The following is a 42,447-nucleotide window of genomic DNA, read 5'->3' on the forward strand; positions in this document are numbered from 1 at the left end:
CAGAAGTGAAACGCCGTAGCGCCGATGGTAGTGTGGGGTCTCCCCATGCGAGAGTAGGGAACTGCCAGGCATCAAATAAGAGAGAGCCCTTTGCGTATGCGAAGGGCTTTTTTCGTTGTGGCAAACCGCGATAAAACTCCCTCTTCACAGCGTATCTGTCTGTTTATTCATAACAGCAACAGGTCAGTAAGCATATTAAAGCGGCTGTTCAGTCCATAAAAAACCCGGCACCAGGCCGGGTAGTGAGATAACTGAACGTCTGATCAGTGAATAACTTGCGATAGAAACGCCCGGGTACGCTCCGATTTTGGATTCGCAAAGAACTCCTGCGGTGGCGCGACTTCGACGATCTCTCCCCGATCCATAAAGATCACCCGGTCAGCCACCGTTCGGGCAAAGCCCATCTCATGGGTGACGCATAGCATAGTCATTCCATCCTCAGCCAGACCAATCATCGTATCCAGCACCTCTTTAACCATCTCAGGATCCAGCGCTGACGTGGGCTCATCAAACAGCATAATTTTGGGCTTCATACAGAGTGAGCGGGCGATGGCGACACGCTGCTGCTGTCCGCCAGAGAGCTGGCCCGGAAACTTATGTGCATGCTCGGCAATACGCACGCGTTGCAGATAGTGCATGGCCAGCTCATCAGCTTCCTTCTTTGGAATCTTTCTTACCCAGGAAGGTGCCAGCGTGCAGTTTTGCAGTACGGTCAGATGTGGAAAGAGATTGAAGTGCTGGAAGACCATACCGACTTCGGTGCGCACGCGCTCAATGTTACGAACGTCATCATTAAGATGGATACCGTCAACAACAATGCGGCCCTGCTGATGCTCTTCCAGATGGTTGATACAGCGGATCGTCGTCGATTTGCCGGAGCCGGAAGGTCCGCACAGTACGATGCGTTCACGGGGTTTAACCTGCAGGTTGATGTCTTTCAGTACATGGAATTGCCCGTACCATTTATTCACGTTCTCAAGCGAGATCATCAACGCGTCGGAAGAGTGTGTCATAGAGTCAGTCATGTAAAACCTCAGTGCGATGTACGCCCGGTGTGAAAGCGCTTTTCCAGATACTGGCTGTAGCGCGACATGCTAAAACAGAAGATCCAATAGACCAGTGCAGCAAAGACATAACCTTCGGTCGACATCCCCAGCCAGGTCGGATCGACCGTTGCCTGCTGGACGCTGCTGAACAGATCGAAAAGACCAATGATGATGACCAGGCTGGTATCTTTAAACAGTGCGATGATGGTATTGACCAGGCCGGGAATAGTGAGCTTCAGCGCCTGGGGCAGAATAACCAGCATCTGCGTCTTCCAGTAGCCCAGCGCCAGAGATTCGGCTGCTTCGTACTGACCTTTCGGCAGTGCCTGCAGGCCACCGCGAACCACCTCTGCCACATAGGCGGACTGGAACAGAATGACGCCGACCAGCGCGCGCACCAGCTTGTCGATGTTAGTGCCTTCAGACATAAACAGCGGCAGCATCACGGATGACATAAACAGCACGGTAATCAGCGGCACGCCGCGCCAGAACTCAATAAAGATAATCGACAGCGTGCGCACGACCGGCATGCGTGAGCGACGGCCCAGCGCCAGCAAAATACCCAGCGGCAGCGCACCGGCAATACCCACTGACGCAATAATCAGCGTCAGCGTTAATCCGCCCCATTGACGTGTTTCGACACGTTCCAGCCCCAGATAGCCGCCATACAGCAGAAACCAGACAATCACCGGATAGATGACAGCCCAGGCAGCAATATAGCGTCCACGATACGGCAGGCTCTTAATGAACATCGGTACAATCGACAACAGGCCGATCACCAGCGCCAGGTTAATACGCCAGCGCAATTCATGCGGGTAAAGCCCATACATGAACTGGCCGAAACGAGCATGGATAAAGACCCAACAGGCACCCTCTTTGGTGCAATCGGCGCGCGTGGTGCCGATCCAGTTTGCCTGAAAGACCAGCCAGTTCAGCGCGGGTGGAATGACGTGCCAGATAACCCAGATGCAAAACAGCGTCAGTAGCGTATTAAACCAGCTGGAAAACAGGTTTTTACGAGCCCAAAACCAGGCGCGACTGACCAGAGTCGTCGGGACGGGGGGCGTTTCATGCGTAGTCACAGACATAGTTATCCCGTTCTCTTAACGCTCAACCAGCGCAATTTTGCGGTTGTAGAAGTTCATAAGCATTGATATCAGCAGGCTGATAATCAGGTAAACGCCCATCGTGATAGCAATCGTCTCGATAGCCTGACCGGTCTGATTCAGTACCGATCCGGCGAACAGCGACACCATATCGGGATAACCGATAGCGGCGGCGAGTGAAGAGTTCTTCACGATGTTCAGATACTGGCTGGTTAGTGGCGGAATAATGACGCGCATGGCCTGAGGAATAATCACCTGGCGCAGCGTAACCGGATTAGGCAGCCCCAGCGACCGCGCTGCTTCATGCTGACCATAGGGGACCGACTGGATCCCGGAGCGGATCACTTCAGCAATAAACGACGACGTATAAATCGACAGTGCCAGCGTCAGGGCTGCCAGCTCCGGTATCATCACCGAGCCGCCACGGAAATTGAAACCGCGCAGTTGTGGCACATCCCAGTGCGTGGCTGGGCCAAACCCAATGTGTGCAAGCAAAGGAAAGAGAATCAGCATCACAACGGCAGCGGGCCATGTGCGACGTAACTGACCGGTTTTCAGCTGATGTTTACGGTTAAAGCGGTACAGGCCATAGCTCACAGCCGCGGCCAGAAGCAGTGCAATAACAAACGGCCAGCTGCCTGCTGCATAGGTCGGCCATGGAACGTAGAGTCCGCGATTACTGACATATGCCAGGTCAAAAGCATTCAGCGCCTGACGTGGGCCCGGTAGATTGCGTAAGACTGCAAAGTACCAGAAGAAGATTTGCAGCAGGGGTGGGATATTACGGAAGGTTTCGATATAGATATTCGAGAGTTTCCGCAGCAGCCAGTTGTCAGAAAGGCGGGCAAGACCGACCGCGAATCCGAGAATCGAAGCGAAAACAATACAGAGTGCAGAGACCAGCAGCGTGTTGGTTAATCCGACCAGAAACACGCGCGCGTAGGTATCTCCCTCAGTGTACTCAATCAGATGCTGAACGATGCCGAAACCGGCAGTGCGCTCAAGAAATCCAAACCCCGATGTAATACCGCGATTAGCAAGGTTAATAATGGTGTTATGCACCAGATAACCCACCACACCAAGCACCGCGACGACGGCGATGAGCTGATAAATCCAGGCGCGAACCGTGGGATTACCAAATGAAAAATCCCTTTTCACGGTTGGGCGTTGTGACATGTTGAAACCTCAGTAACGAAAGCTGGGGTAGGGCACCACAGAATAGGGTGCCCGATTAGTGAGGTCTGTTAACGTACCGGTGGTGCGTACTGAATACCGCCCTGGTTCCACAACGCATTCTGACCACGTGCAATCTTCAGTGCGCTGTCTTTACCGACGTTACGGTCAAAGCTTTCCTGATAGTTACCCACCTGCTTGACGATGTTGTAGGCCCACTTGTTATCCAGCTTCAGATCCTTACCAAAATCACCTTCGGCGCCCAGGAAGTGTGCCATGTCTGGTGTGGTTGGCTTGGCCGTCATCTGGTCAACGTTCTTCGAGGAGATGCCCATCTCCTCCGCATTCAGCATGGCGTAGAGCGACCACTTCACGATGGTGAACCAGTCATCATCACCACGACGCACCAACGGCCCCAGCGGCTCTTTGGAGATCACTTCGGGCAGAACAATAAATTCGTCCGGTTTGCCCAGCTTAATGCGTAATGCGTAAAGCTGAGACTGGTCAGATGCCAGCGTATCGCAACGTCCGCTATCCAGCGCTTTAGCCGATTCATCAGAGCGGTCAAAGGTCACAGGCGTATATTGCATTTTGTTGGCTTTAAAGAAGTCCGCTACGTTCAGCTCGGTGTCGGTTCCCGCCTGAATACAGACAGTGGCACCATCCAGCTCTTTCGCACTTTTCAGGCCGGCCTTCTGGTGAGTCAGGAAGCCGATACCGTCGTAATAGTTCACGCCCGCAAACAGGAAGCCCATGCCGCCATCGCGCGATGAGGTCCAGGTGGTATTACGTGAAAGCACATCCACCTCGCCGGACTGCAGAGCGGTAAAACGCTCTTTCGCGGTCAGCGGGGTATATTTCACTTTGGTTGCATCACCAAACACAGCGGCAGCCGTCGCACGACACACATCCACATCGATACCGGTAAACTTGCCGCCAGCATCTGCATAGGAGAAGCCCGGCAAGCCGTCACTGATACCACATTGAACAAAACCTTTTTTCTTTATCGCATCCAGTGTGGTGCCTGCGTGTGCTTGCTGAGCAACGGCAACCAGCGAGGCAGCAGCGATCAGCGTAGAGAGCATCATCTTTTTCATAAAGCATCCTGTGTGGCGGGATCATGTTGTTATGTTTGCGCACTTTAGTGTGCGTTTTTCCTGTCTGTGGCGGTCAGCCATCCACGACTCTGCAAAGCTGATGCCAGGTTTGCAGGTTCCTGAATTCGTATGAAAGAACGGTTAATAATCGGAAGCACTTAGAAAGTTCCGCTAATATGGCGCACCAAAAGGAAGCAATGCGAGTCGACCCGATCACATTTAGTGCAAATAGTTTCACTATGTGGGAGCAGTGTGAGCATTCACTCAGGCAGAAATGTATGAAGAGATTGCGTTGCTTTTTAATGCGCAGAAAGTCACATACCCAGCAGTGGCGGGGATGTGAAGCGAGGTGAGGGTCAGGCAGGCACTAAGTCAAATCACAGCGGGCGAAAGCGAGAGGGTGAAATATCACGCCAGCGATTGCAACTACAGTTACCATATTACCGGAAACTGTTTCACTATCATTACCGTGGCTTTGTGCGTCGACGCACAAATAAAAACGCCAGCCCGAAGGCTGGCGTGATTTACAGACAGAACTAAAAATCAGTTCATGCCGTATTTTTTCAATTTCTTACGCAGCGTACCGCGGTTGATACCCATCATCAGGGCAGCACGGGTCTGATTGCCACGGGTATACTGCATCACCATGTCCAACAGAGGCTGCTCGACTTCAGCCAAAACCAGCTCATACAGGTCGCTCACATCCTGACCATTCAGTTGAGCAAAATAGTTCTTCAGTGCCTGTTTAACCGAATCACGCAAAGGTTTTTGAGTTACCTGATCCTGTGAGTTAACGGTTGAAACGGTCAGTACGTCAGAATTTACGCGTTGTTCGAACATAGTTCTTTCAGCTCTTTATTTCGTTACGCAAGATTTTCGAAGTATGCCTCCAACGCCTCCAGCTGTTCGCTGGCATCCTCAATGGCGTTGAATGTGCGCCGAAACTGGTCATTCGGGGCGTGCTCCTGCAGGTACCAGGAGACGTGCTTTCGCGCTATACGGTATCCCTTGCCTGAACCGTAAAAGTCGTGCAGCTCACGTATATGCGAAACAAGCAAGCGCTTGACCTCTGCCATCGGCAGCGGGGCAAGCAACTCCCCAGTGTCCAGATAATGCTGGATTTCCCGGAAGATCCACGGTCTTCCCTGAGCAGCACGTCCTATCATCAGAGCATCGGCCCCTGTATAGTCGAGCACCGCTCTGGCTTTATGCGGGTCAGTTATGTCTCCATTCGCGATAATCGGAATGGAGACACTCTGCTTAACTGTCCGAATGCTGTCATATTCAGCTTCTCCGTTGAACAGGCAGGCACGAGTGCGACCATGTATCGTCAGAGCCTGTATACCGCAGCGTTCAGCCAATTGGGCAATCGCGACACAGTTCCTGTTTTCAGGATCCCAGCCAGTACGAATTTTCAGCGTAACCGGCACATTCACTGCATTAACCACTGCGGAGAGAATTGACTCCACCACGGTGGGATATTGCAGCAAGGCTGAACCCGCCATTTTGCGGTTAACCTTCTTGGCAGGGCATCCCATATTAATGTCGATGACCTGTGCACCAGCCTCAACATTAATGCGTGCAGCTTGCGCCATTTCACTGGGATCGCAACCGGCAATTTGCACGGCGCGAATGCCTGGCTCATCGCTGTGAACCATACGTAATCGAGATTTGTCGCTAGCCCAGACTTCCGGGTTTGAAGACAACATCTCAGAAACTGCCATGCCTGCACCCATTTCGTGACACAGCGCCCTGAACGGCCTGTCGGTAATACCGGCCATCGGTGCTGCAATCAGTCGATTTCTCAGCTGGAGGTTTCCAATACGCATGAAGTCAGAATGGCCATACTGTGTCTGCAAGGCGGCGTATATTACGCATTTTTGCAGGAAGATGAAAGGCCAAACTTTGAACAATCAGCAAGAAAGATCAATGAAATCCGGGCCATGATCGATGCGCATATTTATTAAGCTTAAATATCAATCACTTAACAATTTATGCTGAAATTGTGAGCAAAAGTTTTTCCAGAAAAGTACGTCAATTCGCCAGATAAAAAACGTCACATGCCGTGATTAACGATACAAGCATCCATTTCAAATCGGGAAAGCCCGCAACTTACGCTACGGGCTGGCTGAATGTTCTGTTAAGGCACTTTGTTACGGGCAGCGCGATATCAGAGGGGGCAGACAGGCGCTATATTCAGGATTTAATCCCGGTAATCCGGCACCACTCCTCTTTAACCGCAACCGGGTCGAGCGTGAACTCGCTGACATACGCTTCGCAGACGCTCTCTGCCTGGCTCTCTAACACGCCCGAGAGTCCCAGATGACCGCCAGACTTCGGCAGTACGCTGATCAGCGGGGCCAGTTCACGTAGCGGGCCGGCCAGGATATTGGCCACCACCACATCAGCCTGCAGATTTTCGGGTTGCTGGTGGGGCAGATAGAGCGACAGGCGATCAGAGACGCCGTTGCGCTCAGCATTATCCCGGCTGGCCTGAATAGCCTGCGGATCGATATCAATCCCGATCGCCTGAGCCGCACCCAGCTTCAGTGCGGCGATCGCCAGGATCCCCGAACCACAGCCGAAATCGATCACCGTTTTGCCCACCAGATCCAGCCCGTCAAGCCAGGTAAGGCAGAGTGAGGTGGTCGGATGCGTGCCGGTCCCAAACGCCAGGCCGGGATCGAGCATCACGTTGACGGCATCAGGATCCGGCACATCACGCCAGCTCGGACAGATCCAGAGCCGCTCACCGAAGCGCATCGGATGGAAGTTTTCCATCCATTCGCGCTCCCAGTCTTTATCTTCGATCTGCTCGATCCGGTGACGAAAACCGGCGCCCAGCAACGGATGCTGCGCCAGTTCGGCGGTAATCGCGGCCATATCAGTTTCTGCATCGAACAGGCCGATAACATCGGTATCGCCCCACAGGCGGGTTTCACCTGGCAGCGGCTCATACACCGGCGTGTCGTTGGTATCCTGAAAGGTCACTGAAACCGCACCAATGTCCATCAGCGCATCGCTCAGCGTTTCCGCGTGTTCACCTGAGCTATTAATTTTGATTTGAATCCACGGCATAACGTCTCTCTTTCCGTCAATGTTGCGGCGCGTCGACCGTTTGCGGCGCGCGTCCAAACAGGTTGCCCACTAAAAATGCCAGCAGGCTTAAAAGCAGTGAGGGCACAATGGGATGAAAACCCAGAATCTGCAGGTTCAGGCTCGCCAGAAAAGCGTAGCAGCCTCCACCCACCACCATGCCGGTGATGGCGCCTGCGGCATTAGCGCGTTCCCAGTAGAGACCCAGTACCAGCGGCCAGAGGAAAACCGCCTCAAGGCCGCCAAAGGCCAGCAGGTTGAGCCAGATAATCATATCGGGTGGATTCCAGGCCGCAATCAGCAGCAGGAGACCCAGTGCGAACGTAATGGTGCCAGATAACAGCCGCAGCCGCGTCTCATTTTCCATCTGCTGTGGGGCAACACGCAGATAGAGATCTTTGATCAGCGTAGCCGAAGCCTGTAACAGCTGGGCATTAATGGTCGACATAATGGCGGCCATGGGGGCTGCCAGAAACAGTCCGGCAGCTAACGGTGGCAGCACAGTGATCATCAGGGTGGGTATAACACTATCCGGCACGGTCAGATTCGGCAGTATCGCCCGGCCCAGCGCACCGGCCAGATGCATTCCCAGCATCAGGATCACCACCACAATGGTACCCAGAATAATGGCCCGATGGACTGCCTTGCTGTCTTTATAAGAGATGCAGCGCACCGCAGTATGCGGCAAGCCAATCACCCCAAAGCAGACCAGCACGACAAATGAACTGAGGAAGGTCGGCGTTATAATCTCACCCGGTCCCTGCGGCGACAGCAGAGCGGGATCAATGTCATGCAGTTTCTGCACGGCCGTGCTCAGGCCGCCAGCCTGATGAATCACCGCGAACAGCAGCAGAAATGTGCCAATCAGCATCACGATGCCCTGCATGGCGTCATTGAGAACGCTGGCACGGAACCCGCCAAAAGCGGTGTAGAGCGCAATAGTGCCGCCAAAAATCAGCAGACCCGTGTCATACGGGATGCCTGCGGCGGTTTCGAGCAGCCGCGCGCCGCCAATAAACTGCACCGTCATGGCACCGATAAAGGCAACCAGCAGGCTCAGACTCGCCAGCCAGATCAGCAGCGGGCTCTGATAGCGGGCGTAGAGCATGTCATTCAGCGTCACCGCATTATGCTTGCGCGCCAGGATGGCAAACTTTTTCCCCAGCACACCCAGCGAGAGCCAGACGGCGGGCACCTGCACCATCGCCAGCAATACCCATCCCAGCCCATATTTGTAGGCGGCACCGGGACCACCAATAAACGAGCTGGCGCTGATATAGGTGGTGGTGAGCGTCATCGCCAGCACAAATCCGCCCATGGAGCGGCTGCCAAGGAAATATTCAGTGAGGAAGCTACCCTCGCGCCTTTTGCGCACGGCAAACACCGACAGCGCGGCAATCAACACCAGATAAATCAGTAACGGCAGGATAATTTCACTGTTCATTTGTGTCCTCCAGCGGCATGTCGCGGAAAATTAACCGCACCATCATCCAGCACAGGAATATGAACAACAGGGGAGCAAACAGGCAGGAGAGTTCAAACCAGCGCGGCAGGCCGGTGATACCAATTTCACTGCCACCCAGCCAGGCAGAAAGCCCCCAGGCAGCGAGCCAGAGCAGGGTGAGGTAGAGCGACCAGCGCGCCTCTTTATGTGCCTGTATAAAACGAGCATCCATGATTCAACCTTAACGCCAGCGGCAAAAGAAAAAGGCCGGATTAACCGGCCTCTGACTGACTCAGCGTTGCGTTTACTTCTCGTGCAAGCCGAGTTTTTTCTCCAGATAGTGGATATTGGTTCCACCGTGCTGGAAGTTTTCGTCGGACATGATTTTCATCTGCAGTTCAACGTTGGTTTTGATACCGTCGATGATCAGTTCCGCCAGCGCATTCTTCATGCGGGCGATAGCCACGTCGCGCGTTTCGCCATAGGTGATCAGCTTACCGATCATGGAGTCGTAATACGGCGGTACGGTGTAGCCTGAGTAAATATGCGACTCCCAGCGCACGCCAAAACCGCCTGGCGCATGGAAGCGGGTGATTTTACCCGGACTTGGCAGGAAGGTGACCGGATCTTCAGCGTTAATACGGCACTCGACCGCATGTCCGCGAATAACCACTTCGTCCTGTTTGATCGACAGTGGCTGACCCGCAGCAATGCGCAGCTGCTCTTTGATCAGATCCACACCAGTGATCATCTCGGTCACCGGATGTTCCACCTGAATACGGGTGTTCATCTCAATGAAGTAGAACTCACCGTTTTCGTACAGAAACTCGAAGGTACCTGCGCCACGATAGCCAATCTCAATACAGGCTTTGGCACAACGATTGCCGATAAAGCTGCGCTGTTCTTCAGTAATACCTGGGCCTGGCGCTTCTTCAACCACTTTCTGGTGACGACGCTGCATAGAGCAGTCACGTTCGCCCAGATAGATCGCGTTGCCCTGGCCGTCAGCCAGAACCTGAATCTCGATGTGGCGCGGATTCTCCAGATACTTCTCCATGTAAACCATGTCGTTGCTGAAAGCCGCTTTGGCTTCCGCTTTCGTCATGTTGATGGATTGTTCCAGATCTTTGTCGCTGCGCACAACGCGCATACCACGACCGCCGCCGCCGCCAGAGGCTTTGATGATGACCGGATAACCGATGCGCTTCGCAAAGGCACGGTTTTTTTCCATATCATCGGTCAGCGAACCGTCAGAACCGGGTACGGTTGGGACGCCTGCTTTCTTCATCGCATTAATCGCAGAGACTTTGTCGCCCATCAGGCGAATGGTGTCTGCTTTCGGACCGATAAAGATAAAGCCGGAGCGCTCAACCTGCTCAGCAAAATCGGCATTCTCAGAGAGGAAGCCGTAGCCAGGGTGAATCGCCACCGCGCCGGTGATCTCTGCAGCAGAGATCAGCGCCGGGATGTTGAGGTAACTTTTAACTGACTGCGCCGGGCCAATGCAGACGGTTTCGTCTGCCAGCAGCACGTGCTTCAGGTCACGATCCGCGCTTGAGTGTACCGCAACAGTCTTGATGCCCAGTTCTTTACAGGCACGCAGAATGCGCAGCGCAATCTCACCACGGTTAGCAATAACAATTTTATCCAGCATGATCTGCCCCGTTACTCGATGATAACCAGTGGCTCGTCAAATTCGACCGGCTGACCGCTTTCAACCAGGATAGCTTTCACTACACCTGATTTGTCAGCTTCGATCTGGTTCATCATTTTCATGGCTTCGACGATGCACAAGGTATCGCCGGCATTCACTTTCTGGCCGACTTCCACAAAGGCTTTCGCATCCGGGCTCGGCGTACGGTAGAAGGTCCCTACCATTGGTGAACGCACGATGTGACCGCTGATTTCAGCCGGTGCCGCTTCGGCAACCGCTGCAACAGGAGCAACAGCTGTTGCCAGAGCAGGCTGTTGAACCGGCGCAGCGTAAGTCTGCTGCATCATCGGGTAACCCACGTTTGCAGGTGCACGGCTGATGCGAACGGACTCTTCACCTTCAGAAATTTCCAGCTCTGAAATGCCAGACTCTTCAACCAGTTCGATCAGTTTTTTAATTTTACGAATATCCATGAGTGGGGTTCCGTACTCAGTTTGATTAATTAGTTTGAGACAGGCGTTTTACTGCCGTTTGTAAAGCCCATGTGTAGCCGTCAGCGCCAAGCCCACAGATCACGCCAGCAGAGACATCAGAAAGATAGGAGTGATGGCGGAAGGGCTCGCGGGCATGCACGTTGGAGAGATGAACCTCGATAAACGGTATTTCTACCGCCAGCAGGGCATCACGTAGTGCGACACTGGTATGGGTAAACGCGGCAGGATTAATAATGATGTAATCCACATTGCCTTTGGCCTCATGAATGCGATCAATCAGCTGAAATTCAGCATTGGTTTGCAGGTGGCTCAATTCCACATTCAACTGGTCTGCCTGACGTGTCAAATCGTCAACGATCTGACGCAGCGTGGTATGACCATACTTCTCAGGTTCACGCGTTCCCAACAGGTTCAGGTTGGGCCCGTTTAAAAGCAGAATATGTAATTTATGCGCCATCGTGCTGCCATCTCCCGCAATCATTGAGGCATCGCGTAAAATACCTTGCGAATCTTCATTTGTCACCTTTGAGAATGAAAAAGAAGACCCGACGAGCAATAAAGCCGGGCATTATATCCGTTTCGTGTCATTTCGCAGCAAAATACTGGTCTTATCTGCGAAGATGATCGGATGTGGCCTGCGGGCCACATCTTTTATCAGAAAAGTGCAGAGGAAAACAACGGGTGAAGCGCTAGCGAGGCCACCATTTGAGAAATTTTTTGTAACGCCAGGCTAACAGTATTGCAGCAAGTAGTGCGTAGATAAGTGGCTGGGGTGACACGGTTTTCACTGACCAGATATAGTGAATCGGCACCAGAATGGCCACCAGATAGACCGCGTTGTGCAGGGTTTGCCAGCGCTTACCGAGCTTGCGCTGAGCGCGCTGAAACGACGTCAGCGCCAGGGCCAGTAATATCAGCCAGCTGATAATCCCCAGTGTCAGATAGGGACGGGAAATCAGCTCGCTGCCCAGCAGACGCAGATTGTCAGCGCCCAGCTCCAGCAGGTAATAACTCAGCAGATGGAGAGAAGCCCAGACAAACGTCCAGACGCCAAGCAGACGCCGGGTGCGGATTAACAGCGGTTGCCTGCCATAACGTGCCAGCGGTGAGACCAGCAGCGTACCCAGCAGCAGTTTCAGCGCCATGCGGCCGGTAAAATGCTGAATATCTTTTGCCGGATCCGCACTCAGGCCGCCCTGCATCGCGGCAAGAACCAGATAAATCAGCGGCAACAGGGCCGCCAGATGCAGAATCACCTTAAGCCAGGTGATCTGTTTTATCGACAGGCGTACCACCTAGTAATTCTCCCGTAAATCCAGGCCACGATAGAGCGACGCAACCTGTTCGGCATAGCCGTTAAACAGCAGCGTTGGCTGACGTTCGACCTTCAGACTTCCGCCCGGGCCAATAAATCGCTCAGTGGCCTGCGACCAGCGTGGATGATTAACATGCGGATTCACATTGGCATAAAAACCATATTCATCTGCGGCGATCTGGTTCCAGGTCGTTGGCGGCTGATTTGCGGTCAGGGTGATTTTGACAATCGACTTAATGCCCTTAAAACCATATTTCCACGGCACCGTCAGGCGAATCGGCGCGCCATTCTGCGGCGGCAGCGCTTTGCCATAGACGCCGGTGGTCAGAATGGTCAGCGGATGCATGGCTTCATCCAGACGTAAACCTTCGACATAGGGATAATTGAGTCCGCCGCCAATAAAGCGATCTTTCTGACCTGGCATCTGCTCAGGATCGTACAGTGTCTGAAAGGCGACAAAACGCGCTTTGCTGGTGGGTTCCGCCAGAGAGATAAGCTTATTCAGCTCAAAGCCTATCCAGGGCACCACCATCGACCAGGCCTCCACGCAGCGCATGCGATAGATTCGCTGCTCCATGGCAAACCGTTTAAAGATGTCATCCATATCCAGGGTCACGGGCTTAGCCACTTCGCCATCAATGGTCAGTTTCCAGGGCTCTGTTTTCAGCGTACCGGCATTGGCAGCCGGATCGGCCTTATCCAGCCCGAACTCATAGAAGTTGTTATAGCCGGAAACTTTATCCGCAGGCGTTAAGGTCAGATCGGCCTGATATTGCGCTGGTTTGGTAAAGTCCAGCGGCCGGCCTGCTGGCGCGGGTGGGCGATCGTTGCCTTTGAACCAGCTGAGAATATCGGCTTGCGCCACGCCCGGCATACCCATCGCCGCTGCGCTCAGTCCCAGCGTTTTCAGCACCTGGCGGCGCTTCATGTTAAAAATGCTTTCCGGCGTTACGTCGGCTTCGGTCAGACGGGGTGTGCGTTTCATGGTGCCTTCTCCAGACAGGATGTCATTAACCAGCATGATGACTATTACTGATATCAGCCAGTTTCGCCCTGAAAATGTGAAATTTCCTGGCTGGCCGGTACGATGAGAATGCACCGAAAAGTGCCAGGATCAACGTCAGCGATGATATCCCGACGATATACTTCGGCTTCATACGTCCCGGCGCTGTCGGCAACGGCAAATTATGCTATTTTTGCTCGCGTTTTCGTCAGGCTGACGGTACAAGGTTGGGTGATCCGGTTATCACCGCAGTAATACAGGCACAGGGATGCGATTAACCACAAAATTATCTGCGTTTATTACCTTTTTAAGCCTGCTGGCCATGTCGTTGATGCTGGCAGGCTGTGCATTCAGTGTTTTCTGGTTCAGTCATCAGCGGGTTGAACATCGGGCGCAGATACTGGCGACCGAAGTGGATCAGGCGATGTTCACCCAGACGCCGGCAGAGCTGCATGTCTGGCTCACGCGTATGATGCCGATAATGAATGCCGAGCAGATTTCTCTTCACAACGGCAGGCAGACTTTCCTTACCCTCTCCCGACACGAAAACCAGATGCTGGAAGACGAGCCTAATCGTTTTATCCAGGTCGATGTGCCTTTGATGCACCAGACGGGTTTAGAGCTGCGGGTCGTCACCCTTGATCCTGCCAAAACCTGGCTGCGCTCCATTACCGGCACCTCTACGCTGGGCATCCTGTTTACCGTCATGCTGGTGATGAGTCTGGTGCTGCTGCTGATGCATCGCTGGCTCAGTCGGCAGTGGCGCGGTATGGAGCATCTTGAAGTGCGGGCAGAGGCGATTATCAGCGGTGAGCGCGGTGTAATGCCGAAACGCGGTGCGGATGAGTGGCCACCGAGAGCGAGCCGCGCACTGGATGTGTTGCTGGCGGATCTGCAGGAGGCGGGCGAGCAGCGTCTGCGTATCGACACGCTGATCCGCACCTTTGCTGCGCAGGATGGACGCACCGGTCTCAACAACCGGCTGTTCTTTGATAACCAGCTCGCCACCCTGCTGGAGGATCAGGAAGCAGTCGGCACCCATGGTGTGGTGATGATGGTGCGCCTGCCCGATCTGGACACGCTGAAGGATTCGCTGGAGCCGGGGCTGGTTGAGGAGTACCTCTTCAATTTCGTCAACATGCTTTCCACCTTTGTGCTGCGCTATCCTGGCGCCCTGCTGGCACGCTATTTCCGCAGTGATTTTGCCGTGCTACTGCCGCATCGCAGTCTCAAAGAGGCAAACAGTATTGCGGATCAGCTGATCAATGCCGTTGATTCCCTGCCGCCGATGCGGCTGGTTAATCGTGATGATCTCATCCATATCGGTATCAGCGCCTGGCACAGCGGGCAGACTGTGCCGCAGGTGATGGAAAATGCCGAAATGGCTACCCGACGTGCGGCACTGCTGGGCGGCAACAACTGGACCAATGGTGCCGGAAATCCGCAGGACGCCGGGCGGGGTAGTGTGCGCTGGCGAACCCTGCTGGAGAACACGCTTAGCCGTGGCGGCCCGCGGCTCTATCATAAACCCACCGTCAATATTGAGGGTAAGGTACAGCACCGGGTGATGCTGACCCGCATCTTCGACGGCGATAAAGAAGTGCTGGCCGCAGAATATATGCCCCTGGTACAGCAGCTCGGCATGGCTGATGGCTGGGATCGTCAGTTAATGACTCGCATTGCGGCACTCTCTGAACTCTGGCCAGAAGAGACGCTGGTGATTCCGGTGACGATTACCTCGCTTCTGCAGCGCTCTTTTGTCCTCTGGCTGCAGAACATGCTGCTGCAGTGCCCGAAAGCGCAAAGAAAACGATTTTTATTTGAACTTGCCGAGGCAGATGTTTGTCAACACATCAACCGTTTAACGCCAGTTTTCCGCGCACTTAAGGCTTTTGGCTGTCGGGTTGCGGTAAATCAGGCGGGTTTAACCGTGGTAAGCAGCGCCTACATACGACAGCTGCCGCTGGAACTGATCAAGCTTGATGCCGGTCTGGTACGCAATATTGAGCGCCGGACTGAAAATCAGCTGTTTGTGCAGAGTCTGCTGGAAGTCTGTAAATGTACGGGCATTCAGGTGTTTGCTACCGGTGTCCGCACTAAAGCGGAGTGGCAAACTTTAGTCGCGTTGGGCGTAGCAGGTGGGCAGGGCGACTTTTTTGCTCCCTCGCTTCCGGTTAACAGTAACGTGAAGAAGTATTCACAACGTTACCGTATTTAATGAATTGCGGTCGTACTGACGGAAATTTACGGTTTTTTTTAATGTTTATTCGCGTCTGAACCTCTGAACTTACTGCCGGAAATGTTAGATTTTATGTCGGACAGGGCGAGGGGAAATAGCGTGAAATGCAGTGCTGATGGCGTCTGGTCGCCATTCTGCTGTTGTGGATCGCCAGTTCAGATGACTTAAACGCAATCAGGCGTCTTTTTTCACCGAAGCAGAACGTTTTTGCGCCTTGTGGCAGCTTCGTGTGGTTGGTAAAGTAAGCGGATTTTATTTTCCGCCCCCAGCTTGCAGGATTACCCCTTAGTATGTTTAAAAAATTTCGTGGCATGTTTTCCAACGACTTGTCCATTGACCTGGGTACCGCGAATACCCTGATTTACGTGAAAGGACAGGGCATCGTACTGAACGAGCCCTCCGTCGTCGCTATTCGACAGGATCGTGCCGGTTCACCGAAAAGTGTTGCGGCCGTGGGTCATGAGGCCAAACAGATGCTTGGCCGTACGCCAGGCAATATCGCAGCGATTCGTCCGATGAAAGATGGCGTTATCGCTGACTTCTTCGTGACCGAAAAGATGCTGCAACACTTCATCAAGCAGGTTCACAGCAACAGTTTTATGCGTCCCAGCCCGCGTGTGCTGGTCTGCGTACCCGTCGGGGCAACACAGGTTGAACGCCGCGCGATTCGTGAATCCGCTCAGGGCGCAGGCGCGCGTGAAGTGTTTCTGATTGAAGAGCCGATGGCTGCAGCAATTGGTGCGGGTCTGCCCGTTTCAGAAGCGACTGGCTCAATGGTGGTGGATATTGGTGGCGGTACCACAGAAGTGGCGGTGATCTCGCTGAACGGTGTGGTCTACTCCTCGTCAGTGCGTATTGGTGGCGATCGTTTCGATGAAGCTATTATTAATTATGTGCGTCGTAACTACGGTTCACTGATCGGCGAAGCGACCGCAGAACGTATTAAGCATGAGATCGGTTCAGCCTATCCGGGTGATGAAGTCCGTGAGATCGAAGTGCGTGGTCGTAACCTGGCAGAAGGTGTACCGCGCGGCTTTACACTGAACTCTAATGAAATTCTGGAAGCGCTGCAGGAGCCATTAACCGGCATCGTTAGCGCGGTGATGGTTGCCCTTGAGCAGTGTCCGCCTGAGCTGGCTTCAGATATTTCGGAGCGCGGCATGGTGCTGACCGGCGGTGGTGCGTTACTGCGCAACCTGGATCGTCTGCTGATGGAAGAGACGGGCATTCCGGTTGTGGTTGCTGAGGATCCACTGACCTGTGTGGCTCGCGGTGGCGGCAAAGCGCTGGAAATGATCGACATGCATGGCGGCGATTTGTTCAGCGAAGAATAATTGCCTCAACCGGCTAAGAACGCAATGATCATGCGAGGGAGTGGCATGTGAACCGGCGCAATCTGTGCCGGTGCAGTGCGTTCAGCCCAGGGAAGCACGGTGTTATGCCGTCGCTTCCTCTCCTGTTGTCGAGGATCACGCAGATTATATGAAGCCGATTTTTAGCAGGGGACCTTCCCTGCAGTTGCGTCTATTCCTGGCGGTTATCGTGGCGATTGCCATTATCATTGCCGACAGCCGTGTGGGTTCTTTCACCCAAATACGCAACTATCTGGATACGTCGGTCAGTCCGTTTTACTTCCTGGCCAATGGGCCACGTCAGCTGCTGGATGGCGTGTCAGAGTCGCTGGCGTCGCGTCAGCAACTCGAGCAGGAAAACAAAGCGTTACGTCGTGAGCTCTTCCTGAAAAACAGTAACCTGCTAATGCTGGGGCAATATAAGCAGGAAAACGCACGCCTGCGTGAACTGCTGGGTTCACCGCTGCGTCAGGATGAGCAAAAGATGGTGACACAGGTCATCTCCACCGGCACCGATCCTTACACCGACCAGGTGGTAATCGACAAAGGCAGCGTTAACGGCGTCTATGAAGGCCAGCCGGTCATCAGTGATAAAGGGGTAGTCGGTCAGGTCATCGCTGTCGGACAACTCACCAGCCGTGTTCTGCTGATCTGTGATGCGTCACATGCCCTGCCGATTCAGGTGCTGCGTAATGACATCCGTGTCATTGCCGCAGGTAACGGCTGTACTGAAGATCTTCAGCTTGAGCATCTGCCAGGTAATACGGACATTCGGGTCGGCGATGTACTGGTGACTTCAGGTATCGGTGGCCGATTCCCTGAAGGCTATCCGGTGGGTGTGGTTTCCTCGGTAAAAGTGGATACCCAACGCGCCTATACGGTGATTCAGGCGCATCCGACCGCGGGTCTGCAGCGTCTGCGTTACCTGCTGCTGCTGTGGGGTGCCGATCGCAATGGTGATATGCCGTTGCCGCAGGATGAAGTTCATCGCGTTGCGAACGAGCGTCTGATGCAGATGATGCCGCAGGTCTTACCGCCTGCGGGAGAAATGGGCCCGCCTGCGCCTGCCGTACAGATGGGACCGCCTGCACCGTCAGCTACCAGCAGCAGTGGACAAAGCAACTCCTCGCGTTCACGCGGGGGGCAGCCTTGAGTCGATATCGCAGCCAGGGACGTTGGGTCATCTGGCTCTCCTTCCTGGTTGCGCTTGTCCTGCAGATCATGCCCTGGCCGGATGAAATTTATATGTTCCGGCCCTCATGGCTACTGTTGATCCTTATCTATTGGGTGCTCGCACTGCCGCATCGGGTCAATGTCGGCAGCGGATTTGTGCTGGGTGCCATCATGGATCTGATTGCGGGTTCCACACTCGGCGTGCGTGCGCTGGCGCTCAGTATCATCGCCTACCTGATTGCCTTTAAGTTCCAGTTATTCCGCAACTTAGCGTTGTGGCAGCAAGCGTTAATGGTTATGGTGCTGTCGCTGGCGATGGATGTGATTGTCTTCTGGGCTGAATTCCTGGTAATCAACGTTTCATTCCGACCTGAAATTTTCTGGAGCAGTGTCGTCGACGGTATTCTCTGGCCCTGGCTATTCTTATTAATGAGAAAAATTCGTCGTCAGTTCGCTGTTCAATAAGGAAATTTATGGTAACCCTCTATCTTGCTTCCGGTTCACCGCGTCGTCGTGAGCTGTTAACTCAACTTGGGCTGACATTCGAGCGCATCGTGACTGACGTTGAAGAGCAGCGTCAGCCGAACGAAGCGGCGGAAATCTATGTCCGCCGTCTGGCCAATGATAAAGCGCAGGCGGGTGTCAAACTGGCCGCGCAGGATCTGCCGGTGCTGGGCGCGGATACGATTGTGGTGCTGAATGGCGAAGTGCTGGAAAAGCCGCGCGATGCCGCTAATGCCCGCGCGATGCTGTGCAAACTCTCTGGTCATACGCATCAGGTGATGACGGCGGTAGCGCTGGCCGACAGTCAGCAGGCGCTGGATTGCGTCGTAATCACTGATGTGACATTCCGCACCTTAACCGCCACCGACATCGACGACTATATCGCGACCGGCGAGCCAATGGATAAAGCGGGTGCATACGGTATTCAGGGCAGGGGAGGAAACTTTGTCCGCAAAATTAATGGAAGCTACCATGCAGTGGTCGGATTACCCTTGGTTGAGACAGGGGAGTTGATCAGCCATTTCGAGTCACTGCGTGCCGTAAGGGGTCAACATGACGGCTGAATTACTGGTAAACGTCACGCCTTCTGAAACACGTGTTGCCTATATTGACGGCGGCATACTGCAGGAAATTCACATTGAGCGTGAGGCGCGGCGCGGCATCGTTGGCAATATTTATAAAGGCCGTGTAAGCCGTGTTCTGCCCGGCATGCAGGCCGCTTTTGTTGATATCGGTCTGGAGAAAGCGGCCTTTCTGCATGCCTCAGATATCATGCCGCATACTGAATGTGTGGCGGGCGACGAAAAGAAAAACTTTATCGTGCGGGATATCGCCGAGCTGGTGCGGCAGGGACAGGATCTGGTGGTTCAGGTCGTCAAAGATCCGCTTGGTACCAAAGGTGCCCGGCTGACCACTGACATCACGCTGCCTTCGCGTTACCTGGTCTTTATGCCAGGCGCATCGCATGTGGGTGTCTCTCAGCGTATTGAGAGTGAGAAAGAGCGCGATCGGCTTAAAGCGGTCGTGGCTGACTACTGCGACGATCTGGGCGGCTTTATTATTCGTACCGCCGCAGAAGGCATCGGGGAAGAGGAGCTGGCGCAGGACGCGGCTTTTCTCAAACGACTCTGGACCAAAGTCAGCGAGCGTAAAAAGCGCAATCAGACCCGCTGCCTGCTCTACGGTGAGCTGGCTCTGGCCCAGCGTATTCTGCGTGATTTTGCGGGCGCGGCGCTGGATCGCATCCGGGTCGACTCCCGCCTGACCTGCGACATGCTGGTGGAATTTACCGGTGAATATATCCCGGAAATGGCCGGTAAGCTGGAGCTCTACAACGGTAAACAGCCTATTTTCGACCTGTTTGACGTCGAAAATGAGATTCAGCGCTCGCTGGATCGCAAAGTTGAACTAAAGTCAGGCGGATATCTGATCATCGATCAGACCGAAGCGATGACCACCATCGATATCAACACCGGTGCGTTTGTCGGCCATCGTAACCTTGATGAGACGATCTTTAATACCAATGTTGAAGCCACTCAGGCGATCGCACGTCAGCTGCGACTGCGTAATCTTGGTGGCATCATCATTATCGACTTCATCGATATGAGCAACGAAGACCATCGCCGTCGGGTATTGCATTCGCTGGAAAGCGCGCTCAGTAAAGATCGGGTTAAAACCGGTATTAATGGTTTCTCGGCGCTGGGTCTGGTGGAGATGACGCGTAAGCGTACCCGCGAAAGCATTGAGCACGTTTTGTGCCAGGATTGCCCGGTCTGCAAAGGGCGCGGCACGCTGAAAACCGTTGAAACGGTCTGCTATGAAATCATGCGTGAGATTGTCCGGGTTCATCACGCTTATGATTCTGACCGCTTTCTGGTCTATGTTTCACCGACGGTGGGTGAGGCGTTAAAAACTGACGAGTCTCATGCACTGGCTGAAGTCGAAATCTTTGTCGGCAAGCAGGTTAAAGTTCATGTCGAAGCGCTCTACACTCAGGAGCAGTTCGACGTAGTGATGATGTAACGCCAGCCCGGTCACCGGTTTCTTCGGATATCGGGCTGAAAAATCGCCCTTGTTTGAGATAAAATGCGCGTTTTAACGCTTTTATCGGGAGACGGTCGGGTATGAGAACCAACTATCCGTCGTTTACGGAACACAAGGAGAGGCGTGAGTGAGGCAGTTGCCGAGGATTTTGTTACTGCTGGTCGCGGCAATCATCGTGATTGTCGCGCTGCTGGTCAGCGGATTGCGTCTGGTGATGCCGCATCTCGACAGCTATCGCAGCAACCTTCTGCAATACATCTCCGACAGCAGCGGCGTGCCGGTCAACGCCAGCCAGTTACAGGGTAAATGGGAGAATTTTGGCCCAACCCTGCAGGTTCGCGATCTTAGCGTCGATCTGCATGAGAACGGCAAACTCACTATCAAACGCATCAATCTGGCTCTCGACGTCTGGCAGTCCCTGCTGCACTGGCGGTGGCAGTTTCGCGATCTGACCTTCTGGCAGTTGCACCTCGATACTAATCGCCCGCTGCTGGATAACGACAAAGAGAAAAACAGCTTCCGTCCGGCGCAGATAAACGAACTCTTCCTGCGTCAGTTTGACCACTTTGACCTGCGTGACAGCACCATCCGTTTCCGCACCCCTTCCGGTCAGCATGCTGAGCTGGCGATCCCGCGACTCACCTGGGTCAATGAAGATAACCGCCACCGGGCCGAAGGCGAAGTCAGTCTGTCGAGCTTCACCGGCCAGCACGGCGTGGTCCAGGTGCGGCTTGATCTTAACGACAGCAACGGTTTACTCAATGATGGCCGCATCTGGATGCAGGCCGACGACGTCGACATGCGCCCGTGGCTGGGCCGTTGGGTGCGTGACAATACCCGGCTGGATAGCGCACGATTTAGCCTGGCGGCCTGGGTTAACCTGCGCGATGGCGACATCTACGCCGGTGATCTGCTGCTGCGCAAGGGCGGAGCCAGCTGGCAGGGCGAGACCGGACGACACCGCATTGAGGTCGATGGGCTGACCGCGCATCTGTCACGTTTCCAGAATGGCTGGGTGGTCAATGTGCCACAAACCCGGCTCAGCACCGACGGCCACGCCTGGCCCGCCGGTCACTTCTCTCTGTTATGGCGTCCTGAAGATAAGCAGATGCTGGGACCGGATGGTCAGCCGGAAGTGCGCGTTCGCGCCACACAGCTGGTGCTGAGTCATATTGCGCCGATCGTTCCGCTGTTTGCGCCGCTCTCTCCGGCACTGTTTGAAAACTGGCAGACGCTGCAGCCACAGGGCACCATCGATGGCCTGGCGCTGGATATTCCGTTACAGCAGCCTGAAAAAACCCGCGTACAGGTGAAGTGGCGTGATTTCAGCTGGCAGCACTGGAAACTGTTGCCGGGCATCAGCCATTTAAGCGGGGAAGCGCGCGGCAGCCTGAGCAATGGTCAGGTCAGTGTGGATATGGGGGCGGCGACCGTTCCCTATGGCGACATGTTCCAGGCTCCGTTAGAGATTAAGCGGGTGACCGGTGCGCTGCGCTGGCTGAATGATGATCATGGCCTCACGCTGGCGGGCGAAAATCTTGACCTGGAGGCACGCTCGCTCTGGGCGCGCGGCGACTTCAGCTACCAGCAGAATAGCGGCGGTGAGCCTCGTCTGGATATTCTGGCCGGTATCCGGCTTACCGATGCGGGCGATGCCTGGCGCTACTTCCCGGTACCGCTGTTGGGTAACAGCCTGACGCACTATCTGAGTGGGGCAGTGAAGGGTGGCAAGGTGGACAACGCCACACTGCTGTTTGCCGGTAATCCGGCGCTGTTCCCGTTCAAGCATAATGATGGCATGTTCCAGGTCTGGGTGCCGCTTCGCCAGGCAACCTATGCGTTTCAGCCCAAATGGCCAGCGTTAAGCAATCTCGATATCGACCTTAACTTCCTGAATGACGGTCTCTGGATGAAAGCGCCGGTGGCGAAACTGGGCGAGGTGGACGCGCGCAACGTCACTGCGGTCATCCCCGACTACCTGAAAGAAAAACTGATCATTGAGGGTGATATCAGTGGTGAAGGCCAGCAAATCGCGGACTATTTCGGGCAGACTCCGCTGAAACCTTCACTGGGTGCCGCGCTGGAGCAGCTGGAAATCAAAGGCCGCGTCGGCGGCCACCTGAATCTGGATATCCCGCTGGATGGTGAGCAGGTTCACGCCCGTGGCAATGTGGACCTGAACAATAATTCGCTGTTTATCAAACCGTTAAAAACCACCATTAACAATCTCTCCGGGCGCTTCCGTTACGACAACGGCAATCTGGCCAGTGAAGATCTGCGTGCGAACTGGTTTGGTCAGCCGATGGGCGTGCGTTTCAGCACTAAAGAGAATCCGGACGACTTTGGCGTGAACGTCAAACTTCAGGGCGACTGGCAGCCTGCTAAAATCAGCCAGCTTCCTGCAGCTGTCAGCAAGCAGCTTGGCGGAAATCTGCCGTGGCAGGGCGACGTTAATATTACGCTGCCCCATCATGGCGGTGCGCGTTATGACGTGACGCTGAACGGTAATGCAAAAGAAGTAAGTAGTCACTTACCTGCACCGCTCGATAAGAAAGCCGGTGAGGCGATGCCAGTCGCAATCAAGGCCAGTGGCGACCTGCACCATTTCGATCTCAGTGGCAGCGTCGATGCAAACCATCGCTTTAACAGCCGCTGGTTGCTGGAGCCGACGCTGCGCGTCGATCGTGGCATCTGGCTGAATGATGCGCAGAAAACACCTGCTCTGCCCGATCATCCCGGCATGGTACTGAACCTGCCCGCGCTGGATGGCGAGGCCTGGGTGGCGATGATGGCCGCAGGGGGAGCATCCGGGGGCAGCGAGTCAGGCGGCGGCCTCAAAACGGGTGGCGTCACGCTGCCCGGCAATATCACGCTTCGTAGCCCGGCCGTCACCCTGGCCGGGCAGCAATGGCATGAGGTTGAAGCGACACTGGCTCAGAGTGCGGGCGGCAAGGGCCAGGTCGGCGTCAGGGCTAAAGAGCTGCATGGTGCGCTGGCAATGGCACCGAAAGCACCGTGGCAGGTGAACCTGGATTACCTTTACTACAATCCGCAGTGGGATAACGGTGAAGGCAAAGGCGGCAAAGCGCCACCTCAAAAAGCCACGAACATTAACTTCAGCCAGTGGCCCGCTTTACAGTTGCGCTGTAAAGAGTGCTGGGTGCTGGGTCAGAAATATGGTCAGGTCTCCGCGATGCTGCAACCCCGCGGAGATACGTTAGCGCTTACTAACGGAAAAGTGGATACTGGCAGTTCACAGCTGAAAATCAACGGGGAATGGGTTAACCGCCCGGACGACCAGCGCACTTCGCTGAAGGGCACGCTGAAAGGCCCGAATATTAATAACGCGACCAACTGGTTTGGGGTCAACACGCCGCTGCGCGATGCGCCATTTGATATTGCGTATGACCTGCACTGGCGCTCTGCGCCCTGGCAGCCCTCGGCAGAGACGCTGAGCGGCACCCTGAAGACCCACTTTGGCAAAGGCCAGATCGCCGATGTGAATACCGGTGCCGCCGGGAAAATCCTGCGGCTGGTGAGCTTTGATGCGCTACTGCGCAAGCTGCGCTTCGACTTCAGCGACACCTTCACCAATTCTTTCTACTTCGACTCGATTAACGGCACCGCCTGGATCGAAAACGGCATGATGCGCACCGATAATCTGCTGGTGGATGGCCTGGAAGCGGACATTGCGATGCAGGGTAATCTCGACCTGGTGAAGCGTCAGATCGACATGGAAGCGGTGGTTGCGCCGGAAATATCCGCCTCGGTTGGTGTGGCGACAGCTTTTGCCATCAATCCGGTAATTGGCGCGGCGGTGTTTGCCGCCAGTAAAGTTCTGGGACCCCTGTGGAACAAGATATCGCTGCTGCGTTATCACATCAGTGGCCCGCTGGATAAACCAGAAATCAATGAAGTGCTGCGTAAACCGCGTGAGACTGACAACAAGTGAATTTGACGCCGTACCGGAATTACCGCAGGCTATGATTATCTGAGCACATAATGAGTGAGAAACGATGACTCTGAACCTGGTAAGTGAGCAGTTACTGACTGCTAACGGCATTAATCAGCAGGACCTATTTTCCCTGTTAGGGCAGCTTTCAGAACGTCGTCTGGATTATGCCGATCTCTATTTTCAGTCCAGCTTTCACGAATCCTGGGTGCTGGAAGACAAAATCATTAAAGATGGCTCCTACCATATCGATCAGGGTGTGGGCGTGCGTGCGGTCAGCGGGGAGAAAACCGGCTTCGCCTATGCAGACCAGATCACGCTGAATGCACTGCGTCTCTCCTCTGAAGCCGCACGCAGCATCGTACGCGAACAGGGAAATGGCAAGGCACACACGCTTTCTGCCGTGATGAACCGTTCGCTCTATCAGGCTATCGATCCGCTGAGCAGCCTGACACGTGAAGACAAAATCGCCCTGCTGCATCGCGTTGATAAAGTGGCTCGTGCGGCTGATCCGCGCGTGCAGGAAGTCAATGCCAGCCTGACCGGCGTTTACGAGCAGGTATTGGTAGCCGCGACTGACGGCACGCTGGCGGCAGATGTCCGTCCGCTGGTTCGCCTCTCTATTAGTGTCCAGGTGGAAGATCAGGGCAAACGTGAACGCGGCGCAAGCGGCGGCGGTGCGCGTACCGGTTATGCATTTTTCCTGGCAGATGAAGATGGCGAAGTCCGCGCTGACGCCTGGGCGCGTGAAGCGGTGCGTATGGCGCTGGTGAATCTCTCCGCCGTGGCCGCACCCGCTGGTGCGTTGCCGGTGGTACTGGGTGCGGGCTGGCCGGGCGTGCTGCTGCATGAAGCGGTCGGTCACGGTCTGGAAGGCGACTTCAATCGCCGTGGCACCTCGGTGTTCAGCGGTAAAATTGGTCAGCAGGTTGCGTCTGACCTCTGTACCGTGGTGGATGACGGCACCCTTGAAGGGCTGCGCGGTTCACTGGCGGTAGATGATGAGGGCGTTCCCGGTCAGTACAACATGCTGATTGAGAATGGTGTGCTGAAAGGCTACATGCAGGACAAGCTGAATGCGCGACTGATGGGGGTTAGCCCTACCGGTAACGGACGTCGTGAATCCTACGCGCATCTGCCGATGCCGCGCATGACCAACACCTATATGCTGGCTGGCAAGTCATCACCGCAGGATATTATTGAAAGCGTTGAGTATGGCCTCTATGCGCCCAACTTTGGTGGCGGTCAGGTGGATATCACCTCCGGTAAATTTGTCTTCTCAACCTCAGAGGCTTATCTGATTGAGAACGGCAAAATCACCAAACCGGTTAAAGGCGCAACGCTGATTGGTTCCGGCATCGAAGCGATGCAGCAGATCTCGATGGTGGGTAATGACCTGGCGCTGGATAAAGGCGTCGGCGTCTGTGGTAAAGAGGGACAGAGCCTGCCGGTCGGTGTCGGTCAGCCGACCCTGAAGCTGGATAAACTGACCATCGGCGGCACCGCCTGATGTGACCCCAACAACCCGCCGCCTGGCGGGTTGTCAGAATGCTGACAAATCCATAGCCGGATGAACCTGGCAGCAATGCAATAGCTGAAAGCGCAGGGAACACGGGCAGAGGAGGAAAGCGTCCCGCGCCACAGATGGCGCGGGCCGAGCGTGTCTGGGATGACGGATTTTGCGTCTTTCCGATCTGACCGTGTTCCCTTCGCTGGCTGGGTCTTACAGCTGGTCGGGACAGATGTTGTCAACAATTTATTGTTAGCTTTTACGGTGCTGCTGATACTGTTCAGCCACCTGTTCAAAATAGCCGGTCAGATAATCGATACAGACCTGCACCTTAAGCGGTAACTTATCCTTCTCGGTATAGAGCGCGTAGACCGGGCGCGGATCGGACTGATACTGCGGAAACAGAATATCGATCTCGCCTGCGGTGATCTCATCAATCACCCACATCATCGGCACATAGGCGATGCCATTGCCCGACTTCAGCCAGCGAATCAGCGTCAGGGAATCATTGGTCACAAAACGTCCCTGGGGTGCCAGGCGTGTCACTAATCCTTCCGGCGCAATCAGTTCGAAATTGTTGTCGGGCCGTACGCTATATTCCAGCCAGGAAAAATTATCGATATCACCCGGCTTCTCCGGCGTACCATGCTGCGCCAGATAGCTTTTTGCGGCGCACACCACCATCGGCATCGCACCCAGGCGACGCGAAAATAAGCTGGAATCTTTTAACGCTCCCACCCGAATCACCAGATCCAGACCATCCGCGATCAGATCCGGGGCCGGAACGCCGGTGACCAGATTCACACTCAGCCCCGGATATTCCCGCAGCATATCGCTGGTCATGCCGGCTAACACGTTCTGCGCCATGGTAGAGGAGCTGCCAATTCGCAGTACGCCAATGGGCGTATTGTTAAAAGCGTAAAGCTGTTCATGCACCTGCGTCGCTTCGGCCAGCATACGGCGGCAGCCCTGATAATAGATTTTGCCCGCTTCGGTCAGCCCGATACTGCGGGTACTGCGATTCAGCAGTTTTACCTGCAATGCATCTTCCAGTTTCGCGACGATCTGGCTGATTGATGAGACGCTCAGATGAAGCTGACGCGCCGCAGCGGTAAACGAACCCAGTTCGACCACTTTAGCGAAGACAGACATGCCTTTCAGTCGTTCCATTATTTACTCTGACTTAAAAGTGATTTAGATCACATTCTGTAGAAAACTTATAGTCAGGCGCGTTATTATAAGCGCGCCGGGGTATTTCCCGGTGATTCTTCATTGCCTGATACCCTTCGATGATACGCTATTATTAAGCCAGCTGCGGTTCGGATAACGCTTCCAGAGGGTTTTCCTGCGACATCTGAAGAGGCATGAGTATCCCGGCAAGGTCGAACTAAGGATTTGTGATGAGTGTGCTTCCGGTATTTGTCATGTTTGGGCTCTCTTTTCCGCCCATTTTCATCGAACTTATTATTTCACTGATGCTGTTCTGGTTAGTGAAACGCGTGCTTACGCCGAGCGGTATCTACGATCTTGTCTGGCATCCGGCACTTTTTAATACAGCGCTTTACTGCTGTGTGTTTTACCTTGTCTCCCGTTTATTAGTCTGAGGTTTAAGTGAAAGCACTCATAAGAAAAATCGCGCGCTACGCGATTACTATCCTGCTAGTCATCATCGCAGTGGTCATTATTTTCCGTGCCTGGGTCTTCTATACCGAATCGCCCTGGACCCGTGATGCGCGTTTCGCCGCTGACGTGGTGGCGATCTCCCCTGACGTCACCGGCCTGATCACCGAGGTTCCGGTACACGACAACCAGCTGGTGAAGAAGGGCGATACGCTGTTTGTGGTTGACCGGCCGCGCTATCAAAAAGCGCTCGATCAGGCGCAGGCGGATGTTGAATATTACCAGGCACTGGTCAGTGAGAAACGTCGCGAAGCCGGGCGCCGTAACCAGCTGGGCACCTCCGCCATGTCGCGCGAGGCTATCGAGCAATCCAATAACGATCTGCAAACCAGCGAGCACCAGCTGGCGAAATCGGTGGCGACACGCGATCTGGCGAAGATCGACCTTGAGCGCACCACGGTGAAAGCGCCATCCGATGGCTGGGTCACCAACCTGAATGTCTACCAGGGTGAGTTTATTACCCGTGGTTCGGTTGCCGTGGCGCTGGTTCAGCAGCACTCTTTCTATGTGCTGGCTTACCTGGAAGAGACCAAACTGCACGGCGTGGAGAAGGGCTTCCGCGCGGAAGTCACCCCACTTGGCAGCAACATCGTGTTGCGCGGCACCGTAGACAGTGTGGCGGCTGGCGTCACCAACAGCAGCAGCTCGGTCGACAGCAAAGGCATGGCAACGGTGGACTCCAATCTGGAGTGGGTGCGTCTGGCGCAACGTGTGCCGGTGCGCATCCGGCTTGATCAGCAGCCCGGCAATCGCTTCCCGGCGGGCACGACAGCGACAGTGGTGATCACCGGTCAGGCCGATCGTCAGCCTGAACAGGTTTCACCGATGGTCCGACTGTTTAATCGCCTGCGTGAGTTTGGTTAAGAGGGCGATATGATCGAGTTCCTGCGGTTCCCGGTAAAGCTCACCTTTGCGCTGGTGTTAGCGCTGATGGTGGGTTTTCACTTTAACCTTGAAACGCCGCGTTGGGCGGTGATGACCGCCGGTATCGTGGCCGGCGGTACCGCGTTTGCGGCCGGGGGTGACCCCTATTCCGGGGCGCTGCGCTATCGCGGCGTTTTGCGTATTATCGGGACATTTATTGGCTGTATCGCCGCGCTGACCATCATGATCGCCACCGTGCGTGCACCGGTCGTGATGCTGCTGCTGTGCTGCATCTGGGCAGGACTCTGCGTCTGGCTCTCTTCGCTGATCAAGGTAGAAAACTCTTACGCGCTCGGACTGGCGGGCTACACCGCGCTGATTATTGTGGTGACGGCTAACGCCAGCGGCGGTCTGACGCTGGTGCCACAATATGCGGTAGAGCGCTGCAGTGAAATCGTACTCGGCATCCTGTGTGCCATTCTGGCCGACATGATTTTCTCACCCCGTTCGATTAAAAAAGTGATCGACGCTGAGGTCGATTCGCTGCTGGTGGCACACTACAACCTGCTGCAACTCTGCGTCGCTCACGGTGATAAAGAAGAGGTCGACAAAGCCTGGAGCGCGCTGGTACGGCGCACCACGGCGCTGAACAGCATGCGCAGCCAGTTGATGATGGAGTCCTCACGCTGGAAGAACAGCAACCGCCGTTTGCAGATGCTCAATACGCTGTCACTGACGCTGATTACACAGGCAGCCGAAACCTTTCTGATCCAGAATTCCCGTCCTGATTACATTCCGCCCCAGTATCGTCTGATGGTTGAAAAACCAGCCTCGACCGTTGAAGAGGTGCATAAGCGGATGAAAGTGATGCGGCGGGTGATTGGTGCCAGCGGCAAATCAACGCCGGTCACGCTGGCCAGCTGGGTAGGCACTGCTACCGAATATCTGCTGCTACTGAAAGGGATCAAAAGTAATAGCCGGATCACCTCGCTGGAAGAGGAGATTCTGCAGCGCGAAGTGGTGATCCAGGCGCGTTCCGCTGAAACGCATCATGCGATGATCAATGGTATCCGTACCTTTGTGGCGACCGCGCTGGGTTCGCTGTTCTGGCTCTATACCGGCTGGACCTCTGGCAGTGGCTGCATGGTCATGCTGGCTGTCATCACCGCACTGGCGATGCGTATGCCCAACCCGCTGATGATGGCAAAGGACTTTCTCTACGGCATGACGGTCGCGGTTCCGCTGGGCGCGCTCTACTTTATGTATGTTCTCCCGGCGACGCAGCAGAGCGCACTGCTGCTCTGCATCGCAATCGGCCTGCTCGGTTTTATCGGTGGTATCTTCATTCAGCGGCGTCAGCTCGGCACGCTGGGGGCATTGATTGGCACCCTTAATGTTCTGGTGCTGGATAATCCGATGGAATTCCACATTAACGTCTTTCTCGATAACGTTCTGGGCCAGGTCATCGGCTGCTTCGTGGCGATGATGGTGATCCTGCTGATTCGTGATAAATCAAAAGCGCGTACCGGCCGCAAGCTGCTGAACCGCTTTATGTATGCGGCTGTCTCTGCCATGACGACCAATCAGGCGCGCCGGCGTGAAAACCATCTGCCAGCGCTCTATCAGCAACTGTTTCTGCTGCTCAACCTGTTTCCGGGCGATATCAACAAATATCGCATCGCCCTGACGCTGATCATCGGTCATCAGCGGTTACGCGACGCAGAAGTGCCGGTGAATGCCGATCTCTCTGCTTATCACCGGCAGTTGCGTTACACCGCTGACCGGGTGATCTCCGCCAGCAGCGATGACAAGCGGCGTTACTACTTTGAACGTCTGCTGAAAGAGCTGGATGTCTATCAGGAAAAACTGGCCCATTACGAGGCTCCCGCCAGCGTAACGGAACCGGTAAAACGACTGGCTATGATGCTGGATAAGTACCAGAACACGCTCATCCAAATCTGAATCTGGCCGCTGTGACCTGCAGCGGCCTGCGCAATCCCCACCCATCACAAAATCTGTCGCTTTTGCCAACTATACTCTCCAGACGGAAGAGCAAAACTGACAGGAGCGAATCAATGAAATCACTGCAAGAGAGCGAACTGTTCCGGACCGGCTATTTAGCGGACGGCCAGTGGCATCAGGCGGCTTCTACCTTTGACGTGACCAATCCGGCGACCGGTGAGGTGATTGCACAGGTGGCGAAAGCGGGTAAAGCTGAAACGGAACAGGCTATCGCCGCAGCGGAGCGCGCATTTCCCGCCTGGCGGGCGCAGACTGCAAAAGCGCGCGCTGAAATTCTCACTCGCTGGTACCAGCTGATCATTGAGAACAAGCGCTGGCTGGGACAGCTGATGACGACCGAACAGGGCAAGCCCCTGAAAGAGGCGGAAGGGGAAGTAGAATACGCCGCCAGTTTTATTCAGTGGTTCGCCGAGCAGGCGAAACGGACCAATGGTGAGATTATTCCGCCAGCTAAACCCGGCTCCCGTATTCTGGCAACCCGCGAACCGATTGGCGTTGTGGCCGCCATTACGCCGTGGAATTTCCCGATGGCGATGCTGACCCGCAAACTGGGGCCAGCTCTGGCTGCCGGCTGCACCGGCATTATCAAACCTGCCAATAACACGCCACTCTCCGCCTTTGCCCTGCTGGCGCTGGCGAAGGAGGCAGGCGTGCCTGATGGTGTACTGAATGCGGTAGCCGGTGATACCCATGCTATCAGCGATGCCATCATGGCCAGCAAAGCGGTGCGTAAAATCTCGTTCACCGGCTCCACCCAGGTGGGCAAGCTGCTGATGCGTAATGCTGCCGAAACCATGAAAAAAGTGTCGATGGAGCTGGGGGGTAATGCCCCTTATATCGTGTTTGACGATGCCGATATTGATGCCGCCGTGCAGGGCGCCATTGCCAACAAATTCCGTAATGCGGGCCAGGTGTGCGTCAGCGTAAACCGCTTCTACATTCACAATGCAATCTATGATCGTTTTACTCAGCAGCTGGCTACCGAAGTGAACAAGCTGAAGGTGGGCAACGGCATGGAAGAGGGGGTGATTGTCGGGCCATTAATTGAGGCATCGGCGGTGGAAAAGGTTGAGCAGCACGTCAATGATGCGGTAGCAAAAGGTGGCAAATTACTGGCGGGTGGCGAGCGACATGCGCTGGGTGGCAACTTCTGGCAGCCCACTGTGATTACTGAGGCGCACGAAGGGATGCAGCTCGCGCAGGAGGAGACCTTTGGTCCGGTGGCTGCCTGTTTCCGCTTTGATGATGAAGATGACGTCATCCGTCGTGCTAACGATACACCGTTCGGCCTTGCCGCATACTTTTACACCCAGAATCTGCAGCGGGTGTTCCGTGTTTCAGCCGCGCTGGAAAGCGGCATGATCGGCATTAATGAATGTGCCGTATCAACCGAGCTGGCGCCGTTTGGTGGTGTGAAAGAGTCGGGGCTGGGCCGCGAAGGTTCGGTACTCGGCATGGAAGAGTATCTGGAGGTCAAAGCGCTGCACCTGGGCGGTTTGAGCTAGCGGACAGTAACGGGCGACGCAGGTCGCCCGCAGACGGAGCATGGGAGCCGTCAGCATGAAAATCGAGCGTTTTGATTTTAATGAAATTGTCGATCAGGCCCATTTCTTCCGCCAGTTCAGCGAGCGATTTGCGCTGGAGGAGCGCCGCATCTGCGATCTGGATGGATTATGGGATGTGGTGACGGGCGATCTGTTACCGCTGCCGCTGGAGATTGAGTTTGTTAATCTGGGCAGGGGACAGCGACGGCGTTATGGCGCGCTGATTCTGTTATTTGATGAAGCGGAAGAGGAGCTGGAAGGTCAGCTTCACTTTAACGTCAGATAAAACGTCAGATAAAAAAAGGCCCCGGCGAGCGGGGCCAAAGGGTTCGTCATACATCTGACGAGGAATTATTTATAAAGCTGTGCGGTGATGTGATAGTTATCGCCGGTGCGCGCCTCAATAACTTTATAGGCGCTGGCACCCTGTTCATCCGCTTTCTGAGAAAGCTCAGCGCGGTAATCCATTGGCGATCCCGCGGTTCCACTGATGGTTACGGTGCCCGCAGGCTGCAGGTTCTGCGTCTGATCGCCGGTGACCAGCTGTGCGGCTGATGCGCCGAACGTCATAACGGAAAGCAGACTGACTGTAGCGATGGTTGTTTTAATATTCATGATTATCTCCTCAATACATTCAACAACCTGCGGTTACTCGTAAAGGCGGGTCGTCGATATCTTCTGACGCCCTTCAGGCGTCATCACGGTTAATTATTTATAAAGCTCAGCGGTGACATGCCAGGTGTTATCCTGGTTGTTTTCGATGATGCGATAGTGGCTTGCGCCCTGGGCATCCGCTTTCTCTGACAGCACCTGACGGATATGCGTCTGGTCGCCATTTCGTCCACCAATGCTGATGGTCTGATTCATTGGCTGCAGACCCTGTGCCTGTTCATTGGACACCAGGCTGGCGGCGTTGGCACCTACTGAGAACAGGGATGCCAGACTCAGTGCAGCGATAGCTAATCTCATTTTCATGGTCAACTCTCCTGAAATTTCTGCTTCAGCTCTCCGGAGCGCAAAAGGGCGCGTCAGACAGAGAGCAGATGGCATTATCGGTTACGCCTTAGTTATACAGTGCGGCGGTAGCGTGATAGTTGCCGTTGTTGTATGCCTCAATCACGCGATAGGCTTTTGCGCCCTGCTGATCGGCTTTGTCGCTGAGTTTCTGTTTGATATCCATCGGTGAACCCGCCACGCCGCTGACACTGATGGTGCCGACAGCCTGCAGATTCTGCGCCTGTGACGCATCAATAGACTCTGCTGCCACAGCACCAAATGAGAGGGCGGAGAGAATGCTTAGGGTAGCAATAGTAGTTTTTACGTTCATAGATTTTTCCTCGTCGTCTATTTTTATCTTTTTATTTAGTGTGATTTGCATCACGAAAAGAAGTATAGAACTAATAACGTCAGAAATTAATACCTCGCTAATAATGTTTTTTTGTGATTCTTTATCCTTATGGCTACTTTTAATAACTTAACGTTATAAAAAAGGATAAAAAGTAACCTTTAAGCCACTTTTAATTGCAAAAACAGTGAGATAGATCACTTTAACTTTTAGTGCGAAAGTCGGGGGTATATCGGGCTGGAGTTTGATCTGGATCCGGGCAATGGTGCCGGTTCAGTGATGTAAAGCAGTGTAAAATAGCGCATAAAGTGAAGCAGAGTTATCGATCTGACCAACAGCCGGGCGTGTAAAAGCAGGCTTATTACTTATCCAGAGCGGGTGACTATTGTGGAAAGGGGTGAGCAGAGAGAACGAACTGACGATCTGGCACATGATGGCCTCTCGTCAGTCCGCGATCAGAGTTCCTGTTCAAACAGGGTGAGGATGGCACCGTGCAGCTGCTTAACGGTGAAGTCACGCGCGCGGGTAATAAAGATTGTGTCATCGCCCGCGATGGTACCCAGAATCCCGTGCGACTTACCCAGTGAATCCAGCATACGTGCAATCAGCTGTGCTGCGCCGGGACTGGTATGAATCACTACCAGTGCATCGTTGTAGTCGATATCCAGTACCAGGTTTTTTAACGGGCTGGTGGTGGTCGGCACACCCAGCTCAGCGGGCAGGCAATAGACCATCTCCATCCTGGCATTCCGGGTGCGCACTGCGCCAAACTTGGTCAGCATTCGCGAGACTTTGGACTGATTGATATTTTCAAAGCCCTCGTCCTGAAGCGCCTGAACAATTTCGCCCTGGGAACTGAATTTTTCTTCTTTTAATAAGGCTTTGAAAGCCTTAACCAGATCGTCTTGTTTCGATGGGTTTCGCATAGGTTACCAATAAATAGAGAGAATAACCGCGCATCCGCCCGCGGCAGAGTGGTGATTATGCATTTATATGCATTTTTATGCAATCGATCGATTGATGAGCAGCGTCCGGGCGGCTAGCGGGCGGCGATAATAGCAAATAAATCCGCTCAGACCAAAACACGCGTCACAGCCCCGGAAGGCGAAGGTTGCAAAGTTGTTATATTATTGGTGGTGTAGTAACAGAAAACGCACGTAGCCGTTCTCTGTCTGACGACGGCAAAGTTGTCGGTCATTCAGGTGCAATGATAAGTAACTTTTGAATCCGGAGATTAAGTGTGAAAACACGTAGAATTAACAACGGATATTTATCATCGCCTGAGCAGTTGATTAAGGTCTGACACAGATAGAATTTCGGCCCATCTCTGCCCCACCTTAATAAGGAGTTAAGAATGAAAGTTGCCGTTCTCGGTGCCGCTGGCGGCATAGGCCAGGCGCTCGCACTTCTGCTCAAAACCCAGCTTCCCGCAGGTTCAGAACTCTCGCTGTATGACATCGCGCCGGTTACGCCGGGTGTTGCCGTTGATCTCAGCCATATTCCTACCGCAGTGGCTATTCAGGGATTCAGTGGAGAAGACGCCACGCCTGCCTTACAGGGTGCCGATGTGGTACTGATTTCCGCTGGTGTCGCACGTAAGCCCGGTATGGATCGCGCCGACCTGTTTAACGTTAACGCAGGCATCGTCCGTAACCTGATCGAACAGGTTGCCACAACGGCACCTAAAGCGTTGATTGGTGTCATCACCAACCCGGTCAATACCACCGTGGCCATTGCGGCAGAAGTGCTGAAAAAGCACGGTGTTTACGACAAAAATCGGCTGTTCGGCGTGACCACGCTGGATATCATTCGCGCCAATACTTTTGTGGCTGCATTGAAAGGCAAGCAGCCTGACCAGGTGGAAGTCCCGGTCATTGGTGGCCACTCTGGCGTAACCATTCTGCCGCTGCTGTCGCAGGTTAAAGGCGTCAGCTTCAGCGATCAGGAAGTGGCCGATCTGACCAAACGCATTCAGAACGCCGGCACCGAAGTGGTGGAAGCCAAAGCGGGTGGCGGCTCGGCCACGCTGTCGATGGGCCAGGCAGCCGCACGTTTCGGTTTGTCACTGGTACGCGCGCTGAAGGGTGAAGCTAATGTGGTGGAGTGTGCTTACGTAGAAGGCGAGGGTGAACATGCGCGCTTCTTCTCCCAGCCGCTGCTGCTGGGTAAAAACGGTGTGGCTGAACGCAGGCCGATTGGTACCCTCAGCGCTTACGAACAGCAGGCGCTGTCAGGCATGCTGGATACGCTGAAGAAAGATATCGCCCAGGGCGAAGAGTTCGTTAAGCAGTAACTGACGGCTCAGACTTGCAATAACGCCCGGCTTTGCCGGGCGTTTTGCATTACAGTCCGCCAGACTTATAGGCGCGGGCAGCGGGTGTGCCGTTGCTGGCAGGCAGCTTCTTACCCAGGGTTTCCATACGCATCTGGAACGGCGGGAACGGCATCTCAATACCGTGCTGATCAAATCCGCTCAGAATCAACTGATGCAGTTCGTGACGCAGCGGCATACGGTGTCCCATCTCAGCGGCATGCACACGAAGTTCAAATAACTGAATGCCTTGCTGCAGATCGACCAGGAAGGCTTCCGGTTGCGGCGTGTCCAGGACATAGCTGCAGCGTTCAGCTGCCTGGATCAGAATGGTGGTCACCTGTTCACTGCTGACTTTCGCCGGAGCCGGAATGGTGAGCACCACGCGCGTCACGGAATCGGACAGCGACCAGTTAATAAACTGCTCGGTGATAAAGGCCTTGTTCGGCACGATGATCTCTTTGCGGTCCCAGTCGGTAATGGTGGTCGCGCGGGTATTAATTCGCGTGATACTGCCGGTCAGATCGCGGATCGTCACGGTATCGCCGATACGAATCGGCTTTTCGAACAGGATAATCAGACCTGAGATAAAGTTGGCAAAAATCTCCTGCAAACCAAACCCCAGTCCCACACCCAGCGCGGCAACCAGCCACTGCAGCTTCGACCACTCAATACCAATCATTGAGAAACCAATCAGCCCGCCAATCAACAGCAGCAGATATTTGGTCAGTGTGGTGATGGCGTAACCCGTACCTGGCGTCAGATTAAGATGCTGCAACAGCGCCAGCTCAAGCAGCGCGGGCATATTGCGCACCAGCTGGGTGGTGATAATAAACACCAGAATGGCGATCAGCACTGACCCCAGGGTGATGGGCTGAATCGACTCTACGCCCTGCACTGAGGTACTGACGTCCCACAGCTGAATATTCTCCAGGAAGCCAAAGGCCGAATGGATTTCTGACCACAGCACAATCACAGAGACCAGGGCGATAAGCATCAGGATAGAGCGTACCAGCCGCAGCGACTGCGCACTGATCGCATCCAGGTCAATTACCGGCTCTTCAATTTCAATCGCATCAGTGTTCAGAGAGCCTTGCTCCTTCTCCTCTTCACTGCGCGCACGGTTAGCCAGCATATCGGCACGGCGCTGACGGGCGCGATCAAAGCCAAGACGGCGACGCTGAATCAACATCCAGCGCCGGATAATGTGATAGATAACCAGCAACAGGAACCAGATGGCGACAGAGGTCTCCAGTCGCGCCAGCAGCGCCTGCGCGGTAGCCAGATAACCCACAGCGGAGGCGAGGGCAGCCATCAGCGGCATAGCGATCATCAGGTTCCACAGCATCCGGTTCACCATGTTCTCGCCATTTCCCTCTTTATCGAGATAGAGCGGAATCCCGGAACGCTTCAGGCTGACGGTCACAATGCTGATTGCCCCGCAGATCAGGATGAAACAGAGACGACCCAGCGACGAGGAGAACTGCCGATCTTCCAGATTACCAAAGGCGATCAGCAACATAATCAGCGGCACAATTAATCCGATGCTCAGCGAGTAGTAGCGCATGGCGCGCGCCACCCGGTTTTGCGGCCAGCGGAAATGCACAATGAACAGGCCGTTAGGACGGGCAAAGGCAGCGCTGATCATAAACGCCCACAGCAGCGGCAGCGTGGCGGTAATGCCATCACCAATCGCTACGGCGATAGGGTAGGGCCAGGCGTTCTGCAGGCCATAACCCAACGCACCCCATAACACCGGCAGCGGCAGCGCCACCAGGATAGACCAGAACAGGGTACGGATAGTCAGGCGGAAACGATCCTGCGTGACCTTGCCGACTTTGCTGGCGGCACGGTCAAGGAAAGCATTGAAGTGGCGGCGCGAACTGATGCTGAAGCCGACCAGCAGCAACGCACCAATAATCGGCAGCACCGAGTTGCGGCTGGTAAACATCATCGCCATCGCTTTGCCGAGCTGACCCAGCGTATCCAGCGACAGCAGACGGGAAAGATCTTTGGCCAGATCCAGCGGATAACTCAAACCAATCGGGTTAACGTCGGCGGTCCAGAACAGATAGCGGTGCGTCGCCTCTTTGACTTCCGTCAGCGCATCCTGCAACTGCGTGTTGCCAACCTTGAGCTTAGTGATCTCCAGAATCAGCGTGTCACAGCCGGAGATCAGCGAATTGAGCAGTTCCCTCTGAGTGCGTAGCTGCGCATCAAGAATACGCTTCTGGTCTGCGGTGAAGGGCTGACCATCGGCCTGCCGTCCCTTGCGCAGCGCCTCCTGGCGCTCCAGCAGATCTTCATAATTGAGACGCTGCACGCGAAGCTGTGCCATCTCATTATCAATCTGCTGCGACTTGGGCATCTCCGGCAGACGCGCGACCTGCGCCCGTAGCGCTTCGCCCAGCAGATTAGAGGCACCCAGCCACTGCGACTGTTCACGCAGGGTAGAGAGCGCCTGACGGACCTGAATAATCTGGTTGGTGGCCAGTCGCTGCTGCGACGCCACCAGATCCATGCGCTGCGCCTGCTGATTCAGGGCAACCGAGAGTTCGCGGTTAACCCGAAACTGATCGCTGATCTCTGGCGGAAGATCGCCACTGTTTTCTGCCAGTTGCTCGGTGCGGGCCAGCGCGACTTCGGCTTCACGTTGCCGCTGATCGTTGAGCTGGTTGCGCAGCGCCTGAAGATAGTTATCGAGCTGAGTCGCTTTGCGCTGGTGGGCTTCAGCCCGCATCCGCGCCAGTTCCTGACGGTTGTTGGCAGAGAGCTGTGCCAGCTCAAGTTCATCGACCAGCGCTTTATTCGCGGCGCTTTCCGCCTGGCGAGCCGCCAGCTGCAGCTGCCCCTGTGGCGAACTGCTGCTGACGCTCTGCAAACGGCGTTCACTCTCCGTCATCGCCCGGCGTGCTTCCGTCTGCTGCTGCGGCAGTTGCGACAGCGAATCACTGATTTCCCGCGCCCGATCCTGCTCCTGCCGTGCCTGACGCCCCTCTTCCAGCAGCTGGCTGCTGACCTGCAGGATCTCCTGATCCAGCTCGGCGCTGCTCATGTTGTTGCGCACGGTTTTCCCGCTGTCACTCAGCGCGGCGATCTGCTGACGCAGTTCGCGCGCCAGACGCGGAAAATCATCAATAACCTGCTGATATTGCGCCGCGCGCTCCAGCGATTCATCGCGTTCAGAGAGAAAGTTTAAGGCGGCTTCAATCGTCTGGATCTGTTCAGCCTGCGAGGGTGAACTTTTGGCCGATTTTATCTCTTCCAGCTGCTGTTTGAGCTGGCTGGCGTCAGGAAGGCTGGCCGCGAAGGCCGGGCTGCTGAGCCACAGGCTCAGCAGCAGGAGGAGAATCGAACGCACAGAGGACACTCAATTTAATCGACGATGACGTCGGAAATGTCTGTCGCGACCGGCAGCGCAATCGCCAGCGGTTGACCCAGACGGGTTTTGCTTTCTGCTTCCAGGCTTTCAGCCAGTTTGACGCGGCCAGGTGCGAACAGATTGATAACGGTAGAGCCAAGCTTGAAGCGGCCCATTTCCTGGCCTTTCAACAGCACCACGGCGTTTTCATCATCCGCTGCCGGATAGTGCCAGCGCTTGATCACGCCTTCACGCGGTGGCGTGATGGTGCCAGCCCAGACGGTTTCGATGCTGCCGACAATGGTGGCACCCACCAGGATCTGCACCATCGGCCCGATATCGGTTTCGAAGTAGCAGATGACGCGCTCGTTACGGGCGAACAGGTTGGGAATATTACGCGCGGTCAGCGGGTTGACGGAGTAGAGGTCGCCAGGCACATAAATCATCTCACGCAGGATGCCGTTGCACGGCATATGGACGCGGTGATAATCACGGGGCGCCAGATAGGTGGTGACGAACTCGCCATCAACAAATTGTGCCGCCATCCGCTCATCACCTGCCAGCAGGGCGTCAATGGTGTAGTGATGACCTTTAGCCTGGAAAATCTGATCGCCATCAATGTGGCCGAGCTGGCTGATAGCGCCATCCGCGGGCAGGGCGATGAGATTGGCATCGGCATCCACCGGACGCGCATCATCTTTCAGCGGACGAACGAAAAAGTCATTAAAGGTGCGATAGCTGGCGGTATCGGGCTTACGCGCTTCCGCCATGTCGACTTTGTAAAACCAGACAAAGATGTCAATGACCAGTTTGGTAAACCAACCACCGCGGCGACTGGCGCCCCAACCGGCAAGTTCAGTCAGCCATTTCTTCGGGAGAATATGATTCAAGCCGAGTTTTAAACGATCAAACACCTTAGCCTCCTGGCTATTTTATGACGTTGTAAAAAAGGGGGCGGATTGTAGCAGCGCCCCGTTCAGATGGCGACTATACCCGAATTCCGGCACGCTGCACGGTCTGGACGCGCGACTGGAATGCACCTCGCAAAATGCCCCGGCTTATCCGTTCAGACGCGGTTATACCGATTAACTTTCACCATCAGGGAAATTTTTACGCGTTTTTACCTGCGCCATGCTCTCCAGGATACGGTGGTAGTTATCAAAACGGGACCTGTTGATTTTGCCCTGTTCGACCGCTTCGCGAATGGCACAGCCGGGATCGCTGCCGTGTTTACAATCGCGGAATTTGCAATCGCCAAGGAATGCGCGGAATTCGACAAATCCGCGGGTAATTTGTTCCGGCTCAAGATGCCATAAACCGAACTCACGCACGCCAGGTGAATCGATCACATCGCCGCCGTCCGGGAAGTGATAAAGGCGCGATGCGGTGGTGGTGTGCTGGCCTAAGCCTGAGCCATCCGAAACCTCGTTAGTCAGAATAGCGACCTGCTCTTCTTTGTCGAAGCCGAGCAGGGCATTCAGCAGACTCGATTTGCCGACGCCAGACTGACCGGCAAAGATACTGATGCGGTCGGTCAGCGCCGCTTTCAGGTCGTCCATGCCGTTTTTCGCCCGGCTGGAGACCATCACCACGCGATAGCCAATATTGCGATAGATATCCATCTGCTTATCGACAAAGGCGCGCGCCTTGTCATCCAGCAGATCGGTTTTGTTCAGTACCAGCAACGGTTCAATATCCAGCGTTTCGCTGGCAACCAGATAGCGGTCGATGATGTTTAACGACAGTTCAGGCAGGATTGCGGAGACGACGATGATCTGGTCGATATTCGCCGCCATCGGCTTCACGCCGTCGTAAAAATCGGGGCGGGTTAATACGCTGGTGCGCTCATGCACCGCTTCAACAATACCTTTGTTGCCGCTGGTTGCCGGACGCCACAGCACCCGGTCGCCGGTGACCAGCGAACGAATGGTACGGCGGATATTGCAGCGGTGGGCGACGCCTGCGCTATCCTCAACATCAGCGTGCATGCCAAAACGGCTGACAACGACCCCATCTGCAGCTTCACCAAACAGGTTGTCATCCGCTTCCGGACGCTCTCTGCGTTGGTTGAGACGGCGATCGTGGTTAGCGCTTACGCGGCGTTGTTGGCCCTTCGACAGTTTATTTTTACTCACTCACCCTCACAGCGTTAGCCAGATTTCGCCCGGCTGGGCAAAACGTCTATGATACACCTTATTCATCGTAAATGACGACTACAGCAACCGCAGGAAACAGCATGGCTACTGGAAATGAACAGAATCTGATCTGGATTGATCTTGAGATGACCGGACTTGATCCGACGCACGATCGCATTATTGAAATTGCGACCCTGGTGACTGACGCCAACCTGAACATTCTGGCGGAAGGGCCGGTCATGGCCGTTCATCAGTCCGATGCGCAGCTGGCGCTGATGGATGAGTGGAATGTCCGCACCCACACCAACAGCGGTCTGGTTGCGCGGGTGAAGGAGAGTCAGATTGACGATCGCGCAGCAGAGCTGGCGACCATTGAGTTCCTGAAACAGTGGGTTCCGGCGAACACCTCGCCTATCTGCGGCAACAGCATCGGGCAGGATCGTCGTTTCCTGTTTAAGTACATGCCTGAGCTGGAAGCGTATTTCCACTATCGTTATCTGGATGTCAGTACCCTGAAAGAGCTGGCTCGTCGCTGGAAACCCGATATCCTTCCTGGCTTCAAAAAAGGGGGGACGCACCAGGCTCTGGATGATATCCGTGAGTCCGTGGCGGAGCTGGCGTACTACCGCGAACACTTTTTGCAGCTTTAATCGGCGACGGGTGCGCATGAAATCACCAGGTTGCTGATTTAATCAGCAAACGCGCGGAAAGCGAAAAATTTTGCTTTCAGACGCTTGCAGCAGCAACGATTTCTCGTATAATGCGCACCCCGTACCGGTGAAGAATTTATTAACGGTACAAGGCGCGGGAATAGCTCAGTTGGTAGAGCACGACCTTGCCAAGGTCGGGGTCGCGAGTTCGAGTCTCGTTTCCCGCTCCAGTTTTAAAATGTAAGCAGTACCCTCTTTGCGGGAATAGCTCAGTTGGTAGAGCACGACCTTGCCAAGGTCGGGGTCGCGAGTTCGAGTCTCGTTTCCCGCTCCA

General features: G+C 54.8%; 37 protein-coding genes and 2 tRNA genes. 17 read left to right on the top strand and 22 right to left on the bottom strand.

Annotated features, from left to right (window positions below; genetic code table 11):
• Positions 1-263 precede the first annotated feature (263 nt).
• The 14 genes from HFD94_RS21690 to msrP all read right to left on the bottom strand — a co-directional run bounded on the left by HFD94_RS21690 (position 264) and on the right by msrP (position 13,410).
• A complete protein-coding gene (locus HFD94_RS21690; protein ID WP_010699823.1) occupies positions 264-1,025 on the bottom strand; it encodes an amino acid ABC transporter ATP-binding protein in 762 nt (253 codons plus the stop codon).
• A gap of 8 nt (positions 1,026-1,033) precedes the next feature.
• Positions 1,034-2,134, bottom strand: a complete 1,101-nt coding sequence (locus HFD94_RS21695) for an amino acid ABC transporter permease (RefSeq protein WP_064690035.1) — start codon at positions 2,132-2,134, stop codon at positions 1,034-1,036.
• A 15-nt stretch (positions 2,135-2,149) separates the two neighbouring features.
• Positions 2,150-3,328, bottom strand: coding sequence for an amino acid ABC transporter permease (locus tag HFD94_RS21700; RefSeq protein WP_033780626.1), 1,179 nt, complete (start codon positions 3,326-3,328; stop codon positions 2,150-2,152).
• A 68-nt stretch (positions 3,329-3,396) separates the two neighbouring features.
• A complete protein-coding gene (locus HFD94_RS21705) occupies positions 3,397-4,422 on the bottom strand; it encodes an amino acid ABC transporter substrate-binding protein (RefSeq protein ID WP_010255984.1) in 1,026 nt (341 codons plus the stop codon).
• A 543-nt stretch (positions 4,423-4,965) separates the two neighbouring features.
• A complete protein-coding gene (gene fis, locus HFD94_RS21710; RefSeq protein ID WP_003855228.1) occupies positions 4,966-5,262 on the bottom strand; it encodes a DNA-binding transcriptional regulator Fis in 297 nt (98 codons plus the stop codon).
• A gap of 23 nt (positions 5,263-5,285) precedes the next feature.
• Complete coding sequence (gene dusB / locus HFD94_RS21715) at positions 5,286-6,251, bottom strand: tRNA dihydrouridine synthase DusB (protein WP_008925814.1); 966 nt, start codon at positions 6,249-6,251, stop codon at positions 5,286-5,288.
• 367 nt (positions 6,252-6,618) lie between these two features.
• Positions 6,619-7,500: a 50S ribosomal protein L11 methyltransferase gene (prmA, locus tag HFD94_RS21720; protein ID WP_010699821.1), complete on the bottom strand. Its 882-nt coding sequence runs from the start codon at positions 7,498-7,500 to the stop codon at positions 6,619-6,621.
• Positions 7,501-7,516: 16 nt separating this feature from the next.
• Complete coding sequence (gene panF / locus HFD94_RS21725) at positions 7,517-8,962, bottom strand: sodium/pantothenate symporter (protein ID WP_010256003.1); 1,446 nt, start codon at positions 8,960-8,962, stop codon at positions 7,517-7,519.
• Positions 8,952-9,194 (bottom strand): YhdT family protein, encoded by a 243-nt coding sequence (locus HFD94_RS21730; RefSeq protein WP_010256005.1) that lies wholly within the window; start codon positions 9,192-9,194, stop codon positions 8,952-8,954. The genes panF and HFD94_RS21730 overlap by 11 nt, the downstream gene beginning before the upstream one ends.
• Before the next feature lie 72 nt (positions 9,195-9,266).
• The gene (accC, locus tag HFD94_RS21735) at positions 9,267-10,616 is read right to left on the bottom strand and encodes an acetyl-CoA carboxylase biotin carboxylase subunit (RefSeq protein WP_010256007.1); all 1,350 of its coding nucleotides are present in this window, start codon (positions 10,614-10,616) and stop codon (positions 9,267-9,269) included.
• Positions 10,617-10,627: 11 nt separating this feature from the next.
• The gene (gene accB, locus HFD94_RS21740) at positions 10,628-11,089 is read right to left on the bottom strand and encodes an acetyl-CoA carboxylase biotin carboxyl carrier protein (RefSeq protein WP_010256009.1); all 462 of its coding nucleotides are present in this window, start codon (positions 11,087-11,089) and stop codon (positions 10,628-10,630) included.
• Between the two features lie 25 nt (positions 11,090-11,114).
• Positions 11,115-11,567 carry a type II 3-dehydroquinate dehydratase gene (gene aroQ / locus HFD94_RS21745; RefSeq protein WP_010256011.1) on the bottom strand — a complete coding sequence of 151 codons (453 nt, stop codon included), beginning with the start codon at positions 11,565-11,567 and terminating at the stop codon, positions 11,115-11,117.
• Positions 11,568-11,799: 232 nt separating this feature from the next.
• The gene (gene msrQ / locus HFD94_RS21750) at positions 11,800-12,405 is read right to left on the bottom strand and encodes a protein-methionine-sulfoxide reductase heme-binding subunit MsrQ (protein WP_010256013.1); all 606 of its coding nucleotides are present in this window, start codon (positions 12,403-12,405) and stop codon (positions 11,800-11,802) included.
• Entirely contained in the window at positions 12,406-13,410 is a 1,005-nt protein-coding gene (msrP, locus tag HFD94_RS21755) for a protein-methionine-sulfoxide reductase catalytic subunit MsrP (RefSeq protein WP_010256016.1), read from the bottom strand. It lies immediately after the preceding gene.
• A gap of 286 nt (positions 13,411-13,696) precedes the next feature.
• Here msrP and csrD point away from each other — a divergent pair, with 286 nt between their 5' ends.
• The 8 genes from csrD to tldD all read left to right on the top strand — a co-directional run bounded on the left by csrD (position 13,697) and on the right by tldD (position 26,201).
• Positions 13,697-15,646 (top strand): RNase E specificity factor CsrD, encoded by a 1,950-nt coding sequence (gene csrD, locus HFD94_RS21760; RefSeq protein ID WP_010699819.1) that lies wholly within the window; start codon positions 13,697-13,699, stop codon positions 15,644-15,646.
• A gap of 311 nt (positions 15,647-15,957) precedes the next feature.
• Entirely contained in the window at positions 15,958-17,001 is a 1,044-nt protein-coding gene (gene mreB / locus HFD94_RS21765; protein ID WP_004385136.1) for a rod shape-determining protein MreB, read from the top strand.
• A gap of 148 nt (positions 17,002-17,149) precedes the next feature.
• A complete protein-coding gene (gene mreC, locus HFD94_RS21770; protein WP_010256043.1) occupies positions 17,150-18,172 on the top strand; it encodes a rod shape-determining protein MreC in 1,023 nt (340 codons plus the stop codon).
• Positions 18,169-18,657, top strand: a complete 489-nt coding sequence (gene mreD / locus HFD94_RS21775; RefSeq protein ID WP_010256045.1) for a rod shape-determining protein MreD — start codon at positions 18,169-18,171, stop codon at positions 18,655-18,657. The genes mreC and mreD overlap by 4 nt, the downstream gene beginning before the upstream one ends.
• Before the next feature lie 8 nt (positions 18,658-18,665).
• Positions 18,666-19,259 (top strand): nucleoside triphosphate pyrophosphatase, encoded by a 594-nt coding sequence (locus HFD94_RS21780; RefSeq protein ID WP_122889551.1) that lies wholly within the window; start codon positions 18,666-18,668, stop codon positions 19,257-19,259.
• Positions 19,249-20,718 (top strand): ribonuclease G, encoded by a 1,470-nt coding sequence (rng, locus tag HFD94_RS21785; RefSeq protein WP_003855268.1) that lies wholly within the window; start codon positions 19,249-19,251, stop codon positions 20,716-20,718. The genes HFD94_RS21780 and rng overlap by 11 nt, the downstream gene beginning before the upstream one ends.
• A gap of 148 nt (positions 20,719-20,866) precedes the next feature.
• A complete protein-coding gene (gene yhdP, locus HFD94_RS21790; protein WP_045139582.1) occupies positions 20,867-24,691 on the top strand; it encodes an AsmA2 domain-containing protein YhdP in 3,825 nt (1,274 codons plus the stop codon).
• 64 nt (positions 24,692-24,755) lie between these two features.
• Positions 24,756-26,201: a metalloprotease TldD gene (gene tldD, locus HFD94_RS21795; protein WP_010699816.1), complete on the top strand. Its 1,446-nt coding sequence runs from the start codon at positions 24,756-24,758 to the stop codon at positions 26,199-26,201.
• 252 nt (positions 26,202-26,453) lie between these two features.
• Here the strand turns inward: tldD and aaeR are convergent, their stop codons facing one another.
• Complete coding sequence (gene aaeR, locus HFD94_RS21800; RefSeq protein ID WP_010256055.1) at positions 26,454-27,371, bottom strand: HTH-type transcriptional activator AaeR; 918 nt, start codon at positions 27,369-27,371, stop codon at positions 26,454-26,456.
• A 230-nt stretch (positions 27,372-27,601) separates the two neighbouring features.
• Here aaeR and aaeX point away from each other — a divergent pair, with 230 nt between their 5' ends.
• The 5 genes from aaeX to HFD94_RS21825 all read left to right on the top strand — a co-directional run bounded on the left by aaeX (position 27,602) and on the right by HFD94_RS21825 (position 32,597).
• Complete coding sequence (gene aaeX / locus HFD94_RS21805) at positions 27,602-27,805, top strand: p-hydroxybenzoic acid efflux pump operon protein AaeX (protein WP_010256058.1); 204 nt, start codon at positions 27,602-27,604, stop codon at positions 27,803-27,805.
• A gap of 7 nt (positions 27,806-27,812) precedes the next feature.
• Positions 27,813-28,745 (top strand): p-hydroxybenzoic acid efflux pump subunit AaeA, encoded by a 933-nt coding sequence (gene aaeA, locus HFD94_RS21810; RefSeq protein ID WP_010256061.1) that lies wholly within the window; start codon positions 27,813-27,815, stop codon positions 28,743-28,745.
• 9 nt (positions 28,746-28,754) lie between these two features.
• Entirely contained in the window at positions 28,755-30,707 is a 1,953-nt protein-coding gene (gene aaeB, locus HFD94_RS21815) for a p-hydroxybenzoic acid efflux pump subunit AaeB (RefSeq protein WP_010256064.1), read from the top strand.
• A gap of 113 nt (positions 30,708-30,820) precedes the next feature.
• Positions 30,821-32,272 (top strand): NAD-dependent succinate-semialdehyde dehydrogenase, encoded by a 1,452-nt coding sequence (locus HFD94_RS21820; protein ID WP_010699815.1) that lies wholly within the window; start codon positions 30,821-30,823, stop codon positions 32,270-32,272.
• A gap of 55 nt (positions 32,273-32,327) precedes the next feature.
• Entirely contained in the window at positions 32,328-32,597 is a 270-nt protein-coding gene (locus tag HFD94_RS21825; protein WP_010256069.1) for a hypothetical protein, read from the top strand.
• 65 nt (positions 32,598-32,662) lie between these two features.
• Here HFD94_RS21825 and yhcN (HFD94_RS21830) read toward each other — a convergent pair whose 3' ends face one another.
• From yhcN (HFD94_RS21830) to argR, 4 genes are all read right to left on the bottom strand, one after another.
• Positions 32,663-32,926 (bottom strand): peroxide/acid stress response protein YhcN, encoded by a 264-nt coding sequence (gene yhcN / locus HFD94_RS21830; protein WP_052271667.1) that lies wholly within the window; start codon positions 32,924-32,926, stop codon positions 32,663-32,665.
• Positions 32,927-33,019: 93 nt separating this feature from the next.
• On the bottom strand, positions 33,020-33,286 hold the full coding sequence (locus HFD94_RS21835; protein WP_060681159.1) for a YdgH/BhsA/McbA-like domain containing protein: 267 nt from the start codon (positions 33,284-33,286) through the stop codon (positions 33,020-33,022).
• A gap of 88 nt (positions 33,287-33,374) precedes the next feature.
• The gene (gene yhcN / locus HFD94_RS21840) at positions 33,375-33,638 is read right to left on the bottom strand and encodes a peroxide/acid stress response protein YhcN (protein ID WP_022623941.1); all 264 of its coding nucleotides are present in this window, start codon (positions 33,636-33,638) and stop codon (positions 33,375-33,377) included.
• A gap of 473 nt (positions 33,639-34,111) precedes the next feature.
• A complete protein-coding gene (gene argR / locus HFD94_RS21845) occupies positions 34,112-34,582 on the bottom strand; it encodes a transcriptional regulator ArgR (protein WP_010256080.1) in 471 nt (156 codons plus the stop codon).
• A 428-nt stretch (positions 34,583-35,010) separates the two neighbouring features.
• On the opposite strand from argR, the gene mdh reads away from it, so the two are divergent.
• Positions 35,011-35,949: a malate dehydrogenase gene (gene mdh / locus HFD94_RS21850; protein WP_010699812.1), complete on the top strand. Its 939-nt coding sequence runs from the start codon at positions 35,011-35,013 to the stop codon at positions 35,947-35,949.
• Between the two features lie 49 nt (positions 35,950-35,998).
• On the opposite strand, the gene mscM is transcribed toward mdh, so the two are convergent.
• The 3 genes from mscM to rsgA form a co-directional block, all read right to left on the bottom strand.
• Positions 35,999-39,328: a miniconductance mechanosensitive channel MscM gene (mscM, locus tag HFD94_RS21855; RefSeq protein WP_122889552.1), complete on the bottom strand. Its 3,330-nt coding sequence runs from the start codon at positions 39,326-39,328 to the stop codon at positions 35,999-36,001.
• Between the two features lie 14 nt (positions 39,329-39,342).
• Complete coding sequence (gene asd / locus HFD94_RS21860) at positions 39,343-40,242, bottom strand: archaetidylserine decarboxylase (protein WP_122889553.1); 900 nt, start codon at positions 40,240-40,242, stop codon at positions 39,343-39,345.
• A 171-nt stretch (positions 40,243-40,413) separates the two neighbouring features.
• On the bottom strand, positions 40,414-41,463 hold the full coding sequence (gene rsgA, locus HFD94_RS21865) for a small ribosomal subunit biogenesis GTPase RsgA (protein ID WP_010256092.1): 1,050 nt from the start codon (positions 41,461-41,463) through the stop codon (positions 40,414-40,416).
• Between the two features lie 101 nt (positions 41,464-41,564).
• Here rsgA and orn point away from each other — a divergent pair, with 101 nt between their 5' ends.
• From orn to HFD94_RS21880, 3 genes are all read left to right on the top strand, one after another.
• Positions 41,565-42,113: an oligoribonuclease gene (gene orn, locus HFD94_RS21870; RefSeq protein ID WP_010256094.1), complete on the top strand. Its 549-nt coding sequence runs from the start codon at positions 41,565-41,567 to the stop codon at positions 42,111-42,113.
• Between the two features lie 154 nt (positions 42,114-42,267).
• Positions 42,268-42,343: transfer RNA gene (locus HFD94_RS21875), tRNA-Gly, on the top strand.
• Positions 42,344-42,371: 28 nt separating this feature from the next.
• Positions 42,372-42,447, top strand: a tRNA-Gly gene (locus HFD94_RS21880).

The sequence above is a fragment of the Pantoea sp. EKM20T genome, assembly GCF_011800485.1.
Classification (GTDB): domain Bacteria; phylum Pseudomonadota; class Gammaproteobacteria; order Enterobacterales; family Enterobacteriaceae; genus Pantoea; species Pantoea agglomerans.

What these genes read in the sequence shown, in the direction of transcription:
- prmA (WP_010699821.1), bottom strand. Translation starts at nt 7,500, where the DNA reads ATGCCGTGGATTCAAATCAAAATTAATAGCTCAGGTGAACACGCGGAA.
- HFD94_RS21705 (WP_010255984.1), bottom strand. Translation starts at nt 4,422, where the DNA reads ATGAAAAAGATGATGCTCTCTACGCTGATCGCTGCTGCCTCGCTGGTT.
- HFD94_RS21695 (WP_064690035.1), bottom strand. Translation starts at nt 2,134, where the DNA reads ATGTCTGTGACTACGCATGAAACGCCCCCCGTCCCGACGACTCTGGTC.
- HFD94_RS21780 (WP_122889551.1), top strand. Translation starts at nt 18,666, where the DNA reads ATGGTAACCCTCTATCTTGCTTCCGGTTCACCGCGTCGTCGTGAGCTG.
- accB (WP_010256009.1), bottom strand. Translation starts at nt 11,089, where the DNA reads ATGGATATTCGTAAAATTAAAAAACTGATCGAACTGGTTGAAGAGTCT.
- HFD94_RS21820 (WP_010699815.1), top strand. Translation starts at nt 30,821, where the DNA reads ATGAAATCACTGCAAGAGAGCGAACTGTTCCGGACCGGCTATTTAGCG.
- mreC (WP_010256043.1), top strand. Translation starts at nt 17,150, where the DNA reads ATGAAGCCGATTTTTAGCAGGGGACCTTCCCTGCAGTTGCGTCTATTC.
- panF (WP_010256003.1), bottom strand. Translation starts at nt 8,962, where the DNA reads ATGAACAGTGAAATTATCCTGCCGTTACTGATTTATCTGGTGTTGATT.
- HFD94_RS21700 (WP_033780626.1), bottom strand. Translation starts at nt 3,328, where the DNA reads ATGTCACAACGCCCAACCGTGAAAAGGGATTTTTCATTTGGTAATCCC.
- csrD (WP_010699819.1), top strand. Translation starts at nt 13,697, where the DNA reads ATGCGATTAACCACAAAATTATCTGCGTTTATTACCTTTTTAAGCCTG.
- mdh (WP_010699812.1), top strand. Translation starts at nt 35,011, where the DNA reads ATGAAAGTTGCCGTTCTCGGTGCCGCTGGCGGCATAGGCCAGGCGCTC.
- argR (WP_010256080.1), bottom strand. Translation starts at nt 34,582, where the DNA reads ATGCGAAACCCATCGAAACAAGACGATCTGGTTAAGGCTTTCAAAGCC.
- tldD (WP_010699816.1), top strand. Translation starts at nt 24,756, where the DNA reads ATGACTCTGAACCTGGTAAGTGAGCAGTTACTGACTGCTAACGGCATT.
- aaeX (WP_010256058.1), top strand. Translation starts at nt 27,602, where the DNA reads ATGAGTGTGCTTCCGGTATTTGTCATGTTTGGGCTCTCTTTTCCGCCC.
- orn (WP_010256094.1), top strand. Translation starts at nt 41,565, where the DNA reads ATGGCTACTGGAAATGAACAGAATCTGATCTGGATTGATCTTGAGATG.
- accC (WP_010256007.1), bottom strand. Translation starts at nt 10,616, where the DNA reads ATGCTGGATAAAATTGTTATTGCTAACCGTGGTGAGATTGCGCTGCGC.
- HFD94_RS21730 (WP_010256005.1), bottom strand. Translation starts at nt 9,194, where the DNA reads ATGGATGCTCGTTTTATACAGGCACATAAAGAGGCGCGCTGGTCGCTC.
- HFD94_RS21825 (WP_010256069.1), top strand. Translation starts at nt 32,328, where the DNA reads ATGAAAATCGAGCGTTTTGATTTTAATGAAATTGTCGATCAGGCCCAT.
- mreB (WP_004385136.1), top strand. Translation starts at nt 15,958, where the DNA reads ATGTTTAAAAAATTTCGTGGCATGTTTTCCAACGACTTGTCCATTGAC.
- aaeR (WP_010256055.1), bottom strand. Translation starts at nt 27,371, where the DNA reads ATGGAACGACTGAAAGGCATGTCTGTCTTCGCTAAAGTGGTCGAACTG.
- yhcN (WP_052271667.1), bottom strand. Translation starts at nt 32,926, where the DNA reads ATGAATATTAAAACAACCATCGCTACAGTCAGTCTGCTTTCCGTTATG.
- aaeB (WP_010256064.1), top strand. Translation starts at nt 28,755, where the DNA reads ATGATCGAGTTCCTGCGGTTCCCGGTAAAGCTCACCTTTGCGCTGGTG.
- yhcN (WP_022623941.1), bottom strand. Translation starts at nt 33,638, where the DNA reads ATGAACGTAAAAACTACTATTGCTACCCTAAGCATTCTCTCCGCCCTC.
- aroQ (WP_010256011.1), bottom strand. Translation starts at nt 11,567, where the DNA reads ATGGCGCATAAATTACATATTCTGCTTTTAAACGGGCCCAACCTGAAC.
- HFD94_RS21690 (WP_010699823.1), bottom strand. Translation starts at nt 1,025, where the DNA reads ATGACTGACTCTATGACACACTCTTCCGACGCGTTGATGATCTCGCTT.
- dusB (WP_008925814.1), bottom strand. Translation starts at nt 6,251, where the DNA reads ATGCGTATTGGAAACCTCCAGCTGAGAAATCGACTGATTGCAGCACCG.
- rng (WP_003855268.1), top strand. Translation starts at nt 19,249, where the DNA reads ATGACGGCTGAATTACTGGTAAACGTCACGCCTTCTGAAACACGTGTT.
- msrP (WP_010256016.1), bottom strand. Translation starts at nt 13,410, where the DNA reads ATGAAACGCACACCCCGTCTGACCGAAGCCGACGTAACGCCGGAAAGC.
- HFD94_RS21835 (WP_060681159.1), bottom strand. Translation starts at nt 33,286, where the DNA reads ATGAAAATGAGATTAGCTATCGCTGCACTGAGTCTGGCATCCCTGTTC.
- fis (WP_003855228.1), bottom strand. Translation starts at nt 5,262, where the DNA reads ATGTTCGAACAACGCGTAAATTCTGACGTACTGACCGTTTCAACCGTT.